The sequence below is a fragment of the Gilliamella sp. B2889 genome (assembly GCF_026536885.1).
GTDB classification, from domain to species: domain Bacteria; phylum Pseudomonadota; class Gammaproteobacteria; order Enterobacterales; family Orbaceae; genus Gilliamella; species Gilliamella apicola_E.
Genome location: NZ_JAFNNF010000001.1, coordinates 1 through 57,671 on the forward strand (window position 1 = coordinate 1; position 57,671 = coordinate 57,671).

The window sequence follows — 57,671 nt, forward strand, 5'->3', positions numbered from 1 at the left end:
GGCCATGCGTTAACATCTAAAACATCAAATGTTGTTAATGGTAATGTTCCGTATTTAACATTTGATGGCGGTCGCACACGTGCAATTAATACCGCGGGTTTGCTAGGGATTACTTTATCAAATGGAATGAGATATACACCGTCAACAAATAATTCATTAAATTTTCCAATTGTACTACCGATAGTAGGCCAAAGCTTTCATTTTCAGCGACGAATTAGTATCGGGCTATTTGCGGGATGGGGCGATGTGACATCTGACTCCAATGTTAATTCCATCAATCATTGGTATGGGACTAGTGACCTCTATGATAGTAGTAAACAATCTGTATTTTTCATCGTGAGCGCTGTCGATAGCAATTGGAAAAGGACTAATGGTGGAGGCACAAGGCTTTGCGTTTCGTCTTAGTTTTTATTGCTTCTTTTCTTTTTATACATAAATGTTAATGAGTTAGTGTGAAAATATATATAAATCATGATATTAATCATAATATTAATTAGCAAGGATGCCAGCTATGCATTATAATTTCAAACAAAAACAGCACAGGTCAATTTATCATTTAAATTCATTTAATTTTAGCATTCAACGCTTATTTCGTGGTTTCAAATTATCCCTGCAAATCTTTTGTGGATTGAGCATTTTGATCTCTTTTTCAAGCAATGCATTGATCGCTAAAACCCAAAATGAAATTAATGGTCATGCACCATATTTAACTTTCGACGGAGGTCAAACTGAGGCGATTGACGCTAGTGATCTGCTCTGGATTACTTTATCCAATGGTGTTAAATACACGCCTTCAACTAATATCTCATCCCCTTCTGTACCAATCGTGTTGCCTGTTGAAGGGCAAAGTTTTGCGGATATTAACATGTTGGTTCCAACTAACAATAGCGGTAATTACTTCGATATTGAAGGTCTTATTGGTTCATCTTATGATTATTTTAAGGATAATGATGGAGATGAAGTCAAGGGTATTAGAGGAAGTATATGGTTATCTCTCTTTGATAGAAAGGGTGCTTATTTATCGCGCAATACAGTGCTAAATATTTGTGATGCACCTTATAAGATTACGTTAAGTACTTATAATGTCAAATTGTATACTCGTTATGGTATTCCTAATACAAGTAAAGTTTATAGTGATAGTAGTGTGAATTATTACATTAGTCCTAAGTCTCCGCCTGTGGTTTGTTTGGTGAGCCCTCAAACGACTTTCGATGTAGTATCAACTGCTGCTCCCGATACGATGTGGATCTCAGGCAAAGGTTTTCTTCCTCAGTCAACTGATCCATCACGTTATGGTTTAAACTTTCCTACCACTGGTATGAACAATATCTACTTTGACTTAACTATTAATGGAGTTTATCAGGCGTTGTCCTGGTCTCCTGTTTCTCAGGGTGGTATCACTGCAACTATGAGCAATTCTACAGCCAACAGTGTACACGTTACTTTAACTGGTCCTTTTGCAACTGAATCCCAAAAAAACTCAACCAAGCCTGGTCGTATTCTCACACCTTCTTTGCCTCAGACCTTCGAGTTAGTTGGAAGAGATAGTAGAGGTAATGCAGTCCTTAAATATGGATTTACGTTAAAGCAGTGGTTCATCCATCGTAATAATAAAGATTACACTTATCCTAAAAGTTTATCTTGGTGTAATCGTATTGGTTATCGGCTTGCAAAAGTAAAAGATTTAACAAATGCAACTCGTCCAGATCGTCCAGGTGTATACATACCTAGTGCTACACCTCATTCACCTTATAGGGGGTACATGCGTCATATTGGTGGTGGCTTTCTCGCGGAGTGGGGCGATGTGCATCATTACACAGGAATTGACACATTCGGCAGCTATGATTTGTGGACTAGCGATCAGTATGGTAACGAACAGTTTATCGTGCGTACACTTAGTGGTGAAGTTGATTGGATAGGTCAAACGGGTTACCCAATCTATGGGCTTTGCGTCTCCCATTAGTTCTTATTTCTTCGTGCTTAATCCTTAGGCCTAGGATTGGAGTATTAAGTTATTAAAAGTAAGCTAATAATCAACGTTGCTGAGCCATAAAAAGCGATTTTGTGGCTTAGCGACGCTACAATTACCCGCCTAGGCGGGTTTATTTTTGCGGTGTTTTATCGTAAAAAAAGTTGAGGAGCGGGGTTTTTGAAACCTTGATATTATTCGGCAAATTTATTTTTATGATCATAACGATTGTAATGAATATCATCACTAATTAAATAATTATAGATATCATCAACTATCTCTATGCCATTTTTTAAGTAATCGGCTTCACGTTTTTTGCTTCTTTCGCCTGGAAAGAAGATTTCACTATTGCCTTTGGCTGGTTTGGTTTGTTTTAGTTGGTCAAGCATAGCTGACATGGTTTGTTTAAAGATATCGAGTCCAACAAAGTATTGTGGGTTGATTACAATATGCAGATGACCAAGGTTGCGCCCTTGGGATAAATCCGCATACATTGATGACACGTTTTTACCAAATGGTAAGCCAAGCAATATGCCTGAAAGTACATCGACCATCATCATTAGTCCATAACCCTTGGCATCGGCTATTGGTAGTAGGGCGTTTACTTTGTGGGGATCGGTTGTTGGTTCACCATGTTCATCAACCGCCCATGTTGGGGGAATGGAGGCGCCTTTTGATCTGGCGTATAAGACTTTTCCCCAAGCTTGGACAGTGGTTGCCATGTCAAATGAGACAATCCTTTCGTCGTTCGTTGGTGCTGCAAATGCGATTGGGTTGGTTCCAAAAAATTCTTCCGCGCCACCATATGGAACCGCCATTGGGTCAGATTGGCACATGGATATGGCGACTAAGTTTTGTTTAGCTGCCATTTCGGTAAAGTAACAAAGCGAGCCACTATGTGACATTCGACGAATTCCGACTACGGCAACGCCATTTTTTTTCGCCATTTCTATGGCTTTGTCCATACCAACTTTAGCGGCAACTAATCCGCATCCGTTATCAAAATCTAATATTGCTGATGATGGACCGGTTTCTTTATAGGTGACATTGGGGGAGTGAGTCATGCCTCCTTTTGCAATGCGTTCAGCATAATATTCAACGCGTACGGCGCCATGCGAGTGGATGCCTCGTGCATCGGCAAATGAAAGCGTATCGGCAGCAATATCGGCGTGCTCTTGAGTTAATCCAGCTTTATGTAGTTTTTTGGCAATTAAGTTGTGTAGTGTTTGTCTGTCTAGTCTCATTTTATCACTCCTATCTATAGTCGCTATTTGGTGATGATAGTGCCTTTTGTTTGTGCTAATAGCGATTCGATATCTGTTAAGTTGCCAATATAGGCGGTATTGCCAGTTTGTTCGACAAATTCAATAACGGATTTGATTTTTGGTCCCATAGCACCATCATCGATTGCCATTGGTTGTATTCGTTTGGTATCAACTTTGCCTAGAGCGGTTTGCTCAGGTGTGCCCCAGTTTTCATATACGGCGTCAGTATCGGTTAATATCATCAAGTGGTCAGCCTTTAGTTCGATTGCCAGTTGGGCAGCGCTATGATCTTTGTCGATAACCGCCTCGATACCTTTATAACCCGATTTATCTTTTATTACGGGAATTCCGCCCCCACCATTGCAGATGACGATGGTATCTTGGTTAATTAGCTCTTTGATGGTATTAAGTTCGATAATTTTTTTCGGTTTTGGGGATGCAACCACACGTCTTAGGTATTTGCCATCTTGTTTAAATTGCCAACCATATTGGGCTTGTAGTTTTTGTTGTTCTTCAGGTTGATATACCGGACCTATAAATTTGGTTGGATCTTTGAATGATGGGTCGTTGCTGTCTACTTCGACTTGTGTTAATACGCAGGTCACTTGATTGACATATTGCTGTAAGCTTCGCTGTATCATATACCCTAACATGCCTTGTGTTTGAGCAACAAGGACATCGAGCGGGTAGGCGGGTACGCTTGGGTAGCTGGCATTTTGTAGAGCAAGTAATCCAACTTGTGGTCCATTGCCGTGAACAATAACCAGTCGATATTTATTGGCTAATTTGGCAATAAATTGGGTCGTGCTGTTGATGTTTTGGTATTGGTTGTCAATAGAGAGTAATTCATTTCGTTTTGAAATCGCATTACCACCTAATGCAATAACTATTAGTTCCATACGGTGTCCTTTATTTTTGTTTAGATGTCCACATCCCGATGACAATCTTTTGAGTAGATATAACTCAGTGGTTGTTGGCCAACAGCGTAACACGCTTGTAGCGCATAGGCTCCCATAAAGATGTAGTCGTCTTTTTTAACCGGTATCCACTGGTTATCAAGTAGGTACATACCTTCACCACTAAGTAAGTAGGCGCCGTGTTCTTGTACATGGGTCTCGATATAGCCATGACTTGCACCCGGTAGGAAGGTAAGAATATGGAAGTTCATATCAAAACCGAGTTCTTTGGGGAGAAGGTCTTGTATAAATACGTTATCCATATTTTCATAATTCATGCGTTCTAGTTGTTGAATATGATTAGCAATCACACGTGTTTGATAACCGGAAATAGGGTTGTAGCGACGTTTGTACAGGAATAAGCGTGATGAAGCGGTCATATTTTGTAAATAGAGTTTAACCCCAGCGGGGCAGTAGATGTAGCCACCAGTTTGTAAACGGTGTGATTGGTCATTGGCTTTTGCGTTGACGTCACCTTCTATCACATAGGCAAATACTTCAATAACATCATCCCCAAATCCTTGTAAATTTTGACCACCTTGGTGCATGGTGACAAGGTAATCGACAAAGGATGCCCCCAGTTTAGGTGTGGCTAAGATGGTGATGTCACAATTTTCAAAACCGGGAATGATATTTTTAACTAAGCCATCAGGCGGTATTAAGGCAAAATTATGACGTTTGATTATCGCGCGGGACGCTAATAGGTCTTTTGGGTAGCCGATGTTGTTATTGATATATCCCATAATGATCTCCTTGGAACATATGCTTTAGATTTAGGCAAGGTTTGCCGTGAGTACTACTTTTTTCGACTATTTATCAAATATCGATAAATAGTCGATGCTTTTGCGTGAATCAGTTGGTTATGTGTTTACGCAAATTAATTAAAAAGAATAATGCTGTTGCAATAACTAAGATTGCAATAGCTACATAGAACCCCGTAATTTTGGTTCCTGTTATATCCGCTAATAATCCAGTTAATGGTGGTGCTATCACTGATGAACTCATGCCAAAGAAGTTAAATACACCAAATGCTGTGCCATAACTGCTTTTTGGGGCAATGTCAGCGACGTGAGATATTAGAATCGGTTCAACAACAAACTTGCCAAATAATCCATAGAGGATTAATCCCATCAGTAATAAGGTGATGGTGGATGATTGGACTGCCATAAATAGTGTTCCGGCTGAAAGCAGTTCTAATACGATAATAAAAAATAGTCGTTTAGCACGAAATTTATCCGAGATTTTACTGATGACAAGTGCGCCAGGAATAGCCGCGAATGCGACTAAGGATGATGCAGAGCCAATGCTTCCGCCAGTAAAGCCTCGTTCAGTTTCAAGAAAGTTGGGTAACCAGCTTACCACCATGTAATAGCCATAGCATGTTGCAAAGTACATTATGTAACAAGCAACCATTGGGCTACTAAAGAAGTTATGTTTTTCTTTCGGCGCCGTTTCCGTTTTCTGTTTTTGAGTGATGACGCTTTTAATCGATGGCTCTTTAATGATAATTGCAAATCCAGCAATTAAGCAGAGTGTTAGAGCCGCAATAATATAGAGCATATATTGCCATGGCATATCCAACGCTTTAACTAAGAAGCTGGTGGATAATAAGCAAACGCCCATACCTAACGCCGCACCAGTGTTGATAATGGCAGAGGCGAAGCTACGATTTTCAGCTGGAATATTTTCGGCGGATAGTGACCAAGCCGAACCATAGTAAGAACCACAACCAAGACCCGCCAGTAAGCTACCAATATAGATCATCATCATTGAGTGTGCATTACCAATCATGATAGCGGCAATGGTAAAGAGTATGAAGCCAGGAATCACCACGGCTTTTTTACCATATTTGTCAACTAAGATCCCAGCTGGAATTTGCATTAAGGTGTAGGAAAAAAAGTAACAGCTAGCAATTAAGCCCAGCTCAGTATTTGATTGAGGTCCTACAGTTTGTTGAATTTCAGGAAAAATCGCTGCTAATACGGGGCGATAAATCCACATCACTAACCAACCGAGGAATAATAAAGCGACGATTTTATGCCAGTACTGTATGCCACTTTTTTTTTCTGTCATTTTAATTCCTTATTATTCTTGATAAGCCAATTGGTAAAGGGCATAAGTTAATGCTTTTATTCCTTCAACTAAGTCTTCGGTTTTAGTATCTTCAGCAGGGTTGTGGCTGATGCCTTTGATGCTTGGTACAAATAACATGGCGGTCGGTACTCGTGGTGCAAAAATTTGTGAGTCGTGACCGGCACCACTATGCATTACGCGATAACTTAGTTTTTCTTGGTTGCAGATGTTTTCGAGCATTTTTATAAGTTTGTCATCCATTGGAATTGGGGCTTCATCCATCCAACGATTTATTTCGATCTCAAGGCCCAGTTCTTTGGCGATGCGGATCATGTCAGCTTCAATCTCTTCGGTAAAGCTTTTAAGTTCTTCTTGGTTAGTGTGACGACAATCTATTGTAAACATCACTTCCCCCGGAACGACGTTAACCACATTGGGTTTGGGTTCAACATGACCGAAGGTTAATACTAATGGATCACCCACTTTAATTGCTTTGTTAATCGATTCGTTGCAAATTCGGCTAAAAGCGTAGATAGCATCTTTACGGTAACTCATTGGTGTGGTGCCTGCATGATTTGCTTCACCTATTAAGCGGATATTGTAACGACGTTGTCCAACGATGCTGGTTACAATCCCTATGCTTTTTTCTTCCCGCTCAAGTACGCCTCCTTGTTCAATATGTAGCTCTAAAAAGGCTTTGATATCGGTGCGTGCTTTTTGGGTGTTAAATTTAAATCCGCAGTTTTTCATTGCATCGACAAATTTAATGCCATTGTTGTCTTCGATATCGGCAACATCATCATTGTTGGCGATGGCAAATACGTTTTTGCTTCCCCAAAAGACATAAGGAAAGCGACTGCCTTCTTCTTCTGCCATGGAGATAAGTTCTAAGGTGCGTAATGGTTGACCGTAGTTCTCTTTTAGGTATTTCATGGCAAGCATAGCTGCAATGATGCCAAGCTGGCCGTCAAGTTTGCCACCATTAACAACGGTATCAACATGCGAGCCAGACATGATGACTTGTTCTTTATATTTACTGCCTTCAAATCGACCATATAAGTTACCAATATCATCAAAATAGGTGTTCATGCCAATTTGTGAGAGTTTTTCTTTAATTGCATTTTGGGCAGTAAGCCATTGTTCAGTATAAAGTAATCGAGTTGTTCCGCCTTGTTCTAAACCACCAAAGCTCGATATCCATTTAACTGCATTAGCAACATCATCATATAAAATATTCATAAATATTTACCTGCTATTTAAAACTCCATCATCGTTAACATTTTGCTTTTAATGTTAACCGCACATATCGTGTCGATACTACGGATCATTTTAAATGTTTTTTTTGTTTACCATACTATTAATATCAAATAATAATGTGATCAAACTAGCTTTTTTATATTTGTGAAATTTAATTAAATTAAGTAGTTATTATTATAAAAAATTTTTTAACAATCTTTTATGATACTGATTTTAAATAATATTATATTTTTGATATCGTTAATGTTTTGTGATGTATAACCTGCTTATTGTTTATTTTTTCCGTAATATATAAATATAATCTAACTATTAGATTTTTTTAATGAGCTTAATGAGGTTCAAAGTTAACAGTATTTATCCTATTTGAGGGGCCTATTCTCATGATTCAATCTTTTATAAAAAAGGGAAGCTTTCAAGATTCTGTTAGTTTGATGTTGATATCAAAAAAACTGAGTAATCTTGATGAGGTTGATGAAGTATCTGTCATGATGGGTACTCCTGCCAATAAATCTTTATTAACCGCAACAGGTTTTTGGAGTGATAGTTTTAATGATGCAACGCCAAATGATATTTGTGTCGCGATTAAAACCAAAGATGACTCTAATGATGTTGTCGAGTTGATTAGTCAACAACTTGAGGATGCACTAAAAAATATCGCTCAAGCTCAGCAAGGTGGTGCAAAACTACTTAAAGCAAGGCGTTTAGCTAGCGCAACGAAAAAATTACCTGATGCTAATTTAGTGTTAATTTCGATTGCTGGGGAGTACGCCGCTGAGTTAGCCGATCAAGTTTTAGATGATAATAAGAATGTGATGATTTTTTCTGATAATGTATCAATCGAAGATGAAATCCGTTTAAAAACTAAAGCGTCTAAAAAAGATTTAATTGTGATGGGCCCCGATTGTGGGACGGCCTTTATCGCGGGTGCACCCTTAGCGTTTTCTAATGTTATTCCTAAAGGGAATATTGGGGTAATTGGGGCGTCTGGTACGGGTATTCAAGAAGTGGTTTCACAAATCGCTCTATTGAATCAAGGTATTACGCAAGCTATCGGTTTGGGTGGGCGTGATTTGTCGCTTGAAGTCGGGGGGATTAGTGCGCTTACTGCCTTAAATATGCTCGCTGCCGATGCTGATACACAAGTGATTACCTTTATTTCTAAACCGCCAGCAGACAGTGTACGGGAAAAAGTGATTTCAGCCATGAAGTTAATCCCCAAACCGGTGGTGGCTTTGTTTTTGGGCTCGAAAATCGATAAACCTCAAGACGATAATATCTATTTTGCACGAACATTAGATGAAGCAGCTCGATTAGCCTGTTTATTAAGTCCAGTTGAAGCGATAGCGAATAAGTTGCCTAATTTAGCCAATAAAACGATTACAGGGTTATATACTGGCGGTACCTTAGCTTCAGAAGCGGCGATGTTGCTTGCTCAAGAACTCAATCTCACTACCGGTCATCATCATGATAAAGGGATTATGTTAGATCAACAGGGGCATAAAATTATTGATTTAGGTGATGATTTTTACACTGTAGGTAAACCTCATCCTATGATTGATCCATCTATTCGCGAAGATAAAATCGCTCAGCTTGGTGAAAATCACGACGTAGGTGTATTACTTGTTGATTTGGTTATTGGCTATGGCGCAAATGCCAATCCGGCTGAGTCAGTTATTTCAGGTTATCAAAAAGCCTGTGCTAAACGAGGTGATAATCATCCACTGATAGCTATCGCAACTGTGACTGGTTCAGAGCAAGATCCGCAAAGTCGTAGTAAGCAAATTGAGGCGTTAGAATCAGCGAATATTGTTGTAATGAATAATTTACCGGAAGCTATTTTGTTAGCTAAAAAACTGATTACACCGGTTAAATCAAATAATTTCATTAAACCATATCCTTTATTAAGCCATATTAGTGTGATTAATGCTGGTTTAAGAAGTTTTGCTGAAGATCTTCAATCATCGAATATTCCTGTTGTGCATTATCAATGGGCGCCAATAGCCGGCGGTAATAAAAAATTAGCGGCTATTTTGCAAAAATTAAATTAAGAGGTTTTGATATGTTACGTACTGCAATAAATGAAGCAAACCAAAAAATTATTGAACGAATTAAAGCTGCTAGACCTCATTGGGTAGGCGTTATATCCGCTAAAGAAGCTGTACCAACCTTGGCGCAAGGTAAAAAATTACTTCACGCTGGACCACCGATTGTTTGGCATGATATGACTGGGCCAATGCAAGGTGCTTGTATTGGTGCTTGCTTGTTTGAAGGCTGGGCTCAAGATGAGAAGCAAGCTTTGCATTTGTTAGAGTCAGGCCAAGTAGAATTTATCCCTTGCCATTCTGTTAATGCAGTTGGTCCAATGGGGGGGATTACGTCAGCCAATATGCCAATGATTGTGGTTGAAAACATTACCCATGGTAATCGTGCTTACTGCAATTTAAATGAAGGTATTGGTAAAGTGATGCGTTTTGGTGCTTATGGTCAGGAGGTTTTAGACCGTCATCGTTGGATGAAAGAGTCGTTAGGGCCAGCCTTGAATGATGCATTAAAACTGTTTGATAATGGTATCGATTTAACTGCTTTGATGGCACAAGCTATTACAATGGGTGATGAATTCCATCAACGTAATATTGCCGCTTCAGCATTATTATTAAGAACGCTTTCACCAAAATTAATTTTACTTGATCGTAGTAAAGCGGAAATGGAGAAAATCTTTAGCTTTTTAAGCGTAACAGATCAGTTCTTCTTAAATGTTGCTATGGCATTTTGTAAATCAATTATGGATAGCGCAGCGCAAATTAAAGAGGGATCTATCGTTACAGCAATGACGCGTAATGGTAAAGAATTTGGTATTAAAGTCAGTGGTCTTGGCGATCAGTGGTTTACCGCGCCAGTTAATACTCCACAAGGTCTATTCTTTACCGGTTATTCTCAAAAAGATGCAAACCCAGATATAGGTGATAGTGCTATTACTGAAACCTTTGGTATAGGTGGGGCAGCTATGGTTGCAGCACCAGGGGTAACTCGCTTTGTTGGTGCCGGTGGCACGGATGTTGCATATGAAGTATCTGAAGAGATGAGTGAAATCTATTTAGAACATAATATGTTATTCCAAATTCCTACATGGAATTTCCAAGGATGCTGTTTAGGGTTAGATCTTCGTTTAGTTGTCGAAACCGGGATCACGCCATTAATTAATACTGGTATTGCCCATAAACAAGCAGGAGTGGGCCAAATTGGTGCAGGTACAGTTAGAGCACCGTTAGCTTGTTTTGAAAAAGCTCTCGAGGCATTAGCAAAAAAATTAGAAATATAGGCTATGAGTTTGATGTATGTAGATGATGAATGCTTAAATAAGTCGCTAAATAATCAGCGACTTACTATCCCCGCTTTTGATTATTTGCAAGAGCGTGGTTTGTCGCAAGCATCTCATATTATCAAACCACTTTTAGTTAGTGCGGATGTTCCAATAAAAGCGGGTGAGTTGTCGCTCTTTAGTACTCATCAGCAAACGATTAATTTAATCAATGATGATCAGCAATTAATTACTATACATCGTTATAACAGCGGTTTGTCGCCCATGGGCATAGTACTTAAATCGTCTGATTTTGATTATGTTTTGTCGTTAGGTAGTGATTTATCTATTTATCAATCGGCAACGGGTGATTTGCAAGTTGGGATTTTTTTAATTTCACTTGATACGCATGTTTGTCAATTAAATATAAAAAAACATTCATTAGTTAATAAATCACAAATTGCTAATCTATTGAAAGAGATAGAAAATCCTACCGGCTTATTTGGTAAATTAAGTGACAATTTATCTGGTCAATATCAACTCGAATTATTATGTAATACCATGACTAATTTGATGAATGGTAAAGCAGATGATATTACGTCGTTTATTGGCTTAGGGCCGGGTTTAACGCCAAGTTTTGATGATATTATCGTGGGGATGTTGGCGGTTATCTCAAGCGATTGCCGTTTTGACAATCAAATTCGACAGCTTAAATTCGCCTTTGAGCGTTTGTCATTACATTTGTTAACCACAACTGTTAGTGCTAGTTTTTTGACTTATGCACTTCAAGGTAAATTTTCGTTGTTGGTGCTACAAGTGATTAATTCATTTGCACAACATAAATATCACCATTCATCAATAAAAAATTTATCGAATTATGGTCACACCTCTGGATCCGATCTCTTACTTGGTATATGGTTAGGTATTGATCGTTTTGTTTTAAGGGATTAAATCGTGCTAGATACAGAAACCATGCGGACCTTTATTAAAGTAGTTGAGAGCAATAGCTTTTCAAAAGCGGCTAAGCTACTTTACAAAACACCAGCAGCGATTAGTTATCGTATTAAATCATTGGAAGCCGATCTTAATACTCAACTTTTTGAACGAACCACACGGACTGTGACACTAACGCTGGCAGGGCAACATCTTTATGAGCAATGTAGCCAATGGTTGCTTTGGTTATCAACCATGCCTGATGAGTTACAACAGATTCGTGATGGTGTTGAGCGAAAAATTAATATTACCATCAATAATCTGCTCTATGATGTTGAGGCGGTAGCCGATTTGTTGACGTTTTTAAAAGAAAAATTCCCTTTTACTACTTTCAATATAAATCGACAAGTTTATATGGGAGTGTGGGATTCGTTATTGCATGGTGAGTGCCATTTAGCGATTGGCGCAACAGGCACTGAATCGCTTGATACGATGATTAATATACTACCTCTTGGTGAAGTAAGTTGGGTGTTTGTGGCAGCCAAAAATCATCCGATCACCCAAATTGATGGGGCGTTATCTAATGATACTTTACGTAAGTATCCGGCAATTAATGTTGAAGATACCTCTGTGCATATGAATAAACGAGTGGCTTGGTTATTACCAAGTCAATCTGAGATTATTGTGCCAAATATTACCACTAAGTTGGCTTGCCATTTAAGAGGATTAGGTATTGGTTTTTTACCCAAATCAATCTGCCAATCTTATTTAGATTCAGGTGAATTGATTGCCTGTAAAGTGGTTAATGAACGTAAGCCATCGCCATTGTCATTAGCATGGAAAAAATCGCATATGGGCAAAGTGATGAATGAAATTGTTAATCTGTTTAAGTTTCATCATCCCATTGCCAATAATTTTTTGAAAAATATAGATAAGAGAAGATGAGTTAGTGTAATCTTCAAACAATTAACTCGATATTAATAAAGGAAAAAATAATGTTAGACCTAGATAAATATGACCAAATTAATCCGCCTACGCGACTATTAATGGGACCAGGTCCAATCAATGCTGATCCTCGTGTCACTAGAGCGATGGCGGCACCTTTAATTGGCCAGTTTGACCCAGTTATGACTGATTATATGAATCAGACTATGTCACTTTATCGAGATATTTTTAAAACCAAAAATGAACAAACTTTTGTTATTGATGGTACTGCAAGAGCCGGTATTGAAGCCGTTCTTGTGTCAACAATTAAACCGGGTGACAAAGTATTAGTACCCGTATTTGGTCGTTTTGGTTTATTACTTTGTGAAATTGCCCACCGTTGTCGTGCTGATGTGCATACTATTGAAGTGCCATGGGGTGAAGTTTTTGATCCTAATGTTATTGAAGATGCTATCAAAAAAGTCAAACCCAAACTATTACTTTGCGTGCAAGGTGACACTTCAACCACATTATTGCAACCATTGGATAAAATTGGTGAAATTTGTCGTCGTCATGGTGTGTTGTCTTATGTCGATGCAACTGCTTCGATTGTGGGTAACCCACTTGAAGTTGATAAATGGCAACTTGATGGCGTTTCAGTGAGTTTACAAAAATGTTTAAGTGGACCTCCAGGTGTTGCTCCTCTTACTTTAAGTCCAAAAATGGTCGAGATTATTCAAGCTCGTAAATGTGTTGAGCTGGGTATTCGTGCTGAAAATGATGCGGGTGGTCGAGATGAGATGATCTATTCTAACTATTTTGATATCGATATGATTATCCGTTACTGGAGTTCTGAACGTATCAACCACCACACTGAAGCGACCTCAATGCTTTATGCTGCACGCGAATGTGCTCGAATTGTGTTACAAGAAGGTTTAGATAACGTGATTGAGCGTCATCGCGTTAATGGGGCAGCAATGGTTGCTGGTTTACAAGCTATGGGACTTGAGTTGTTTGGCGATCTCGATCATAAAATGAATAATGTCGTTGGTGTCGTTCGTCCGGAACATATTAATGACCTTGAAGTTCGCAATTTAATGTTAAATGATTTTGGTATTGAAATCGGTGCTTCATTCGGTCCGCTTAAAGGTAATGTATGGCGTATTGGTACTATGGGCTATAATGCTAGAAAATCTTGTGTCATGCAAACATTAACCGCGTTTGAAGCTGTGTTAAATCGAGTTGGTTTTAAAACAGTACAAGGGGCTGGTTTACAAGCTGCCTGGAACGTTTATAACAGCTAATAATAAAATAATAATAAAAGTTCACTGAAGTGAGCGGAATTATACCCATTGGATTTTTGAGCTTTTAATTTAGAACGAAGTAATTTGTTGGTCACATTGTCAACAAATTACTCTAAAAATAGAGTAAATTTAAAATAGTAGCAAAAATGTTAACTTTAAGTTAATTGGGATGATATTATTTAAGGAAATTTTATGAATAAATTGAATACTAAAATTCCTACCTCTGGGTATAATCAAAAAAAATGGAAAGGGCGTTATACCATTTTATTACTATTATGGTCAGGTTGGTTACTTTCGTTTCTTGATCGTATGGTAATGAATGTATCATTGCCGTTTATTGGCCATGATCTTGGTATCGATAAAACTGTACAAGGTTCAATTATTAGTGCATTTTTTATTGGTTATGCACTGTTCCAAATTCCCGGTGGTTATTTATCAGATAAATTTGGTCCGCGTAAAGTGATGGCTTTTGCCATTATTTGGTGGTCGATGTTTACGCTTTTTACCGGTCTAATTTATGTATTGCCATTAATGTTACTGACTCGCTTCATGTTTGGTGCCGGTGAAGGTTGTTTCCCAGCTTCGTCTTGGAAAACTATCGCTACTTATTTTCCTGCCAAAGAACGAGGACGAGCAACGGCAATTCAATCTTCCGTCAATACATTAGGACCAGCAATATCTGTAATTGTGGCAGTTGCCATTATTGAATGGTTAGGTTGGCGAGATGTATTTATCATCTTAAGTATTCCTGGTTTTATATTAGGCTTTTTTATCTATAAGTTTATTCGCAATAATCCATCTGAAAATAGTCTGATTGGTGCTGATGAACTGCAAGAATTAGAAATAAACAACGATAACGTAGCAGTCGAAGAGAATTCGTTTTCGTTAATAGATGTATTGAAAATGCCAATACTCTGGAAGTTATCGCTAATTTGGTTCTTATTTGATATCACATTCTGGGGATTCACCACTTGGTTACCAAGTTATTTGCTTGAGGCAAGAGGATTATCGCTCTCCAAAACCGGTATCTTAGCTGCAATCCCATTCTTATTTGGTGCATTAGGGACTTTAGTCGGTGGTTATTTTGCTGATAAGTTCGAACAAAAATTAAAATATGTATATGGTTTAACCGCTTTTATCTCTGGGATATTTCTTTTCTTAATGTTCCAAGTCGATAATCTTGAGGCTGCTATAGTCTTCCAATGCGTATCAGCACTCTTTATGTTTATCGCATTTGCTATTTTTTGGGGAATGCTAATGCATATGATTCCGCCGGTAATCATGGGCAAAGCCTCAAGTATCGTCAACTTTGGTGGACAAGTTGCAGGCGTATTATCACCATTCATCATCGGCTTCCTTATCGACAACGCCAACGGAGGCTACAACCACGCATTCTTATTTATGGTGATCGCGTTAATAAGCTCAGCGGTATTGACCTTTTTCATTAAAAAGATGAATATTTAGTTAATCAACATGATGAGAAATATTGGGAAAATACTCAAACTTGGTTTGAGTATTTTTCTTTGATGAATTGTTTATTCTAAAAGTAATTTAATTTTTAACCGTGCATTTTTTAAACGTAAAAAAGTTGAGGAGCGGGGTTTTTAGCCTCTATAAAAGCATTAATTAATCACCAATCAAGTTAAATATTCTGTTGAAATATTTTGCTTAAAAGTTATTATGTTTCGAATATTTATTTATAGATAGGAATCTGTATGCGTAATTCTTTTTTTTCTGTAATTTTGTCTTCTCTTTTATTATTCACATCTTCATTTAGTTTTGCCAGTGAGCAGACTTATGTGGTTGGAGCAGGGGGAACATATCGTCCTTTTGAGTATGAAAATAGTGATAAGCAGTTAGAAGGCTTTGATATTGATCTTATTAAAGCGATTGCTGAAGCTCAAAATTTTAAAATCAAATTAATTAATACGCCATGGGAAGGCATTTTTGCTACTTTAGATAATGGTGAGCGCGATATTATCATTTCAGGTATTACTATAACTGAAAAGCGTAAAAACTCTGTTGATTTTTCATTACCGTATTTTCCGGCTGAGCAAGTTATTGTTTCTCAAAAAACAACTGAAATTAAGTCAATTGCTGATTTAAGCAATCATACTGTTGGAGTGGTTAATGGTAGTACGGCTGATGTGGTTGTTTCTAAAGTACTCGGTAAGAATAGCACTGCAATCAAACGTTTTGATAATACGCCATTATTGCTACAAGAGCTTTATGAAGAAGGCATAAGTGCAGCTGTTGCTGATGTTGGTGTGGTTAAGTTTTATATTAAAATGCATCCCGGTAAAGATTTCAATTTAGTTTATGATAATAGTTTTGAATCGCAATATTTTGGTATTGCCGTTGCTAAAGGTAATACTGAATTACGCAATAGCATCAATGAAGGCCTGAAAAAAATTGTTGCAGACGGTACTTATGCTTCAATTTATAAAAAATGGTTCGATAATAATGTTCCATCTTTACCATTAGATTCTAAAGAGTAAAGTGGAATAGTCATGGCATTTAATTGGCAAATTATTGAAGAATATACGCCCCTCTTTATCGAGGGGGCAAAATTAACCGTTCAATGTACTATTATTTGTGTCATTTTAGGGACATTATGGGGATTGACGTTAGGTATTGGGCGAACCGCATCAGCTAAATTTGGTTTTTGGAAATGGGTGCTTCACTATGGTGTACAATGGCCTGTTAAAATTTATGTTAGTGCTTTTCGTGGTACACCACTATTTGTTCAAATCATGGTAGTGCATTATGTATTAATGCCATATTTTCTAAACCCTCGGGATGGATTATTGGTTTCCGATAATCTTATTTCAATGTCCACCGCTCGTTATTGGCGTACTGAGTATGGGGCGTTTATTTCCTGTGTTACGGCAATTACGCTAAATGCAGGTGCCTATATTTCCGAAATCTTTAGAGCAGGGATTGAATCAATCGATAAAGGACAAATGGAAGCTGCAAGGTCACTTGGAATGAGCTATGGTAGTACCATGCGTAAAGTAATTTTACCACAGGCTTTTAAACGTATGCTTCCACCTTTGGGTAATAATGCAATAGCTATTTTGAAAGATTCATCACTCGGTGCAGCGATCGGTCTGGCAGATTTAGCTTTTGCTGCAAGAACATCTGGAGCTGCATATGGTTCTTATACTGAACCTTATATTGTGATTTCTATTGTGTATTGGGTAATGACATTCTTGCTTTCATTATTAGTAAAATATTTAGAAAAAAGGTTAGGCAAAAGTGATTCACATTAAAAATCTACAAAAACAATTTGGCGATATTCATGTGCTACGAGGTATTTCTTGTGATATTCAGGAAAAAGAGGTGATTTCTATTATTGGCCCTTCGGGCTCAGGTAAAAGCACCTTTTTACGTTGCATTAATGGATTAGAAGATATTACTTCAGGCGAGATTGAAGTTAATGGGTTTAAATTGCCAGATGCTAAAACCAATATCAATCAACTCCGTGAATCAGTTGGCATGGTTTTTCAGCGTTTTAATCTTTTTCCACATATGACGGTATTGGAAAATTTAATTTTGGCACCAATGGATGTCAAGAAGATGCCAAAAAATGATGCAATTAATAAGGCTGAAGGTTTATTAGTTAAGGTTGGTTTGATTGATAAGATTGATGCTTATCCAAATCAATTATCCGGTGGTCAACAACAACGTGTCGCGATTGCTAGATCATTGATGATGGACCCGAAAGTTATGCTTTTTGATGAACCTACTTCGGCGTTAGATCCTGAGTTAGTCGGTGAAGTTTTAGCCGTGATGAAGGCACTTGCTCAAGAGGGGATGACCATGGTGGTTGTCACGCATGAGATGGGTTTTGCTAGAGAGATGTCAACTCGTGTTATTTTTATCGATCAGGGCATCATTCAAGAACAAGGTTCACCTGAGCAAATTTTTAATCATCCTCAAAATGAAAGAACACAGCTGTTTTTAAGTAAAGTATTATAATTGATCTACTTGATTGATTAAGCTATAAAAAAACCGCACTAATGAGTGCGGTTTTTTATTAAACATTAACTATCAGACTTAAGCTTTATATTTTTTCATGACAATTGAAGCGTTAGTGCCACCAAAACCAAAGCTATTTGACATTACTGTTGTTAATTCACGTTCAGTTGGCTCGGTAATAATGTTCATTCCAACTGCTTCATCAGCGAGTTCGTCGATGTTGATACTTGGTGTGATAAAGCCATGTTCAAGCATAAGTAATGAATAGATTAATTCTTGAGCACCGGTTGCACTCAATGAGTGGCCAGTCATTGATTTAGTCGAAGAGATAGCTGGAATGTTATCTCCAAATACTTGCTTGATTGCCCATAATTCTTTAACGTCACCAACTGGTGTTGACGTTCCGTGAGTGTTGATATAATCAACCGGTGCGTCAAGATCTTGAATAGCAAGTTGCATACAACGCATAGCACCTTCACCAGATGGTGCAACCATGTCATAACCATCAGATGTTGCACCGTAACCAACTAGTTCACCATAGATATGTGCACCACGTGCAAGGGCGTGTTCAAGTTCTTCAACAACTACCATTCCAGCACCGCCAGCGATAACGAAACCGTCACGGTTTTTATCATAAGCGCGTGATGCTTTTTCTGGGGTGTCGTTGTATTTGGTTGATAATGCGCCCATTGCGTCAAATTCACATGACATTTCCCAGCAAAGTTCTTCTCCACCACCAGCAAATACAATGTCTTGTTTGCCAAGTTGGATAAGTTCTGCTGCATGACCAATACAGTGAACTGATGTTGCACAAGCAGATGTCATTGAGTAGCTAACACCTTTAATTTTAAATGGTGTGGCTAAACATGCAGATATTGCAGATGACATTGATTTAGTTACTGCGTAAGGACCAACACCTCTTAAACCTTTTTCTTTCATGCCGGCAACGACATTATATTGAGTTTTGGTTGAGCCACCATAACCAGCGATTAGACCTGTACGAGGATTAGATACTTGTTCTGGGGTTAATTTTGCATCTTCGATTGCTTGCTGTAGAGCCAGATAACCATAAATAGATGCATCGTTCATAAAACGGACAACTTTGCGATCAATAAGCCCAGTTGTATCTAATTTTACATTACCACATACATGACTGCGCATTCCGCTATCTTTCATTTCTTGAGAGAAAGTAATACCACTTCGGCCCACTTTCAATGATTCTAAAACTTCTTTGGTATTATTCCCAATACTTGAAAGAATACCTAATCCTGTGATTACTACACGTTTCATCTAATGCTTTACTCCTAAGTTAACCAGCTTCGTATGAAAAATTGGTGTGATTATAGCGTACACTTGTAAGCTGAACAATACCCTATGATTGATTTTATTTCACAATTTTTAAATAAGATAGGGTTAGTGGAATAAGTAATCAATAATACTCCCGCTTTTTACATTTTATTTATAGTCTCTTAATAAAGTAGAGTTTATATGCAGTTTTATTGAGCAAATATTTCCTATTTTTGATCTGATAATTTACTTGCAGATGCAAGTAAAATAGCTATAATACTGTAAATATATACAGCCATTGGTGGTAATTATGATTCAAGACAAAATGATATCAAAGCTAGAGATATTGGCAGAATCAGCAAAATATGATATTTCGTGCGCATCAAGCGGTACCTCACGCAATAATAAAAATAAAGGAATTGGTAGTGCCTCTCGTTGTGGTATCTGTCATTCTTTTACCGCCGATGGTCGATGTGTCTCGTTATTAAAGATTATGCTAACCAATTACTGCATGTTTGATTGTGCTTACTGTATTAATCGCCAAAGTAATGATATCCCACGAGCTGGATTTACTCCAAAAGAGTTAGCCGATTTAACCATTGAATTTTACCGTCGCAATTATATCGAAGGACTTTTTTTAAGCTCTGGCATTATGCGTAGTGCTGATCACACAATGGAAAAAATGATTCGGGTAGTCAAAATTCTACGTCAAGAATACAATTTTAATGGTTATATCCATATGAAAGCTATTCCTGGCGCTAGTAATGAGCTTATCAAAGAAGCCGGTTTATTAGTAGATAGAATGAGTGTCAATCTAGAGATTCCTACTGAACGTAATTTAAAATTACTTGCACCGGATAAAGATCATCAAACGATCTATCAACCAATGCGTCATATCCAACAAAATTTGATGGAAAATATTGAAGATCGCAAAAAAATTAAGTCAACTCCAAAATTCGTACCAGCAGGACAGAGCACACAGGTTATTATTGGGGCGACAGATGAAACCGATAATCAAATATTACAACTCACCGCCAAACTTTATAAACGCCCAAGCATGAAGCGGGTTTACTATTCGGGGTTTATTCCGGTCAATAGTTATGACAAGCGATTGCCGGTGTTGCAAGAAGTTCCACGAGTTCGCGAAAATCGTTTGTACCAAGCTGATTGGTTACTTCGTTTTTATGATTTTAGCGTTGATGAGATTGTTAATGATGAACATCCTGATCTTGATTTAACTGTCGATCCAAAGTTATCTTGGGCAATTCGTAATCCGCAGTTTTTTCCGGTAGATATCAATCGTGATAGTTATCGAAAAATTTTGCGAGTTCCTGGCATTGGTGTTAAATCAGCTAAATTAATAGTGATGGCAAGGCGACATCGAAAACTTAATATTGGAGCGTTAAAACGCATAGGCGTTGTGCTTAAACGTGCGCAATTTTTTATTGTTTGTCATGAAATGAGTACCTATAAATTGCTCGAGTCATCTGCTGAATATATTCGACTGAACCTGCAAGATCCGCCATTACTTGAAGCTAAAAAAGATCCTATTCCTCAGCAGCTTGTGATGGGATGGTAAGTTATGCTAGCTTTTTATTATGACAAATCTTTCGAAGGATTGTTATGCGCGGTTTTTGATGCGTTTAAACTTAAAAAAATGCCGGAATGCTTGTTGTCGGATGATGATGTTGTACCGCTTTTGGTATCTGATTCTCACCATGTTGAATTTCGTAATAGCAAGTATGAAAGGGTATATTCGGCGCTACAAAAAAAGTTATCCAAGATTGCACTAAATCAGATCTTATTTACTTGGTTATCAGAGCTGCCTGAAAGTGATTTAATCATTTTTCGTTATATTTGCAAAGTATTTAAATCTAACTATTCAATTGAAACTGATTTTGGCGATCCAGATGTATTAGCCATTCATGATATCGCTAAAAAAGTGAATAAAGAAAAACACCATATCCAACAATTTGTTCGATTTAATGCTATCAAAAATCCAACTAGTGATGAAAAGATCTATTTTGCGGTTATTGGTCCCATTTATAATGCCTTACCATTAACCACACGATTCTTTAAAGATCGTTATGCCGACCAAAAATGGGCAATTTATGATGAAAAACGCCAGTATGGCTATTTTTATGATTTAGAAAAATTGGAGAAAATATCGCTAAACGATGATCTGATTGTCAATAACAAAATTAACCAAGATTATTTAACTGATGATGAAAAACTTTTTCAGACCATGTGGTACCGTTATTGTAATGCACTAACGATAAAAGAAAGAATTAATCCAAAATTACAACGACAAAATATGCCAAGACGATTTTGGCAACACTTACCAGAAATGCAGGAAAAATAAAAAACGCCGAACAAGCCGGCGTTTTTTATTAATGTAGGGAAAATTCTATTGGGCGTCGATATCGCCAATAATACCGTTGATACTTTCTTGACGTTGTTGCTCTTTTTTCTCATCAACTTTACCGCCTGAAGCATTAAAGTCATTACGTTGGAAGTAAGCATTACGCATAAAGTTATAAGGGTCATCACTATTTTTGAGCAGATCTTCATACTCAATAGCCACGGCACGAGCTTCAACGCCATCAACAACACCACGAACTAACGCCCATTCCCAATCTAACCAAACAAGTGGTGGGTATAAGGTGTCAACGATGTCACCACCTTCCTGACGAAGTGTCGCAGAACCATAGAAAGGTAATACAACATAAGGACCATAAGGTACATCATAGTGACCTAATGTTTGACCAAAGCTACGTTTAGAACCTTTTTGTAATTGAGGATCTGCCATTCCAGCAACATCAAATATACCCGCAACACCAAAAAAGGTATTGATAAAGAACCGAGCTAAATGTTTACCAGATTCACGGCCTTCGCCTTGTAGTGCGCTATTGACCACTGAAGCTGGTTCAGAAAGGTTAGACGAAAAATTAACAACCCCTTTACGCACAGGTGTTGGTACATAATCTTTCCAAACCACAGCAGCAGGGCGTAAAATATATGGATCAAGGGCATAATAGTTAACATCAAACATGGTTTTGTTAAAACCCGATAATGGATCACTATAACTGTTGGTTTCAGCTTGATAAGTGGCACAACTTGTCAGTGCTAAAACCGAGAACATCATACCTATTATTCTTTTTTTCATAATGTTATAAATTATAATTGATGAATATTCTGATTGTATCATGTTTGCTCAAAATAGAAAATTTTTCATTATTTAAATAGTAATATCATGATAAATTTATTAGAATAACCGCCCGAGATGACCTCATAGTTAAATGGATATAACGAGCCCCTCCTAAGGGCTAGTTGCAGGTTCGATTCCTGCTGGGGTCAAATTTCCTTAAACTTATTATTACGCTTTTATACTTCTGAAAACGCAAACTTTTTTATGGTATATTTACGGTATATTTTAATATTGCAGCTAAAAATACAGTAAATCATGCTAATAATTAAATCAATCTATACATCAACACAAAAACGAAACTAAATAAATTGCCTCATTATTAAAGCTTGTATTCATACATTATGATCTCAGAATTAGTTTTAACAGCTGAGCAAATTATTAACAAAAATAATTTGAAAAAACATTAACTGATTAATATTAATAATTAAAATTTCAACTTTAAAGGATATAATCAAACTTGAGACATTTGAGAGCGATGAGGTTAATCATTAGAATTATGAAAAATACTGAATGCTATTTACGCGTGGTGACGTTAATAGTATTGATATTGATTTCCCTACATTGCCTGATAATCAGTCAGTAATCTAAATAATTCCTATATTTAGGTTTTTTTGATAGTTTTTGCAGTATTGAAAAAACAAAATTGATTTTAGGTCGCTTTTCTAGGCTGTATAATTTTTGTCGGTAATTTTCTCGATCAGCAACAACCAATTTGCGCTCCGACTCTATCGAGGAGCTACGTTTATCGCGATCGTTGGTTTCAATTAGATGCGGCAGAGTGGCGTATATTTTTACATTTCCGCACGTTCTGAAAATTTCAAACATATCCGCTTCATATCTGATTGGCAACAAAAAATCAACCATTTTTTTTGCTGTTTTTAGCGTGATAATATAACCAGTAGTTCGAACAGCTTTGGCAACGGGGAAAACCTTAAAATTGCCAAGTTTAATTTTTTTATTTTTTGCGTATTCGAAATCGCCAGTTAGCAAAAAAATCCCGTTTTTTGTTTTTTTTTCAAAATCCCTCATAAAATCTAAAGTTCTATTATCGAGGATAGCATCGTCCTCTATAATTAGCGCGTATGGTAAACCCCGGCGTATAATCTCTCGGTACACGCCAATATGACTGAGCGCACACCCAATTTCTCCGTTCGTCAAAAAACAATTTTGATAATCGTAAACGTTGCTACGTATAAAACTTTCATCTAGTTTACTCCCGTCAATAGCTGTGAAAATCTCAAAATCCATTTTCAATTTCTCACATAAATTCGAAATTCTATTTCGTTTATCAACTGCTCTGTCCAGATTTATTACAAATGTTTTCATTAATTAACTTTTCACTAACATGATTTACAATATTGCTTAGTGATAAATATATATTCGATTCAATTGATTAGCAACAATTTATTTACAAAAAAAGCAATTGGTTACCACTTATAGCAAAATATATATTCTTTTGATAATGGAGAGCCTTTAGTCATTCATGTGGATAATAGTAGTTGCCAAAAACAATGAAATAAATTAGGAAGCATATTTAATTAAAATAAAAATGAGCCTGAACTAAAGTTGGGCTATTCATTGTTTTACTAAAAATCAAGGCGCCTAAAGTCATTTTGTATTTTGTTCATTATAAATTAATCTTCTAAAGTGTGAAGCTATGATGTGAAATTATGAAAAAGTGGATAGCAAAAATTTGCTAAAAATGGTATGGCTTTTACCCCAGTTTTACCCCGATTTTACCCCTTTAATAAAATTGAGGAAAAAATTAATTCTTTTGAAGCCTTTTTGTATAAGGCTTTAGGATGGTACGCCCGGGTGGACTCGAACCACTGACCCCCACCATGTCAAGGTGATGCTCTAACCAACTGAGCTACGGGCGTATATTTAGAAAACACGCAAATATTAGCGGGCAAATAGTTTTGTTTCAAGTAAAATAATTAAAAATAGCTGTTTTTTTAATCTTTTGAACTAGATTGGTGATAAAATAGGCAAAACCAATATTAAAAATTCAGATATTTGTCACATTTTTGTACTTTTTATTTTCACTAATTCATATCACAATTCGATATGGATTCTATTTTTTATATTGTTTATTGGTAAATGGATGCTCTTGGTGGTTTGTTGGCGCCAAATTAGCTATACTTCACAGCGTCGTTAAGTTACTGGTTCAGGTTGTTATGTCGTTTAAAGATCAGATTGAAGATGTTCTGCATAATATTTTTGGCTATAAGTCGTTTAGGAATCAACAAAAAGATATTATTGAATCAGTGATTGACGGGCGTGATGTTTTGGCCGTTATCCCTACCGGTGGCGGTAAGTCGCTTTGTTATCAAATTCCAGCGGTCGTATTACCAGGCACAGCTATAGTCATTTCGCCACTTATTTCGTTAATGAAAGATCAGGTCGATCAATTGTTGGTGAATGGTATTCCTGCCGCATTTTTAAATGCAACTCAATCAGGCATCGAACAACAAAATGTTATCAACCAGTATCTAAACCATTCAATTAAATTGTTGTATATTTCCCCTGAGCGCTTGACAGTATCATCTTTTGGCGCGTTACTGGATCAGCATCCTCCTTCTTTAATTGCGATCGATGAGGCGCATTGTATTTCACAATGGGGACATGACTTTAGACCTGATTATCGCCAATTAAACCAGTTATCAAAACGTTTTCCTGATGTACCAATTATCGCGCTTACAGCCACTGCCGATGAGATGACACAGAGGGATATTCTTAATCAGCTCAATTTAGTTGATCCGTTGTTTGTGGTTCGTAGTTTTGATAGGCCGAATATTCGCTATACCGTGGTAGAAAAGTTTAATCTTACTGAACAAGTTGTGTCGTTTATTGAAACGCAAAAAGGGAATAGCGGGATTATTTATTGTTCTAGCCGTTCTAAAGTTGAGGACATGACAACAAGGCTTGTGGCAAGAGGGTTTTCGGCTATCGCTTATCATGCTGGATTGTCTACAAGCGAACGGCAAAGCGCTCAGGAGAGTTTTTTAAAGGATAATACACAAATTATTGTGGCAACAGTCGCTTTTGGCATGGGGATTAATAAGCCTAATGTTCGGTTTGTTGTTCATGCAGATTGTCCGCGTTCAATTGAGGCTTATTATCAAGAAACAGGTCGTGCTGGGCGCGATGGTGTTCCTGCAGAAGCGATGCTATTGTTTAAAAGTAATGATTTAAGTTGGTATAAGCAGCAAGTCATTGAAAAGTATGATAACGATCAGAAGCAAGTGGAGCTTCATAAGATTCAGGCGATGGAGTCATTTGCGCAATGTATGACGTGTCGCCGTATTGTGTTGTTAAATTATTTTGGTGAACATAGAACTGAGCCTTGCAATAACTGTGATATTTGCCTTTATCCACCTAAGCAATATGATGCGTTGATTGATGCGCAAAAAGTTTTGTCTTGTGTTTATCGGGTTGAGCAGCGCTATGGTGCCCAATACATAGTGGATATTTTACGTGGTTCGGGGCGTTCACAAATTAAAGATAATCGACATGATAAGCTTTCAGTTTATGGAATTGGTAAAGAGCATAACGCTGATTATTGGCTTAGTGTAATAAGGCAGTTAATTTTTTTAGGTTATTTGCGGCAAAATATTTCCAATTTTAATACTTTGCAATTGACTGAAAACGCACGGGCAATATTGAAAGGTGAGGTGCAATTAAAGTTAGCAAAACCACGATTAGAAATTGTTAAGAAGAGTCGTTTAAATCGTTATGCTCGATCAATTAATTTAACGACTATTCTATCTTATGAAGAGCGAATTTTATTTAATAATCTTAGACGATTACGTAAAGAGATTGCCGATATGGAAGATATCGCTCCTTATATTGTATTTAGTGATGCAACCTTACTTGAAATGGTGCAAACGATGCCTGAAAGTAAGACACAACTTATTAATGTGTCAGGTGTTGGTAAAATTAAATTGGAGAAATACGGCAATCTGTTTTTGGATGAGATTAATGACTTTGTAATTAAAAATATATAACGCTGAGAGTTAAAATTTAAATCAATTTATTCATTGAAAAAAAGTTGAGGAACGGGGTTTTTGAGCAAAAAAATCCTGTGATATAACACAAATTATTATATGTTTTACTCAAAATTGCGTTTTTATAATCTAATTTGTTTATAAATTAATTAAGGTCTATTATTAATTCGAAAAGTGGCATCTTAAAGACTAATTTGGCTCTTTATGATATGATTAGCAAAATTTAATCGTAATAAGTAATGGTGATTATGAGTTATCAAGTTTTAGCACGTAAGTGGCGACCAAAGTCGTTTTCTGAGGTAGTAGGGCAACAACATGTGTTGAAAATTTTATCTAATGCCCTCTCTCTTGGTCGGGTGCATCATGCTTATCTGTTTTCTGGTACACGAGGTGTAGGAAAGACGTCGATTGCTCGTTTGTTAGCTAAAGGCTTGAATTGTGAAAGTGGTATCACTGCAACACCTTGTGGTGTTTGTGATAATTGTCGTGAGATTGAGCAAGGTCGTTTTGTTGATTTGTTAGAAATTGATGCTGCATCACGAACTAAAGTCGAAGATACGCGTGAAATTCTAGATAATATCCAATATTTGCCAACTAAAGGGCGTTTTAAAGTTTACTTGATCGATGAAGTGCATATGTTGTCTCGCAACAGTTTTAATGCATTATTAAAAACTTTGGAAGAACCACCTGAACATGTTAAATTTTTGTTAGCGACAACCGATCCTCAAAAATTACCTATTACTATTTTGTCTCGCTGTTTGCATTTACATTTGAATGTGCTTGATACATCTTTAATTGGTGATCAGTTAAATCACATTTTACAATTAGAGCATATTGAAAGTGAGCCAAAAGCTATTCATTTATTAGCCAAAGCAGCCAATGGAAGTATGCGAGATGCGTTAAGTTTAACCGATCAGGCTATTGCGCTAGGTAATGGTAAAGTCGATGCCGTATCAGTTGCATCAATGCTTGGAACATTAGATAAGGCTATTCCTTTTGCGTTAGTTAATGCACTTTACCAAGGCGATGGTAATGCGTTAATGCAACAAATTGAATTGGCGGCAATGCAAGGAGCTGATTGGGATAATTTATTAGCTGAAAGCATTTCTTTGTTACATCAAATTGCTTTATTACAAGTAGTACCTACAGCCTTAGGTGATTATGCCGATAGTGAGGAGCAATTGCGTTTTTTAGCTCAATACATTTCACCAAATGATGTACAATTGTTTTATCAAATTTTATTGATGGGTCGAAAAGAACTCACGCTTGTACCTGACAAGAAAATGGGCGTGGAGATGAGCTTTTTACGCGCGTTAGCCTTTATGCCAAAAGATGTTGATTCGATTTCTCAACCGGTTTCAACCACTAATCCTTCAGCTGTAGGACATCCACCTGTCCCAAAGTCTAATCCGCCAAAAGTTGAATCAGCAACATCAGCTTCTATGCCACCGATTCCAGTAAAGAAGGATGCAGCTAAGTCATCAGTTCAATCAACGGCACATTCACAATCATCATTAGCTGATAATAATGTTTCTCCTGTGCATCAAGCTAATAATTCGATGCCAGCCCATTCTATATCGCTTCCAGATGATGCTTCGTCTATCACTAAAAATATTTTAGAGATGCGAATGCAGTTAATGGAGGAACAAAGTTCAAAAAAGTCTGAACCGGTTGGTGCCAATCAACCATCAAGCGATTTAGTTAACTCGAGCCGTGTTAAACAGGCTACTAAGACTGAAGTTAATAGTGCAGTGGTGGATGAGGTTGTAGAGGACGACGAAGAGGAAATTACAGCAGAAAATTATCAATGGCAATCGACTGGACTGTTTGAGTCTAAGAATGAGCCGGTGATTGATGCGAAGTCAGTTAGGGAGTCACTTAAGGTTGATAAAACTCCAGAGATGACAAAAAAATTGATTGAAGAGATGGTCGAAAAAGATGCTTGGAGTGCGGAAATTGAAAAATTGGAGATTGCACCGCTAATTAAACAGATTGCGGTTAATTCGTATCCTGAAATAGTCGATGATAATAGTGTAATTTTGCATACGCGTTCGGCTGTTGAGCATTTAACTAAGTCGTCGGCAAATTGTATTAAGCTACGAACTGCGATGTCAGCTTATCGTCAAAAAACACTTAATTTAGAGGTTGTGATTGATGATAGTAAGGATATAAAAACGCCATTAGAATTACGAGAAGATTTATATCAGCAGAAGCTTGAACAAGCTAAACAAACGATACATCAAGATCCTAAAGTTGAGACGATTTGTCAATATTTTGATGCCAAGATTGATGAATCGAGTATTCGTCCTGTATAATTACAGACTAAATGTTTTTAATGAGGAATAATTATGTTTCCAGGTGGAAAAGGTGGTTTGGGCAATTTGATGAAACAAGCCCAACAAATGCAAGCAAAAATGCAGCAAGCTCAGGAAGAGATTGCTAAATTAGAGGTTACTGGAGAGTCTGGCGCGGGTATCGTTAAAGTTACTGTAAATGGTGCACATAGTTGTAAACGCGTTGATATCGATCCGTCTTTATTAACCGAAGATGATAAGGAGATGTTAGAAGATCTTATCGCTGCAGCCTATAATGATGCTACTCGCCGTTTGGAAGAAGCTCAAAAAGAGCGTATGGCTCAAGTTACTGGTGGAATGCAATTACCACCTGGTTTTAAAATGCCATTCTAATTTGAATCTTTAACTCTATTTTTCTGATATTGCTGACTTTTGTCGGCAATATTTTTGTCTACTGACTGTTTATTTATACAGTTTGTCTTTATTAATTTTCTCCTATCAGGTAAACTAACTCACAATTGTTTTTTTAATTCACATTCAATTTTGATCATAGTAATTAGGCTGATGTTGAACGAGAGTTTTCGTTTAATACTGATTGATCAACGTTGTTTAATTGACATTATTTATTAAGGATATATTGTGATAGGTCGTTTACGTGGAATCATTATTGAAAAGCAACCACCCAAAGTGTTAATTGAAGTTGGTGGTGTTGGCTATGAAGTTTTTATGCCAATGACCTGTTTTTATGAATTACCTGATAATGGTAAAGAAGTGATTGTGTTAACTCATTTTGCCGTTCGTGAAGATGCTCAAGTGCTGTATGGCTTTAATCATGAACAAGAGCGTGAATTGTTTCGTGAGTTGATTAAAGTGAATGGTGTTGGTCCCAAATTAGCGTTAGCAATTTTATCAGGAATGTCAGCAGGGCAATTTATTAGTGCAGTTGAGCAAGGTGAAATCAAGACGTTAGTTAAATTACCTGGTGTGGGCACAAAAACGGCTGAACGATTGATTGTCGAAATGAAGGATCGAGTTAAACGGTTTGGTGACGAGTTAGCTAATGTAAACGTAACTGTTGAGACTGGAAGTCTTAAAAAATCCTCAAGTCAGATTGAAGGTGAAGCCGTTTCGGCACTTATCGCTTTGGGTTATAAACCACAAGAAGCAAGTCGTATTATTAGTAAAGTCATTAAGCCAGACATGGATTGTGAAATGCTAATACGTGAAGCATTAAAGTCAGCATTATAAAGAAAATAGGGAACGATGATGATTGAAGCGGATCGTTTAATTGCGCCACAGGCTCAAAAAGAAGAAGAGTCGTTAGATCGGGCTATTCGTCCTAAATATTTGGATGAGTATATTGGTCAACCTCAAGTGCGAGAGCAGATGAAAATCTTTATTCAGGCAGCCAAGCAACGTAGTGATGCGCTTGATCATGTTTTAATTTTTGGTCCTCCAGGTCTTGGTAAAACGACTTTAGCTAATATTGTTGCTAATGAAATGAATGTTAATTTGCGCACTACCTCTGGCCCAGTGTTGGAAAAAGCAGGTGATCTGGCTGCAATGTTAACCAATCTCGAGCCTAATGATGTGCTGTTTATTGATGAAATCCATCGATTATCTCCTGTCGTTGAAGAAATATTATATCCTGCTATGGAAGATTATCAGCTCGATATTATGATTGGTGAAGGTCCAGCCGCACGTTCAATTAAAATCGATCTTCCGCCCTTTACACTTATTGGCGCCACTACTCGAGCGGGTTCGTTAACATCGCCATTACGCGATCGTTTTGGGATTGTGCAACGCCTTGAGTTTTACCGTGTTGAGGATTTGGAGTATATCGTTAGTCGTAGTGCTAAGTTTTTAGGTTTAGATCTTTCCAAAGAGGGTGCCTTTTTAATAGCTAAACGCTCACGCGGAACGCCTCGTATTGCTAATCGTTTATTGCGACGTGTGAGAGATTATGCGGATGTTAAATCCAAAGGTGTTATTGATGAGCGTATTGCGACTCAAGCTTTAGATATGTTAGATGTGGATAATGAAGGCTTTGACTATATGGATCGTAAGTTACTTCTTGCCATCATCGAAAAATTTATGGGTGGTCCAGTAGGATTAGATAATATTGCTGCAGCAATTGGTGAGGAACGTGAAACGATTGAAGATGTGTTAGAGCCGTTTTTAATTCAGCAAGGTTATATCCAAAGAACACCAAGAGGACGGATTGCAACACCACATGCTTATCGACATTTTGGTATTGTTCAAGATAATTAATTTGATTTATTTTAATTTGAATTATCCGATTTTTAATCCAACACCGCCAAATGGCGGTGTTTTGCGTTTATAGGATAATTAACCAAGTTCTTTCTCAGTGAAAATACCACTAAATAAATCAGTACTAAGGTAACGTTCACCTGAAGAGGGTAATATTACCACGATGGTTTTATTCGCATTTTCTGGTAATCGAGCCAAACGATCAGCTGCAAATACTGCAGCACCGGATGAAATTCCTGCTAAGATACCTTCTTTTTCCATTATAATGCGAGCGGTTTCGATTGCTTCTTCGTTAGATACTTTTTCGACCAAATCAATCAAACTCAAATCTAAGTTACCAGGAATAAATCCAGCTCCGATACCTTGTATTTTGTGTGGGCCAGGTTTGATTGGTTCGCCAGCAAGTGCTTGCGTAATTACAGGTGAGGTAGTTGGCTCAACTGCGACAGCCGTAATGTTTTTTCCTTGAATTTTTTTGATGTATTTTGTTACACCAGTAAAGGTTCCACCAGTTCCCACTCCTGCAACGAAAATGTCGATTTTTCCATCTGTATCATGCCAAATTTCTGGTCCTGTGGTTTTTTCATGAATTTCTGGATTGGCGGGATTGCTAAATTGTTGGAGCATAATATTGTGTTTGGGATTACTAGCAACGATTTCTTCCGCTTTTTCAATCGCACCTTTCATTCCCTTGGCAGCTTCAGTTAATACAAGGTTTGCACCTAACGCTTTTAGAAGTTTGCGGCGTTCAATACTCATGCTTTCTGGCATGGTTAAGGTTAATTTATAACCACGAGCAGCGGCAACAGCAGCTAATGCGATACCAGTATTACCACTAGTTGGCTCTATAAGTTCGACGTCAGGGTTAAGTAAACCACGTTTTTCGGCATCCCAAATCATATTTGATGCAATTCGGCATTTGACGCTGAAACTTGGATTACGAGATTCGACTTTAGCTAATATATTACCATTCCCAAAATGTTTTAATCGAACTAGGGGAGTATGGCCGATGGTTTGTGAGTTATCATCAAATATCTTACTCATGGAAAAGTCCTTATTAGTTTATTCTTAGATTCAAAAGTGGTGGCAAGTAATTAATTAATGTTGATGACTATATTATAGATTGAACTGAAAAGATGATACTAATTATTAATTATATTCATATGCATTTTTGATATAAGGGCCTTTATTTTGACTAGCTAGTATCCTTTTTAGTGCTAGGATCTTACTATAGTATTGAAATGTGAATTTACATATACGCTATATTTAGGCGTGTTTTGTTAAGACATTATTTTAAGCTAGGTAATCGTTGATCATCAAATATTCAGAAATTTATGATTATCTATGAAACTATTATTCAATAAAACTATTTTCCATGTCTAATTCAATCCTTTTAATAGCTTGTTCGCAGCGGTATATTCGATTATCAAGGGCAGCGATTTTGGTGTGTTCTATTGACTCTATAGAGAGTTCGAGCTCATATTTCATCTCTTGTAATCGTCGTAAATAATCTAAATGTCTTGAATGTTTTTCAGCTAATGTTTCTGTAATAATATGGCCAGTAGTTTGTTTACGTAAATGTACTGTGGCAAGCTCACGTGTTAGGGCGGTAATTTGGTTTATAAGTCTTTCTGATAAAAATTCGATTTGTGTGCGTTTTTCTGAAAGTACTGCATCACAAAGTGCTAGATAGGTTTGCTTTACTTTATCTAAATAGAATTGATTGTCGGTTTCAATTTTACTGGTGTTAAACAGATGCTCATCAAAATAATGCTCTTGATAGCTTTGTTGTTCGGATAAGTTCAACTGCTGTTCAAGCTCGTTTATTTGATTTTTCAATTTTTCCAAAAATTTTTGCATGGATATATCTTTATGGTTGGTTATCGTCATTTTGCCCAAAATAATTCCCTAAATGAATTTTAGATAAGTTTATTAGTTTCATTAACGATTCAAAAGTTAATTTTTCATTTGGATTTTTATTCGGACTTAATATCTTTTTTTCAATTAATTGCAACTTGATTCGGTTATAACTGTCAATTAAGTTGAGCGGTAATGGCGATTGAGAACGATATCCTAACCACAAGATCCCTTGAATAGGTAAACTTAAGGCAAATAGAATTGTGATTGCTGTTACCGCTAATTGCGCGGGTAAATAATATTGCCAAAGAATTAAGCCTATGATGATCGGCGGTAAAATTTTTTTTGCAACTTTGATGTAGTTAATAATTTTTAATTCAGGAAATGAATAGGATAGGGCTTTATCTTTTGGGCAAATATCCATATATATTTGACCTGCCTTAAAAATTTTAACTAAGTTCATCTGGTTTGGATTCCTCGACATTCACATTTTATTGTCTTAAAATAGTGCCATTCAAATTGGGGGCTCTCTTTATTTTATCTCAAATTTCAAGATATCAGAAGTCGCCTTATATAACACATTGATTAATGTGTAGAGTTGCCAATATTGATTGGTAAAAATCTTTTATTCAATTTATAGGAATTACTATGTCATCAAGTAATAACGCTCTCGTTCTGAATTGTGGAAGTTCATCTTTAAAATTTGCTATTATTAACCCTGAAAATGGTGATGAGTTTTTATCTGGTTTAGCTGAATGTTTTCACCTTCCTGATGCTCGTATCAAATGGAAATTAGATGGTGAAAAGCAAGAAGCTTCTTTAGGAGCTGGTGCAGCACATAGCGAAGCGATTAAATTCATTGTTAATAACATTTTTCCACAAAAACCAGAATTATTAGACAGCATAAAATCAATTGGGCACCGTATTGTTCATGGTGGTGAGAAGTATACCCAATCAGTTGTGATTGATGATTCCGTTTTAAAAGGTATTGAAGAAGCTTCTGCTTTTGCGCCTTTACATAATCCAGCACATTTAATTGGTATTCGCGAAGCTTTTATTGCATTTCCTCATTTAAAAAATAAAAATGTTGCAGTATTTGATACAGCTTTCCATACTACAATGCCTAAAGAAGCATATTTATATGCAATTCCTAATGAATTATATACTAAGTACGGTGTTCGCCGTTATGGTGCTCATGGTACTAGTCATTATTATGTCAGCCGAGAAGCTGCAAAATTATTAAATAAACCTGTTGATCAAACGAATGTGATTACATGCCACTTAGGTAATGGTGCTTCAATCACTGCTGTGAAAAACGGTAAAAGTATTGAAACTTCTATGGGCTTAACACCACTTGAAGGTTTAGTTATGGGGACACGAAGTGGTGATATCGATCCTGCTATCATGTTCTTTTTACATGACAATTTAAATATGTCAGTTGCTGATATTAATAATTTATTAAATAAAAAATCAGGATTATTAGGTTTAACTGGTGTAAGTAGCGATTGCCGTTATGTAACAGATAATGCAGATAAAGACGAAAATGCTAAAAATGCTTTAGAAGTATTTGTTCACCGTTTAGTCAAATACATTGGTGGTTATGCGATGTTGTTAGACGGCCGTTTAGATGCAATCGTGTTTACTGGTGGTATTGGTGAAAATGCTGAATGTATTCGTCGTAAAACTTTAGAAAAATTAAGTATACTTGGTTTTGAGATTGATAAAGAACGCAATTTAGCTGCACGTTTTGGTAACGGTGGTGTGATCACTAAAGATGGTTCTGCTATTGCAATGGTTATTCCTACCAATGAAGAACTTGTCATCGCACAAGATGCAGCACGCTTAACAGCTTAAGCACTTTAAAACCGCCGTTAAGGCGGTTTGTTTTTGGATTTAATAAAGAATTAAGAGGAAACTTATTATGTCTCGTACCATTATGCTGATTCCAACTGGTACCAATGTTGGATTAACGGGTGTAAGTCTTGGTGTTATTCGAGCAATGGAACGTCAAGGTATTAACTTAAATGTATTTAAACCAGTTGCCCAACCAAGAGCAGGTGGTGATGCGCCTGATAATACAACGACTTTAGTTAGTAATAATACATCGATTCCAACTTTGAAACCTTTAAAAATGAGTTATGTTGAAAACTTATTAGGTTTGAATCAACAAGATGTTTTGATGGAAGAAATCGTTGCACTATATGCAGAAAATACTAAAGGTGCTGATGTTGTTTTAGTTGAAGGTATTGTACCAACTATTGATTATCCATTTGCTAATGAACTAAATAATAACATCGCGAAGACTTTAGGCGCTGAGATTATTTTTGTGGTTAATATGGGGAAAGATGATCCAGAGCAGTTGAAAGAACGCATTGAGATTGCTCGTTCTAATTTTGGTGGCATCAAAAATGATAAGATTATTGGTGTGATTGTTAACAAAGTCAATGCACCAGTAGAAGAACAAAATCTCGCTCGTCCAGATGTTGTTGAAATTTATCATACACCTAAATTTGATGGTAAGAAAATTACAATTAATGATTTAAGCGAGCATTGCCCATTACCTGTACTTGGCTGTATTCCTTGGAACATCGATTTAAGTTCTTGTCGTACATATGACATTGCTAATCATTTGCAAGCTAAAATCATTAATGAAGGCGGTATTAAAAATCGTCGAATTAAACATGTTTCTTTCTGTTCTCGTAGCGTTCCAAATATCATTAATCACCTTCAACCGAACGCGTTATTAGTAACTTCAGCTGATCGTGCTGATGTTTTAGTAACAATCTGTTTAGCTGCAATGAATGGTGTTGCTATTGGTGGTGTATTATTGACTGGTGGCTATGATATTGATGAAAAAATCTATAAATTGTGCCAACCTGCTTTTGATACAGGATTACCTGTATTTACTGTTAAAACCAATACATTCCAAACTTCAATCAATTTACAACAATTCAATTTAGAAATCCCGGTCGATGATAAAGAACGTATGGATAATACTCAGAATTTTGTTGCCGATCACATTGATCCAAGTTGGATTAAATCATTGAATGAAGTGGTTAGTTCTGCTCGTCGATTATCTCCTCCAGCATTCCGTTATCAATTAACAGAGCTTGCACGTAATGCGAAAAAAGTGGTGGTGTTACCTGAAGGGGATGAGCCGAGAACAATTAAAGCAGCTGCAATTTGCGCAGAGCGTCATATTGCTAAGTGTGTGTTAATTGGTAATCCTGATGAAGTCCGTAAAGTGGCAGCGTCGCAAGGTGTTACTTTAGGTGCAGGTGTTGAAATTGTTGACCCAGAACGCATTCGTGATAAATATGTACCTCGTTTAGTTGAATTACGTAAAAACAAAGGTATGACTGAAGTTATTGCGCGTGAGCAATTAGCTGATAATGTTGTGCTTGGTACAATGATGCTTGAAGCAAATGAGGTTGATGGTTTAGTCTCTGGTGCTGTTCATACTACGGCCAATACTATTCGCCCTCCGCTACAATTAATCAAAACTGCTCCAGGTAGTTCGCTTGTTTCATCGGTGTTCTTTATGTTAATGCCTGATCAAGTTTATATCTATGGGGATTGCGCTATTAATCCAGATCCAAATGCGCAAGAACTTGCTGAAATTGCTATTCAATCTGCTGATACTGCTATTGCTTTTGGTATTGAACCTCGAGTGGCGATGATCTCTTACTCAACCGGTAGTTCTGGTCAAGGTGCTGATGTTGAAAAAGTGAAAGAAGCAACACGTATTGCTCAAGAAAAACGTCCAGATTTAATGATTGATGGCCCTTTACAATATGATGCTGCGGTTATGCCTGATGTTGCGAAATCAAAAGCGCCAAATTCTAAAGTTGCAGGTAAAGCGACGGTGTTTATATTCCCTGATTTAAATACTGGTAATACAACTTACAAAGCTGTACAACGTTCAGCTGATCTTGTTTCAATTGGACCTATGTTACAAGGTATGCGTAAGCCTGTTAATGATTTGTCTCGTGGTGCGTTAGTTGATGATATTGTTTATACAATTGCATTAACTGCAATTCAATCCGCGCAAGAAAAAAATAGCTAGTAAATTATTAATATTTATGTTTAAATTTATGAGAGGTTTTTCACAGACCTCTCATTTTTTATCTGTCCGATAAGTCCAATCACATAAAGTGACGAAATTAGTTAAGGATGATGTAAGTTATACATTATTTAGCGCTGTTTTTTGTTCCAATTCTATACATTATAAAGTTCTTTTTGATTAATTTATTCAAGCTATATGACTATACATGGTCTATATCTCCCTAATTTAATCAATTTGTTAATTATTTGTCTATTTCATTACCTGTTTAAAGATTAAGCAAAGCTGTTTTTATATTCCTAAGTTTTAAGAAAGATAAGTTTTATTTTCAATATTATTTTTAATTAAAAATACTAAAGGTATAACGGAATGAATTGTCTTAATCAGGACTCCATTAGAGTCATTGCACCCAGCATTTATCATGATACTTCATGGAATGAAGCCGAAGTATTAGGCGCCATGGTTTGGTTATGGAACAGGAATTCCAATTATAGAAATGTTGCCATAAGTTCAGCATTAGAAACTTTACTGCCTACTATTCAGTCTAGGAATTTTATTTTACTCATTAAAAATAATCGACCACTCGGTTATCTCAATTGGGCATATTTAAATAAAGATGAGGAACGGGAATATCTAAACAAAACGAAAAGTTATGTGAATTTTGTTCAATGTAATAAGAGAGATGAAAGTAAACAGTTATGGCTTTTATCTTTCTTTTGCCCATTTGGACGGAATGAATCTTTCTTATTGAAATCTATTTGTAAAAAAGTTCTAAAAAATAATCTCTGCTTTTATGGTTACCACAAATCAAAAACAAACACCGTTGTAAAAAAAGTTCAATGTTAGAGTCTATAAGGATAGAATTATGAATCAAATATACCAAACAAAATTTAATTTTCTAACTGGTACTAGCATAGTTTGTTCTGAATTGGCACGACGTGTTAGTAAAGTAGTGATAACTGTTTCAATTTTATCAGCTTCAACTTCTTCGTTAGCATTGGATTGTATAGCAAATTCTGATGGATCTTATTTAGTAGGCCAAAATGATCCTAGTTGTAATAACATTAATGCTGCTACTGCAACGCAAAGTGGCAATGCTAGTTTTTATATTTTAACTAGGAGTAAATTACATGAACAACTAAATGTGGGTGATACGACCCTTACTGCAAATGTCAGTGCCGATTATACTGGATTAGGTAACCAATATACTTATGGTGTTTCTGGTGGCTCAATTAAAGCGGGCAATTTAAATTTTACTATAAAGAATGATGGTAATGTGATGGGGCTTACGACTTATCACAATGTCGATATTACTGCTAAAGATGTTGTATTAAATATAACTGATAACTATACACGTGGTCGTAACTCTAGTGGTGGTGTGGCTGCTTATGGGATATTAACGGGTTCAGCTGCAAATGCCGGTGAGAGAAACGCCTATAATGGTAAATATAGCACAGTTACAGTTGATAAACTGACGATCAACCAAACAACGTCAGGTGGTAAAACCTCTCCAATATTAAATAATGGTATTCGTGCTATTCAAGGTGCATATGACAATAATGGTCAAGGTTCTGCAGGGCGAGTTATTGTTAATGATGATTTGGATATGACTTTGACTGGTAATCGCGCCATCGGTATTTATGTATCGGGTAATGCCACCAATCATGGTGGAGCGAATGATACAGGTGCTGATGGTCAATTAACACCAATAGTGATTTTAAAAGGCGCTAAAAATAGCATAGTGTTGAATAAAGGTAGCGATAGTTCATCATTGAACTGGGATAGTGTGGGTGTCAAATTAGGAAAGACGCGTAATACAGGTGAAGGTGCTGGTATTTTAGAATCTCATGGTGAACTTAATATTGATACAACAAATGCTTTAAATGGTTCTGGTATTAAGATGGTTCGCAATTCTTCATTAAAAGCAGATTATGACGATAGTTCAACAATCATCAAAACAAATGGTTATGCACTTGAAATCGGGACTCATGATGATGCTAATTCAAGTGGTGTATTTGAACAGGCTGCATCACATGGTGTAAGTGCAAGCTTTAAAAATGCGATATTTTCTACCAATGGTACTAGTGCTGACCCGGTTATCAGTGGTTCTGTTGGTCGCAAAGATTTAATTTTTGTCGATCAAGGTCAAGTCGATACTGTATTATCTTTTACCGGTGATAAAACTGATCTAACAGCAAATGATGCGGGTTATATTCTTAACGTGAGTGGAAATTATACCGCATCTGGTTATCAGTTCTTTTCAAATACCTATGATCAAACTGGAACAGAACAAAGTCATGATGATTATCAAGCGTCATCAGTTACCTTTAATGCTTCTGACAAGGGAAGTATGACTGGGCTGGTTTATAAAGGTTTGGTTAAAACTGAAGAGGGTGAAGTTTTAGATGCCAATAAAACGCCTACACTCAACTTAAACTTAAATAATGGTTTTACTTGGAATTTGAAAGCAAATGATACCAGTAAAACTGCTTTATTTGATAATTTAACTTTATCAAATGGTGCGTTACTTAATGCTGCATTTGATGATGCGGGCGCAAATGAGTTTATTTTACAAGGTAATGTTATTAGTGATGGTGGTATTATTAGTTTGGATAATCATTCTCATGGAAAATATAATGATAGTTTAACTATTCAAGGTAATTATTCGGCATCAAATAATGCAATAGTTAAGATGAATACGTTATGGAATAATAATACTTCACAATCAGACTTTCTAAAAATTACTGGAGCTGCCAGTGGTGTTACTAAAGTTATTCCTGTTAATGCAAATGGAGCTGAAAATTTTATTGATGGTAACATAAAGCAAGTTGCTGCAATATTGAATAGTATTCCTGTTATTAATGTAGGAACTTCAAGCTCAGAAAGCAATTTTACTGGTGATGCACAAACGACAGGTGCAACAGAAGTTCAATTGGCAAAACGTCAAACAACTAACGGTGATGAATACTATTGGACTATGAAGGCAAGTAATCCAGTTGAACCGGTTGGCCCAGTCAAACCCGTTGACCCAGACAAACCCGTCAAACCTGTTGACCCAGTAAAACCACCTAAAAAGGTGATCTATTCAAATGCCGTTTCTGGTTATGTATCAATGCCACGAGTAAACCAAGAACAAGGATTATTAAGTATTGGTACTTTGCATGAACGTAGAGGCGAATATGCTAACTTTAACTTAGCTAATTGTAGTACTTGCGATGAACATTTAAGTGAAACTTGGGGAAGAATATTAGGCAAACATCTTAAATCAGACGGAAAAAAACGGTTGAATTTAGAAACTGACGTTTATGGATTACAACTTGGCCATGATCTGGTAAACAATTTATTTGAAGATGGAAGCCACAATTATATAGGTGCTTATCTTTCATATACTAAAGCTAATACTGATTTTTCCGATAAATATCGAGCGGTTAATGGTTTAATTTTTCATAACAAAAAAACCGGAAAAGGTACTTCGGAAGCATTTAGCCTTGGGTTAACTAATACCTATTTTTCTGCTAATAACAGTTATTTAGATTTAGTTGGACAGTTCTCTTCAATCCGCAATAAATATGATGCACGAAAAGAAGCCCGTTCTATCCATCAAAATGGTTTTGGTGTAGCTGTTTCAGCAGAAGCCGGACACGCCTTCAACTTTAGTCAAAATAGCCTTGATTCAAGCCAATGGCTAATTGAACCTCAAGCTCAACTTGTTTATCAATATCTTGATTTGGATAGTTTTAAAGATAAATATCGTCAAGTCGATCAGAATAATCAGGATCAATTGCGTGGCAGAATAGGTGTACGAGTAGACCATAATAATCAAGCAGCAGATCGACAAATTATGTCGATTTATGCAATTGGTAATGTTTGGCATGACTTTATTAAGCCAACTCATGTCACAATAGGTAAAGATAGTTTACGTGAAAATTATGCAACTACTTGGGGAGAATTGGGGGTTGGTATAAAAACGGAATTAGGCAAAGATAATTTTCTTTATGGTGATGCTCATTATGAACATGATTTTGGAAGTACCAAGCATCAAGGCTATAAAGGAAATATTGGAATAGAACATAAATGGTAATTAAGAATTATAAGTTTATTTCTTTGTTCTATACGTAATGGCTAGTCATGCATTACGTATAGACTTTTTTATAAAAAAGTATCTAATAATCAAGTTAAATAAAATAATATAGCTTAAGGTTCATCGCGTAAAACTTATTGCAAATGGCAAAAGTGATATTTTTAAGATTGGAATAAATTTAACCCAACAAATTATTTTATTATGAAATTTTTGTTAAATAAAACTCATTTATCAATACTTAACAAATTGATTTTTAAATGAATTAAAGCCATTTGATGTTTTAAACTTGAATAAATATGATAAAGGATAATTACTTTATTCACCTTGACTTTCTAATAGTGTTAATAACATTGACATAAATAGTTTTTTATCATTCTTTAATGTTGAAAAAAACTCTTTATCAATTTGTTCAACTAAAGGTACAGTTTCATTTGCTTTATCAAATCCTTTTTGTGTCAGTTGAATGGATTTTGCTCGACTATCTTTGCTTGAACAGTGGCGCTCAATATAATCTTTTTTCTCTAAATTCTCTAAAATTTGTGAGATTGTCATCACATCGATATTTGTTCGATTGGATAGAGTGACTTGTGTTATTTCATCGTTGTATTGTGATAAATAAGCAAGAGTTGCAAGAACGATAAATTGAGGATGAGTGATAGACTGTTTTTTCAAACAACTTTTGATATTTGTATGCCAGGACGAATAAGTTTTCATAAAAATAAAACCAACGGATTGAGAATCATTTTGAAATTGAGTCAAAAACTTATCGCCCTTTGCCATAATTTATCCTTCAACTAAGCCATTTAATTTGTAAGTTTTATCAATAATATCATCAGAAATCTGTTTTATAAAATCATAGGATGCTTTAGTGTCCATTTTTGTATCTGGTTTTAATGAAATCTCTGATTTCAAAGCATATTGATTTTCTGATATTTCAACAATTTGATGCGAGAAAAATAATAAACCTATTTCAGGCATATCAAATTGTTCAGTAAATTCTTGCTCATCAATGATTTTTGATAATGTCACTTCCATTTCTGGTATATTTTGTAATTTAAAAATACCTTTAGTGCCTGTTTTTAAGTCACCAAAGATACGAAAGTCTTCAAGATCAGTTTCCCATAATTTTCTTAAATTAAGATCGGTATAGTATTGCCAAATTTCAGATGGTTTTGCCTTTGTTGGTAATACGAAAGAGATTGAAATTGTGTTCATTATTTTTCCTCTATTTAATAAGTAAACTTATTATAAGTATACTTATTAAATAAGTAAAGAAAATTTTTTGCATAGATTAAAATTGTGGGATTATTCAAAATTCCTCAACTAACGTAATGAATAAATAAGTATTATATAGTCAGATATTTGATTCTTTAATATAATTAATTATCTAATAAAATTAACAAGATTAAATGTTTAACAGATTTAAAATATATTAATGTAAAATATTTACAATTGTTTTTCATTTAATCCGTTCAATTTAATCGGTAAATGATACAATAGCGCCTTGATTTTGTATTAGTCCATAGTTTAGGAATAAATTTGATGAAAAATGACATCCACCAGCAACGTATTTTAATTCTTGATTTTGGTTCGCAAGTTACCCAATTAATTGCTCGACGGGTTCGTGAAATAGGTGTTTATTGTGAACTTTGGCCATGGGATGTGTCGGAAGAAAAAATCAAACAATTTAACCCTAAAGGTATCATTCTATCTGGTGGTCCTGAAAGTACTACTGACCAAAATAGCCCTCGTGCACCAGAATATGTGTTTAATGCTGGCGTGCCCGTGTTAGGTATCTGCTATGGTATGCAAACTATGGCAATTCAAGTAGGTAAGGGTGGACAAGTTACAGCTTCTAATCAACGAGAGTTTGGTTATGCTAAAGTTGATATTGTTGCAAAATCAAAATTAACAGACGGTATTTTAGATAGCACCAATGATGCTGGTATAGAGCAACTTGATGTATGGATGAGTCATGGTGATAAAGTTACTTCATTACCTGACACATTTACCTTAATTGGGCAAACAGAAACTTGTCCATTCGCCATTATGGCCAACGATGAAAAACAGTTTTATGGCGTACAGTTTCATCCAGAGGTCACGCATACGGTTAAAGGATTAGAGTTATTAACGCGTTTTGTTATTGATATTTGTCAGTGTGAAAAGCTATGGACACCGTCTTCAATTATTACTGATGCAATTGCTCGTATAAAAGAAAAAGTCGGTAAAGATAAAGTATTATTAGGTTTATCAGGTGGTGTTGATTCTTCGGTTACTGCATTATTATTACATCAAGCCATTGGTGACCAGTTAACTTGCGTATTTGTTGATCATGGCTTATTACGTTTAAATGAAGCAAAGCAAGTCATGGATATGTTTGGTGATAAATTTGGGTTAAATATTATCGCAATTAATGCCGAAGATCGCTTTATGGCTGCTCTGAAGGGAGAGGCAGATCCTGAAGCTAAACGTAAAATTATTGGTCGTGAATTTGTCGCTGTTTTTGATGAAGAGGCGGCAAAATTAAAAGATGTCAAATGGCTTGCTCAAGGTACTATCTATCCAGATGTCATTGAATCTGCTGCTGCTGATACAGGTAAAGCCCACGTGATCAAATCACATCATAATGTTGGTGGTTTACCTGAAGATATGAAAATGGGGCTAGTAGAACCATTAAGAGAATTATTCAAAGATGAAGTACGTAAAGTTGGTTTAGAACTCGGTTTACCTTACGATATGCTTTACCGTCATCCATTCCCAGGTCCAGGTTTAGGAGTGCGTGTTCTCGGTGAAGTGAAAAAAGAGTATTGTGATTTACTGCGTCAAGCCGATGCTATTTTTATCGAAGAACTTTATAAAGCTGACCTATACCACAAAGTCAGTCAAGCATTTACCGTATTCTTACCAGTACGTTCAGTTGGAGTAATGGGAGACGGACGTAAGTATGATTGGGTTGTCTCATTACGTGCTGTTGAAACTATCGACTTCATGACCGCTCACTGGGCACATTTACCTTACGAATTCTTAGGGCGAGTATCAAATCGTATTATCAACGAAGTCAATGGAATATCACGAGTTGTATATGATATAAGTGGAAAACCGCCTGCAACTATTGAGTGGGAATGATTGCAACAAATACCATATAATCTTTTTATCTTAAGCCTTGTTTATCAGGGCTTTTTTATATCATTTCTATCTTGGAATGATGGATTTTGAAGGTTTAGGGGATAAACTTAAACACTCAGTGTGAAATAGCATTTTAATTAAAATATAAAAACCTTTAAAAACTTATTGCTAAATGATCTACAAAAAAGACTAACTTAAGTATATACTTCTTTTTATATAGGTTTCTTCGCTATTGATAAAAGCGGATAAAGCTAATTTAAGTTATTACCTCATTTGAGAAATTAAGGACTGTTAAGTATGATTTTAGGTAATGTTAATCATTTGGATTTAATTCCTTATTTGCCTACCAAGATTAAACAATCAATTGAATATGTAAAAGACAACGTTAATAGCAATACACCAGCTGGTCGTTATGATATTGACAGCGATAATATGTTTTTTATGGTTTCTGACAATTCATTAAGATATATTCATGAAGCAAACCCTGAGTACCATAAAAAGTATATTGATGTGCAAATTGTTTTAGATGGTCAAGAAGGAATGGCTGTTTCCACTCTACCTCCTCATACACAAGTATTAGAAGATAAAATAGCAGAAAATGATATCGCTTTTATCAAAACACCTAACGAAGAAACTATGCTAGTATTACAGAAAAACGATTTTATTGTATTTTTACCTAATGAAGTACATAAACCGCTTTGTGCTGTCGATAATAAGATTGCAACGGTTCGTAAAGTTGTGGTAAAAATCGCATTAGATTATTTATAAATAGAAGTAAGGATTTTAGGTAGCACTATGACAACAAAAATCGCTGTTATTGGCGAATGTATGATTGAACTTTCAATAAAACAAGATTCAACAACCCGTAGCTTTGGGGGAGATACTCTTAATACGTCGGTTTATTTATCTCGTTTATTAAAAAATAAAGATTTTTCGATTCATTATGTGACTGGTTTAGGAACAGATCCTTTCAGTCAAGAGATGCTTGATAGCTGGCAAAAAGAGCATATTTCAACTGATTTGGTACAAAGAATGTCTGATAAAATGCCAGGACTTTATTCTATTGTGACTGATGAACAGGGTGAGCGTTCTTTCTATTATTGGCGTAATGATGCAGCTGCTAAATTTTGGTTAAAAACAGCTGAAACAGCAAAAATTGCTGATCAAATTGCTAAATACGATTATGTCTATCTAAGTGGTATCAGTATTGCAATTTTAGATGCGGAAAGTATTATCAAATTATTAGATCTATTAAAACAAGTTAAAGCCAATGGTGGTAAAGTGATTTTTGATAATAACTTCAGACCACGTTTATGGAGTAGCTTGGATTTGGCTCGAAGTGTCTATTCTGATATTTTATCATTTACTGATATTGCGTTTTTAACTTTAGATGATGAAGACTTATTATGGGGCAAGTTACCGTACGAACAAGTAATTGAACGAACTAAAAAGTTTGGTGTTTCTGAAGTAGTCATTAAACGTGGTAGCGATAGTTGTATTATTGATTCTGTGGAAGGGCGTTTTGACGTTCCAGCAAATAAAATTGCTAAAGAAGATGTTATTGATACCACGGCAGCTGGGGATTCATTTAGTGCGGGTTATTTAGCTGCACGTTTAAGTCGTAAAAATCCTTCACAATCAGCAAGCCAAGGTCACCTAGTTGCCGGTACAGTGATTCAGTATCGAGGTGCTATTATTCCTTTGGATGCTACGCCAAAACTAATTGAAGGTTAGTAAATAAAACGGTCAGTAATGACCGTTTTTTATATCAGAATAGTTTGGCTCTAAAAATTTTTAATATCGATTTTTAGGCAAAATAGATTACGGTAGTATTGCAAAAGAGCGTACTGGAAAACCCGAAGCGTTATTTGGTTTGGCTACAATGTTAAAGATAACCGCGCCTTTGGCTGGCAATTGATCTAAATTTGTCATTAATTCTACTTGATAAGTATCTTGCTCTAAAACATAGTATTCGCCTTTTAGCGCATTATTTTCTCGAAATGCTTTCGCTGAATCGGTATCAAAAGTTTCGTGGCCAATAGCTTTAATCTTTCGTTCTTCAAATAAAAATTTTAATGCATCAAGTCCCCAGCCAGGAATTTGATTGTTTCCATCCTCATCTTTATTTTCCATTGCAGATTGTGATGGCCATTTCTTACTCCAGTCTGTTCTCAGTGCAACAAAACTACCCGCTTCAATTTGCCCATGTTGCTTTTCAAAAGCTAATACGTCATCTTTAGAAAAAGAAAAATTGGGATCTTCTTTTGCTCGTATAGATTGGTCAATTACGATTAGAGGTAATGCTAATTCCTGTAATTCAAGTTCATGCAAATAACGAGTATTAGGAACAAAATGAATTGGCGCATCTAAATGAGTACCATATTGACCAGCAAAACTAAAGTTTTGCGCTAAAAAGCCATCACTGTGGTCAAATAGTGTTTTTATTTCAGCCGGTTTAAACATAAAAAAATGGGGCGAATTGTGATCAAATGCATGAGTCAAATCTATCCATTTTTTCGATTTTAATAAATTTAATGCTTGTAAAACGTCGTTATTCAAAATTATTCCTTATATCAAAAAAGTGTATCAATGATTTATTGTAAGATGATTAAATTCAAGAAACCAATAATTTAGAGTTATAGAAATATAACTTTTAGTTCTAATCTATTTTGAAAAAAAGTTGAGGAACGGGGTTTTTGAGGGGTAAAAATGCTTAATTTGTGCTATTTAATTGACAATTTTGGCTTATATTATTGAATTTCTGCTAATAGACCCTATTGAGCTATATAGTTGTATATTTAATCACTTGATACTGGTATAATATACAGTTAATTTTATTTATCTAAAAACACACATAAGAAGAGATCTATGTCAATTAAAGATATCGATATTCGTGGTGCAAGAACACACAATTTAAAAAATATAAATGTAGTTATACCAAGAGATAAATTGGTTGTTATCACCGGTCTTTCCGGCTCTGGTAAATCATCATTAGCATTTGATACCTTATATGCTGAAGGCCAAAGGCGATATGTTGAGTCATTATCAGCTTATGCTCGTCAATTTTTATCACTAATGGAAAAGCCTGACGTCGATCATATTGAAGGATTATCTCCTGCCATTTCGATTGAGCAAAAATCAACATCGCATAATCCTCGCTCAACAGTGGGAACAATCACTGAGATTTATGACTATTTGCGACTTTTATTTGCTCGAATCGGTGAGCCACGCTGTCCAAATCATAATTTACCCTTAGCTGCGCAAACTGTGTCGCAAATGGTTGATAGTATTATGGCTCTGCCATCTGAAAACCGCTATATGTTGCTTGCGCCGGTTGTTACTGAGCGTAAAGGTGAGTTCGTTAAATTATTTGAACAACTTGCAGCAAGTGGTTATATTCGAGTTCGAGTTGATGGTGATGTTTATGACCTTTCAGATCCACCAATACTTGAGCTTCAGAAAAAACACACAATTGAAGTCGTTGTTGACCGTTTCCGAATTCGGGATGATTTGAAATTACGTTTAGCCGAATCAATCGAAACAGTGCTTTCCATAACTAATGGTATTGTCAAAGTCGCGAATTTAGATGATCCGAAAGCAGAAGAGCATCTATTTTCTGCCAATTTTGCTTGTCCTATATGTGGTTATAGCATTCCAGAACTTGAGCCGCGATTATTCTCATTCAATAATCCTGCTGGTGCATGTCCGGAATGTGACGGTTTAGGTGTACAACAATATTTTGATCCAAAGCGTATTGTTCAAATGCCTGAAGTTTCTTTAGCTGCCGGAGCGATCAAAGGATGGGATAGACGTAATTTCTACTATTTTCAAATGCTAAAATCGCTAGCAAACCATTATAAATTTGATATCGATAAGCCATATGAAAAATTATCTGACAAAGTAAAAGATATTTTATTAAATGGTTCTGGTGATGAAGAAATACAGTTCGTTTATACCAATGATCGTGGTGATGTCGTTAAACGTAATCACCCTTTTGAAGGGATCATCAATAATCTTAGTCGTCGTTATAAAGAAACTGATTCACAAACTATACGTGAAGAGTTAGCTAAATATATCAGTAATCGTCCTTGTCCGTGTTGTGGCGGTTCACGATTATGTAGAACTGCGCGTCATGTGTTTATTAATGATACTAATTTACCAACAATTAGTGATTTAAGCACACAACAAGCCAAAGATTTTTTTGATAAGCTTAATTTAACTGGACAACGAGCGCAGATAGCCGAAAAGATTTTAAAAGAAATTAATGATCGTCTGCAATTTTTAATTAATGTTGGTTTGAATTATTTAACCCTGTCACGTTCGGCTGAAACCCTATCCGGTGGGGAAGCACAACGAATTCGACTGGCTAGTCAGATTGGTGCGGGGCTTGTTGGTGTTATGTATGTTCTCGATGAACCATCCATTGGTTTGCACCAGCGTGATAATAGTCGCTTGATTGATACATTAACTCACTTACGCGATTTAGGTAATACCGTCATTGTTGTTGAACATGATGAAGAAGCGATAATGGCTGCTGATTATGTGATTGATATTGGACCAGGCGCTGGTGTTCATGGTGGTGAAGTTGTTGCTCAAGGTACGCCAAAACAGATTATGGCAAGTAAGAACTCTTTGACTGGTAAATATCTTTCTGGAAAAGAGAAAATTGAGATCCCAGCTAAACGTCATAAAGTTGATAAGAAAAAGATGTTATCATTGATTGGCGCGACAGGAAATAATCTTAAAGATGTCACATTAAACATTCCTGTAGGGCTATTTACTTGTATTACTGGCGTCTCTGGATCAGGTAAATCAACATTAATCAATGACACCTTATATCCATTAGCTCAAAACGAATTAAATGGCGCTGAAAAAACCGAAATTGCGCCATTCAAATCAATTAAAGGATTAAACTTTTTTGATAAAGTTATTGCGATAGATCAGAGCCCGATAGGACGGACACCACGATCTAATCCAGCAACTTATACTGGCTTTTTTACATCAATTCGTGAGCTTTATGCTGGGGTACCAGAAGCCAGGGCAAGAGGCTATAATCCTGGACGTTTTAGCTTTAATGTTAAAGGTGGACGCTGTGAAGCTTGCCAAGGTGATGGTTTAATTAAAGTTGAAATGCATTTTTTACCTGATATCTATGTGCCTTGTGATCAGTGTCATGGTGCACGATATAATCGAGAAACATTAGAAATCAAATACAAAGGTAAGTCGATTAATGAAATCCTCAACATGACTGTTGAAGAAGGTCGAGAATTTTTTGACGCGGTACCGATGATTTCACGCAAATTACAGACTTTAATTGATGTTGGTCTTGCTTATATTACCATTGGTCAATCAGCAACAACATTATCTGGAGGTGAAGCGCAACGAGTAAAACTTGCAAAAGAGTTATCTAAGCGAGATACTGGTAGCACACTTTATATCCTAGATGAACCAACTACGGGCTTACATTTTGCGGATGTAAAACAATTGCTTGCTCAACTACACTCATTGAGAGATAAAGGCAATACTATTGTAGTTATCGAACATAATTTAGATGTTGTCAAAACTGCCGATTGGATTGTCGATTTAGGTCCAGAAGGCGGTAGTGGCGGTGGAGAAATCATCGCCGAAGGAACACCAGAAGACGTTGCTAAATCGAAAAAATCTTATACTGGTAAATACTTAAAACCATTACTGGAAAAACAAAAGTAGTAAGTATTGTTATATAAATAAAGTTAACCATAGGAGAAGGATTTTGTCATTACAGATTATACTAATGATCATTATTGCTTATCTCTGTGGTTCACTTTCAGGTGCTATGATAATTTGCCATTTGATGAAGTTACATAATCCTTCTTTATATGGTTCTCATAACCCCGGTGCGACAAATGTATTAAGGATTAATGGGCGATTACCTGCTGTTTTTGTATTAATCTTTGATATGTTAAAAGGTGCTATTCCGGTCTATATTGCTTATCGACTTGGAATATCACCTTTCTTTTTGGGTATTATTGGTATTTCGGCTTGTCTTGGACACATTTTTCCATGCTTTTTTCATTTTCGTGGTGGAAAAGGTGTTGCAACTGCGTTAGGAATGATGGCGCCGATTGGACTTGATTTTACAGGTTGTTTTTTGTTGACTTGGTTTTTTACATTAATTACAACGGGTTATTCTTCTGTCGCGGCAATAGTCGGTTTTCTTTTTGCACCTTTATATGTTTGGTTATTTAAACCAGAATTGACATTACCTGTTACAATGCTTTCATGCTTAATCATTATTCGCCATAGTAGCAACATAATGCGCCTATTAAAAGGCGAAGAGCCCAAAAGCTTTTATCGTCGCAGTAAAAAATAATCTAAAACACAACTAAGCTTAATTTTCAGTTACTAATCGTTATTAGTGATATATGAAAGATTAATTATTTTTAAATTAAAGTAATAGAATATTTTTTGTTTTACAGACAATTCAAACAAGGTATTATTATTCATCTTTTAATTATGTGGTTAATTCATGCAAATCAGTCCGTTACTAGAATCACTTATTAGCGCACTTCGCTGCTTACCTGGGGTTGGTCCAAAATCAGCACAACGAATGGCTTATCATCTATTACAACGTAATCGCCAAGCAGGTCTCCATTTGGCTGAAGAGTTAAATGAGGCTATGAATAATATTGGTCATTGCAAACAATGTCGAACCTTTACTGAACAGGAGATCTGCAATATCTGCGCGAATGTCCGTCGACAAAGTAGCGATCAACTCTGTGTGGTTGAATCGCCAGCAGATATTTTTGCTATTGAGCAAACAGGGCAGTATAGTGGTCGTTATTTCGTTTTACTGGGGCATCTGTCACCACTTGATGGTATTGGCCCGAGTGATATTGGTCTCGACCTTTTAAAAATTAGGTTAAGTTCAGAATCAATTAGTGAAGTTATTTTAGCTACCAATCCAACGGTTGAAGGTGATGCTACAGCCAATTATATCGCCCAGATGTGTAATGAATTTAATATCGTTGCGACTCGAATTGCGCACGGTGTACCAGTGGGTGGAGAGCTTGAAATGGTTGATGGTACAACATTGTCACATTCCTTTGTTGGTCGACAAAAGATAGATTTTTAGCTTTTTGCGATTTATGAACAACTAGGTTGTTAACGGTTAATATGTATTAAGAAAAAATAGGAAGAGAGAGCTTATGAAATATAAAGCAGTCGCATTTGATATGGATGGAACGTTACTTGGTAGTAATCGTTTAATCCTTCCTGAAACAGTAGATATGATACAAAGAATTAGTGATAAAGGAATTAAAGTCATTTTGGTATCAGGTCGTCATCATACCGTTATTCACCCTTATTACTACCAACTAAAAATATCTACACCTGCGATTTGCTGTAATGGGACCTATTTATACGATTTCGAAAAGCAGCAAAACTTTGCTGCAAAACCAATGACTAAACAACAAGCAAAGACATTGTTAAATTTAGTTAACCAATATGGTATTCATACTATGATTTATACTGATCAGTTTATGAATTATGAAGTTCTTGATGATCATTTAGAAGGTTTCTTTCAATGGGTGAAGTCTTTACCTGAATTTCTACAACCAGAAGTTAAAAAAGTTGATGACTTCGAGAAACTGATTGATCAAGCAAATTTGATTTTCAAATTTGCGACCAGTAGTCATGATATTTCAGCATTAAAACAATTTTCAAATGAGGTTGATGCGCTCGGTGAGTTTTCTTGTGAATGGTCATGGTCAAATCGTGCTGATGTAGCGGTAAAAGGGAATACTAAAGGAAACGGATTAAAGCATTGGGCTGAACATGAAAATATCAAATTAAGTGAAATTGTAGCTTTTGGTGATAGTTACAATGATATCAGTATGTTATCCATAGCAGGATTAGGCATAGCAATGGGTAATGCGGATAAAGAAGTCAAAGAAAAAGCCAATTATTCAATTGGCGATAATAACAGCCCAAGTATTGCCGCTGAACTTGAAAAAATATTTTTAAATTAGAAATATTAATTTTAAGATGGTCTTTGAAGTTCTTTATCAAGATAATGATTTAATCGCAATCAACAAGCCAGAAGGGTGGTTAGTACACCGAAGCTGGCTTGATAAAAATGAAACTGTCGTTGTCATGCAAACGTTGCGCGATCAAATCGGACAGCATGTTTATCCCATCCATCGTCTTGATCGACCAACATCAGGTGTATTAATTTTTGCTTTATCTAGTGAGATTGCAAGATTATTGTCTGAACAATTTGCATCCAAACAAATAGAAAAAGTTTACCATGCTATTGTACGTGGTTATGTTGATGATGAAGCAATCATTGATTATCCCTTAGTTGAAGAGTTGGATAAAATCGCTGATAAGTTTACTCGTAAAGATAAGCCGGCCCAAGATGCTATAACTTTTTATAAAGGTTTGAGTAAAATAGAGTTGCCTATTGAAGTGGGTAAATATAAAACGGCAAGATATAGCTTTGTTGAATTAAAGCCACAAACAGGAAGAAAGCACCAATTACGTCGTCATCTTAAACATATTTTTCACCCTATCATAGGTGATAGTAAACATGGTGATCTTCATCAAAATCGAGCTTTTAGTCAATATTTTGATATTAAGCGCCTGATGTTACATGCTAGTACTGTTAAAATGATTCATCCCATTACATCTACCCCTATCACTATTCATGCAAAATTAAGTGATGATTGGTTAACGATATTACAAAATTTTAAATAAGTCTATTTGGGGCAAATGTCTCCTAACATTATTAATAGTTTTTGTCATTCAGCATGATAAACATAACATGGCAATATTAATGATGGTTATATTCTTTGTCTCAATTAAATACTTTAAAACAAAATAATTAAAAGCATTAGATTAAGAATTTAATCAAATATAGTAATGGATTCATAGCGTTATAATCATCAGTTTTTTAAAATTTTTCTTCATTATTGAATATAAATTCAATTTCACTTCAGCATGGAAATACATCTGACATCTTTTGATAAGTGGTGATAATTGATTTTCTTTTGCTTTCGAAAATTATACTCAGATCAATTAGATTTAGTTGAATAGTGGAAAAAGTAGAAAGCTCATTTTAAAGTTTTTCAGCACTTTTTATTTATGCTTCATGTTTCTACAATTTATTTCAATAATTTGTTTAAATTGAAAAAAGCGCAATTTTACAATTACGCTTTTAAATTATTAACTGAATGATTAAGCTTCGAGATAAATAGACGCCATTTTTTCGAAATCTTTATCGGTAAAACCAAGTTCTTGCTTAATGTAATTGCTAGGTGAGCCTGCAATTTTTCTCATAGTATCGAAAACCTCATTAATAAAGATTTCTCGGGTATCAATTAAACTTAGTAGATAACCCAAAACGTCTTCATTATCAGTGATCTCTCGATAAGCTGCCATTTTTATTTTATTGCGTTCCAATCGATTATCATGTGTTAGCATATAATCATATATAATATCTGATTCAGATACGCCTAACATAACTTGAATTAACAATACACCATAACCAGTCCGATCTTTACCTCCGCGACAGTGTTGAAGGCTAGGGCTATTATTTGAATCTAAAATTACTCTTAACATTTCTCGATAAGCTTTTTTAGATTTTTCACTTAGTACAAAGTTGCGATATTGTTCAAGTACTTGTATTCCGTCACCATTAACTAATTCTTTTGGAATATCACGAAGAACACTTTCAATTAATGCGCGATCTTCGTTGCTTGGATCAGCTGCAAATTGTGCAGCTAATTCAGCTGTTTGAGCAGAGGCATCCAAATTAAAGGTTTGTCTTTCACCTATTGAACAATTTGGGCTTGTTTTAACCTCATTTTCACAACGATAATCAATGATTGTTTTTATATTCAATGCCTTTATATATTGTTGTGCATCAGGTTTTAGGCCATGAAGATGATTAGAGCGATACAACATTCCCCATTTTATAAGTTTTCCTTTCGCACCGACATAACCACCAAAATCACGGAAATTATTTAGTCCATTGATTGGTAATGTTCGTTCTCCAAATAAAAATGGTTTTTGGCCATTTATTTGTAATATGAGATAGATTCGGCTTTTAGCGTTTAATGGATCATCAAATATTACTGGGGATTTTAATGCATTTCCAATTAGTGTTTTATTATTAGTGTTTACATCAGCTTCGGTTGTCCAATATAAATCTGCAGGCTTATCACTATTAAAAGTAACTTCTAATTTTCCTTGCTTATTCCTAATTACTGATATTTCATTATTTTTTTCTAACATAACTTTCTTCCTACCTAGTGTAATATGCCGACTGATGAAAGAACGACTCCAATTACCATTACAGCAATAATGAGCGATACTGTATATTTACCTTGAAATTTCCTAACTAAGAAAAAAACAGCTAAGGTAAAAAGAAGCGTTAATAAATTTGGCATTACCTTATCAAACATTTCTTGAACTTTTATTGATTGCTCACCAACTTCAATTAAATAAGGTGTTGATACTTTTACTGTTGAGGCTATTAACGATCCTAGCACCATTACGCCAACGACATTAGCAACGTTACTAATTCGCTGAATAATATTTGAATTTTTAGATTGCTCTATAAGATCAATTCCTTTGTTATATCCATAATGAACAAAGAAATATTTTGTAAAAATGTTGACTAAATTATAGATGAAAAACATTAATATGGGTCCAATGATATTACCTTGTAACGCAAAAGCTGCACCAATACTTCCACATATCGGCATCCAAGTAAATTTCAGTAGACTATCACCCAAACCTGCAAACGGGCCCATTAATCCAGCTTTTAACGAAATGACCGCATCTTTTTCTTCTTCCGTTGTTTTCTCTTCGACAGCAGCTGTAACGCCAAGAACTAATGCTCCGGCATTAACTTGCGTATTGAAAAACTCAAAATGGCGTTGCATTGCTCTAACGCGAGTTTCTTTATCGGCGTCCTTATAAAGACGGTCTAGAATTGGAATCATACAGTGAGCAAATCCAATCGTTTGTAATTTTTCATAGTTGAATGAAAAAGGGATTGTTTGTATTTTCCAAAAGACACTATTAAGATCTTTTTTAGTAATTTTCTTTTCATTGTTCATAGGTCATATTCCTTTTCAATACTGTCATTTTGCATAGGTTTTTCTTGATTATTTTGATTATTGTTTTTGCCCGCGGTGAATGCCATGTCATATAAAACAGCAAAGGCAAGTGCAACGAAGGTAACAGGTATGATTGGTAGTTTTAGGTAACTAGTTAAAACAAATCCGAGTAAAAAGAAGAACCACATTGAGCCTTTTAATAACATCAACAATAGAATACAAATACCTACTGCGGGGATTAATTTTGAAGCGACACCCATACCATCAATTATATTCTTTGGAATAGCGTCTAAAATTGTTTTAATAAGATCACTGCCAAAATAAATTGCTAAAAAGCATGGAACAGCTCTAATTAAAAACCATATAGGTGTTGAAAAATAATGTACTTTAACTAGTCCTTTATAATCTCCATTTTGTATGCTTTTTTCTGCCCATGGATTTAAGAAACAAGCAAATGATCGCCATAGAATAAGTAATTGTTGGCAAAGTATTGAAACGGGTAGGGCTAATGCAACTCCAGTGGCAACACCACCGCCAGTTGAAATACCTAATGAAACGCCAATAATTGCACCAGCAACAATATCTGGCGCAGAGTAAGCTCCAACATTTCCAACGCCCATCCACATAAGTTCAAGTGTTGCACCAATGGCTAATCCTTGAACCATATCACCCATGATGATGCCTGCTACAGTACCAGTTAATAAAGGCCGACGTAACATTTGTGGCCCAACATCATCGAGTGAACAAATTCCCGCCCAAATGGCGACAAGAATAGCTTGTGTTAACATGTGTTAACCTCCAAATTATAGAAATAAATGTTTTAATAAATAGTGTTAGCTGAGTAGGGTTTTTAGATCGACAATTGGATCTTTAGGCACCATCTGAATTTCAACTTCAACATTTTTTGCAATGAGATTTCTAAATGCTTGTTCTTCTTCTGGTGTGACAGACACCGCTCTTGATAATTGATGACGACCATCTTGCATACGCATTCCACCTACATTGAGTTTTTCAAGTGACAATCCACCGTCCACTAATGCGTCAACGTCAATACTATTGGTGAACAGTAACATTGTTCTTTTTTTGATAGGTGTCTTTTTTAAGATTTCGATAAATTGCTGTACTCCAAAGATCAAAACCTTTAATCCTGGCGGTGCAGACATGGTTAATACTGATTGTTGAACTTTGTCATCAGCAACTTTATCGTTGATGACTAATACTTGCTCGATATCATAGTTTTTCACCCAAGTTGTAATAACTTGTCCATGAATTAATCGGTCATCGATTCGTGCTACATTAATTGGCATTGGTGTTCTCCTTACAATTCATTAACTTCTTCATTTTTAATATTTAGCAGTTGTCTAACGTCTTTACAGCTTTGAGGAAATGCTTCTTCAATAGCTTGTTTGGCATCGTTCAATGTTCCCTCTCGATTGTTTAAAACTTCAAGTAGTACGGGAATATTAAAACCACAAAATAGTAAAACATCGTCATGGGATATCAGTAATTCGCTAGCAAGATTGCAGGGAGTTCCTCCCATAATATCAACCAAAATAATTACTCCATTGCCTTGATTAAGTTTTTTATAACTACTTTGCATTTCTTGTCGTAAATTATTGATATTGCTATCAACTAAAACTGAAATAATGTGGATACTTTCTTGCTCGCCCATAAGCATCTGTGCACATTCAAGTGCACCCTGAGCAAAAGGGCCATGACTTGCTAAAATGATAGGTAAAGGATTAGACATAAAAATTTCCTTGTTTGTAACTTTATTACTAAATATATAAGCATGTTTAGTAATAAAGTTACATCTACATTTAAAAATAGTCATCCATTTTTTAAGAAATTTTTATAATTTTGTGAACAAGATCAAATTTATTAAAGGAAAAGTTTAAGTTAATGACTTTTCAACTTGATGATATTATTTGATTGGTAAATTTGTTATTACTTCTGGGTATATCGAGGATATTTTCGTTTTTCACGATTTTGAGTTTGCTGTAGTAACCTTTCATCATATTTACGAATAAATAAGTTAGTTAACAACATATTAATGACTGATATTTGTGAAATTTTGGAACGAACAGGAATCAATCTAGAAGCGTGTTCCATAGATGTCGTATGTAAGACAAAAGAGGCTAATGATGAAATTTGACTTTGTCCCATTTTAGTAATAGCAATAGAAGGGACTGATGATTGACCAGCAAGTTTAAGTAAATCTACACATTCAGGTGTTTCACCAGAATGCGAAATAATAATAACAAGATCATTCTTGTCTAACGTGCTGATCAAACTACGTGAAATATGAGCATCAAAATGACAATTTACATCTTTCTTGATTTTAATTAGTTGATATTCAAACTCTTTACCAACCAAGCCACTGCTTCCTACGCCAAATATCACAATTTTGTT

Annotated in this window: 50 protein-coding genes and 2 tRNA genes (1 of these 52 running past the window's edge); 31 read left to right on the forward strand and 21 right to left on the reverse strand. The window is 35.9% G+C overall.

Translation table 11 applies throughout. The features are described from left to right. Nucleotides 1–405: hypothetical protein (locus tag J3U09_RS00005; protein WP_267356571.1), on the forward strand; the 405-nt coding region annotated here is incomplete at its 5' end. Between the two features lie 106 nt (nt 406–511). Then, nucleotides 512–1,963: a hypothetical protein gene (locus J3U09_RS00010; protein ID WP_267356573.1), complete on the forward strand. Its 1,452-nt coding sequence runs from the start codon at nt 512–514 to the stop codon at nt 1,961–1,963. 200 nt (nt 1,964–2,163) lie between these two features. Here the strand turns inward: J3U09_RS00010 and allD are convergent, their stop codons facing one another. The 5 genes from allD to allC all read right to left on the reverse strand — a co-directional run bounded on the left by allD (nt 2,164) and on the right by allC (nt 7,502). After that, complete coding sequence (allD, locus tag J3U09_RS00015; RefSeq protein ID WP_065733973.1) at nt 2,164–3,213, reverse strand: ureidoglycolate dehydrogenase; 1,050 nt, start codon at nt 3,211–3,213, stop codon at nt 2,164–2,166. 23 nt (nt 3,214–3,236) lie between these two features. Continuing rightward, on the reverse strand, nt 3,237–4,133 hold the full coding sequence (locus J3U09_RS00020) for a carbamate kinase (RefSeq protein ID WP_267338750.1): 897 nt from the start codon (nt 4,131–4,133) through the stop codon (nt 3,237–3,239). 20 nt (nt 4,134–4,153) lie between these two features. Beyond that, entirely contained in the window at nt 4,154–4,933 is a 780-nt protein-coding gene (allE, locus tag J3U09_RS00025) for a (S)-ureidoglycine aminohydrolase (protein ID WP_267356575.1), read from the reverse strand. A 109-nt stretch (nt 4,934–5,042) separates the two neighbouring features. Continuing rightward, nucleotides 5,043–6,263, reverse strand: coding sequence for an MFS transporter (locus J3U09_RS00030; RefSeq protein ID WP_267356577.1), 1,221 nt, complete (start codon nt 6,261–6,263; stop codon nt 5,043–5,045). Between the two features lie 12 nt (nt 6,264–6,275). Next, nucleotides 6,276–7,502, reverse strand: a complete 1,227-nt coding sequence (allC, locus tag J3U09_RS00035; RefSeq protein ID WP_267356579.1) for an allantoate deiminase — start codon at nt 7,500–7,502, stop codon at nt 6,276–6,278. A 398-nt stretch (nt 7,503–7,900) separates the two neighbouring features. Between allC and fdrA the strand changes: the two genes are divergently transcribed. The 9 genes from fdrA to J3U09_RS00080 all read left to right on the forward strand — a co-directional run bounded on the left by fdrA (nt 7,901) and on the right by J3U09_RS00080 (nt 17,960). After that, nucleotides 7,901–9,568: an acyl-CoA synthetase FdrA gene (gene fdrA / locus J3U09_RS00040; protein ID WP_267356581.1), complete on the forward strand. Its 1,668-nt coding sequence runs from the start codon at nt 7,901–7,903 to the stop codon at nt 9,566–9,568. Nucleotides 9,569–9,579: 11 nt separating this feature from the next. After that, complete coding sequence (locus J3U09_RS00045) at nt 9,580–10,839, forward strand: DUF1116 domain-containing protein (protein WP_267330732.1); 1,260 nt, start codon at nt 9,580–9,582, stop codon at nt 10,837–10,839. A 3-nt stretch (nt 10,840–10,842) separates the two neighbouring features. Then, on the forward strand, nt 10,843–11,769 hold the full coding sequence (locus J3U09_RS00050) for a DUF2877 domain-containing protein (protein WP_220225967.1): 927 nt from the start codon (nt 10,843–10,845) through the stop codon (nt 11,767–11,769). Between the two features lie 3 nt (nt 11,770–11,772). Beyond that, complete coding sequence (gene allS / locus J3U09_RS00055) at nt 11,773–12,696, forward strand: HTH-type transcriptional activator AllS (protein WP_065562976.1); 924 nt, start codon at nt 11,773–11,775, stop codon at nt 12,694–12,696. Nucleotides 12,697–12,746: 50 nt separating this feature from the next. Then, complete coding sequence (locus J3U09_RS00060; protein ID WP_065562977.1) at nt 12,747–13,979, forward strand: pyridoxal-phosphate-dependent aminotransferase family protein; 1,233 nt, start codon at nt 12,747–12,749, stop codon at nt 13,977–13,979. Between the two features lie 192 nt (nt 13,980–14,171). Then, nucleotides 14,172–15,443, forward strand: a complete 1,272-nt coding sequence (locus J3U09_RS00065) for an MFS transporter (RefSeq protein WP_267356583.1) — start codon at nt 14,172–14,174, stop codon at nt 15,441–15,443. Nucleotides 15,444–15,694: 251 nt separating this feature from the next. Further along, on the forward strand, nt 15,695–16,477 hold the full coding sequence (locus tag J3U09_RS00070; protein WP_065733980.1) for a basic amino acid ABC transporter substrate-binding protein: 783 nt from the start codon (nt 15,695–15,697) through the stop codon (nt 16,475–16,477). A 12-nt stretch (nt 16,478–16,489) separates the two neighbouring features. Further along, complete coding sequence (locus tag J3U09_RS00075) at nt 16,490–17,251, forward strand: amino acid ABC transporter permease (protein ID WP_065562980.1); 762 nt, start codon at nt 16,490–16,492, stop codon at nt 17,249–17,251. Further along, nucleotides 17,238–17,960 (forward strand): amino acid ABC transporter ATP-binding protein, encoded by a 723-nt coding sequence (locus tag J3U09_RS00080; RefSeq protein ID WP_065562981.1) that lies wholly within the window; start codon nt 17,238–17,240, stop codon nt 17,958–17,960. The genes J3U09_RS00075 and J3U09_RS00080 overlap by 14 nt, the downstream gene beginning before the upstream one ends. Nucleotides 17,961–18,038: 78 nt before the next feature. Here the strand turns inward: J3U09_RS00080 and fabB are convergent, their stop codons facing one another. Further along, nucleotides 18,039–19,250 carry a beta-ketoacyl-ACP synthase I gene (gene fabB, locus J3U09_RS00085; RefSeq protein ID WP_065733982.1) on the reverse strand — a complete coding sequence of 404 codons (1,212 nt, stop codon included), beginning with the start codon at nt 19,248–19,250 and terminating at the stop codon, nt 18,039–18,041. A gap of 310 nt (nt 19,251–19,560) precedes the next feature. Here fabB and J3U09_RS00090 point away from each other — a divergent pair, with 310 nt between their 5' ends. Both J3U09_RS00090 and J3U09_RS00095 read left to right on the forward strand, forming a co-directional pair. Next, nucleotides 19,561–20,826 carry a putative DNA modification/repair radical SAM protein gene (locus tag J3U09_RS00090; RefSeq protein WP_416380021.1) on the forward strand — a complete coding sequence of 422 codons (1,266 nt, stop codon included), beginning with the start codon at nt 19,561–19,563 and terminating at the stop codon, nt 20,824–20,826. Between the two features lie 3 nt (nt 20,827–20,829). After that, the gene (locus tag J3U09_RS00095; protein ID WP_267342791.1) at nt 20,830–21,609 is read left to right on the forward strand and encodes a TIGR03915 family putative DNA repair protein; all 780 of its coding nucleotides are present in this window, start codon (nt 20,830–20,832) and stop codon (nt 21,607–21,609) included. Nucleotides 21,610–21,654: 45 nt separating this feature from the next. Here the strand turns inward: J3U09_RS00095 and J3U09_RS00100 are convergent, their stop codons facing one another. Beyond that, entirely contained in the window at nt 21,655–22,413 is a 759-nt protein-coding gene (locus J3U09_RS00100) for an MlaA family lipoprotein (protein ID WP_416380017.1), read from the reverse strand. A 119-nt stretch (nt 22,414–22,532) separates the two neighbouring features. Here J3U09_RS00100 and J3U09_RS00105 point away from each other — a divergent pair. Beyond that, nucleotides 22,533–22,604, forward strand: a tRNA-Arg gene (locus tag J3U09_RS00105). Between the two features lie 427 nt (nt 22,605–23,031). Here J3U09_RS00105 and J3U09_RS00110 read toward each other — a convergent pair. Together J3U09_RS00110 and J3U09_RS00115 are read right to left on the reverse strand one after the other, a co-directional pair. Continuing rightward, a complete protein-coding gene (locus J3U09_RS00110) occupies nt 23,032–23,781 on the reverse strand; it encodes a glycosyltransferase family 25 protein (protein WP_267356589.1) in 750 nt (249 codons plus the stop codon). Nucleotides 23,782–24,258: 477 nt separating this feature from the next. After that, nucleotides 24,259–24,335 (reverse strand) — tRNA-Val (locus J3U09_RS00115). A 297-nt stretch (nt 24,336–24,632) separates the two neighbouring features. Here J3U09_RS00115 and recQ point away from each other — a divergent pair. The 5 genes from recQ (at nt 24,633) to ruvB (ending at nt 31,027) form a co-directional block, all read left to right on the forward strand. After that, nucleotides 24,633–26,462: a DNA helicase RecQ gene (recQ, locus tag J3U09_RS00120; RefSeq protein WP_267356591.1), complete on the forward strand. Its 1,830-nt coding sequence runs from the start codon at nt 24,633–24,635 to the stop codon at nt 26,460–26,462. A 248-nt stretch (nt 26,463–26,710) separates the two neighbouring features. After that, nucleotides 26,711–28,777, forward strand: a complete 2,067-nt coding sequence (gene dnaX, locus J3U09_RS00125) for a DNA polymerase III subunit gamma/tau (RefSeq protein ID WP_267356593.1) — start codon at nt 26,711–26,713, stop codon at nt 28,775–28,777. Between the two features lie 33 nt (nt 28,778–28,810). Continuing rightward, entirely contained in the window at nt 28,811–29,149 is a 339-nt protein-coding gene (locus tag J3U09_RS00130) for a YbaB/EbfC family nucleoid-associated protein (protein ID WP_065563043.1), read from the forward strand. A gap of 246 nt (nt 29,150–29,395) precedes the next feature. Continuing rightward, complete coding sequence (gene ruvA / locus J3U09_RS00135; protein WP_220225976.1) at nt 29,396–30,004, forward strand: Holliday junction branch migration protein RuvA; 609 nt, start codon at nt 29,396–29,398, stop codon at nt 30,002–30,004. 18 nt (nt 30,005–30,022) lie between these two features. Continuing rightward, nucleotides 30,023–31,027 (forward strand): Holliday junction branch migration DNA helicase RuvB, encoded by a 1,005-nt coding sequence (gene ruvB / locus J3U09_RS00140; protein ID WP_267338696.1) that lies wholly within the window; start codon nt 30,023–30,025, stop codon nt 31,025–31,027. 78 nt (nt 31,028–31,105) lie between these two features. On the opposite strand, the gene cysK is transcribed toward ruvB, so the two are convergent. The 3 genes from cysK to yfbV form a co-directional block, all read right to left on the reverse strand. Continuing rightward, the gene (gene cysK, locus J3U09_RS00145; RefSeq protein WP_267356595.1) at nt 31,106–32,071 is read right to left on the reverse strand and encodes a cysteine synthase A; all 966 of its coding nucleotides are present in this window, start codon (nt 32,069–32,071) and stop codon (nt 31,106–31,108) included. Nucleotides 32,072–32,380: 309 nt separating this feature from the next. Then, a complete protein-coding gene (gene priC / locus J3U09_RS00150; RefSeq protein ID WP_267356596.1) occupies nt 32,381–32,887 on the reverse strand; it encodes a primosomal replication protein PriC in 507 nt (168 codons plus the stop codon). Nucleotides 32,888–32,897: 10 nt separating this feature from the next. Then, nucleotides 32,898–33,347 carry a terminus macrodomain insulation protein YfbV gene (gene yfbV, locus J3U09_RS00155; protein ID WP_065734032.1) on the reverse strand — a complete coding sequence of 150 codons (450 nt, stop codon included), beginning with the start codon at nt 33,345–33,347 and terminating at the stop codon, nt 32,898–32,900. A 185-nt stretch (nt 33,348–33,532) separates the two neighbouring features. Between yfbV and J3U09_RS00160 the strand changes: the two genes are divergently transcribed. From J3U09_RS00160 to J3U09_RS00175, 4 genes are all read left to right on the forward strand, one after another. After that, nucleotides 33,533–34,738, forward strand: coding sequence for an acetate kinase (locus tag J3U09_RS00160; RefSeq protein ID WP_065563049.1), 1,206 nt, complete (start codon nt 33,533–33,535; stop codon nt 34,736–34,738). A 67-nt stretch (nt 34,739–34,805) separates the two neighbouring features. Beyond that, on the forward strand, nt 34,806–36,950 hold the full coding sequence (pta, locus tag J3U09_RS00165) for a phosphate acetyltransferase (protein ID WP_065563050.1): 2,145 nt from the start codon (nt 34,806–34,808) through the stop codon (nt 36,948–36,950). Between the two features lie 366 nt (nt 36,951–37,316). Continuing rightward, nucleotides 37,317–37,793, forward strand: coding sequence for a toxin-activating lysine-acyltransferase (locus J3U09_RS00170; RefSeq protein WP_065563051.1), 477 nt, complete (start codon nt 37,317–37,319; stop codon nt 37,791–37,793). 19 nt (nt 37,794–37,812) lie between these two features. After that, nucleotides 37,813–41,028 (forward strand): autotransporter outer membrane beta-barrel domain-containing protein, encoded by a 3,216-nt coding sequence (locus J3U09_RS00175; RefSeq protein WP_267356597.1) that lies wholly within the window; start codon nt 37,813–37,815, stop codon nt 41,026–41,028. A gap of 315 nt (nt 41,029–41,343) precedes the next feature. On the opposite strand, the gene J3U09_RS00180 is transcribed toward J3U09_RS00175, so the two are convergent. Beyond that, nucleotides 41,344–41,808, reverse strand: coding sequence for a MarR family winged helix-turn-helix transcriptional regulator (locus tag J3U09_RS00180; RefSeq protein WP_267356598.1), 465 nt, complete (start codon nt 41,806–41,808; stop codon nt 41,344–41,346). 3 nt (nt 41,809–41,811) lie between these two features. Continuing rightward, nucleotides 41,812–42,243 (reverse strand): hypothetical protein, encoded by a 432-nt coding sequence (locus tag J3U09_RS00185; RefSeq protein ID WP_267356599.1) that lies wholly within the window; start codon nt 42,241–42,243, stop codon nt 41,812–41,814. 327 nt (nt 42,244–42,570) lie between these two features. Here J3U09_RS00185 and guaA point away from each other — a divergent pair, with 327 nt between their 5' ends. From guaA to J3U09_RS00200, 3 genes are all read left to right on the forward strand, one after another. Continuing rightward, nucleotides 42,571–44,154 carry a glutamine-hydrolyzing GMP synthase gene (gene guaA / locus J3U09_RS00190; protein WP_065563541.1) on the forward strand — a complete coding sequence of 528 codons (1,584 nt, stop codon included), beginning with the start codon at nt 42,571–42,573 and terminating at the stop codon, nt 44,152–44,154. 297 nt (nt 44,155–44,451) lie between these two features. Next, nucleotides 44,452–44,922, forward strand: coding sequence for a YhcH/YjgK/YiaL family protein (locus J3U09_RS00195; RefSeq protein ID WP_267356600.1), 471 nt, complete (start codon nt 44,452–44,454; stop codon nt 44,920–44,922). Nucleotides 44,923–44,949: 27 nt separating this feature from the next. After that, complete coding sequence (locus tag J3U09_RS00200) at nt 44,950–45,888, forward strand: sugar kinase (RefSeq protein ID WP_267356602.1); 939 nt, start codon at nt 44,950–44,952, stop codon at nt 45,886–45,888. Between the two features lie 87 nt (nt 45,889–45,975). Here the strand turns inward: J3U09_RS00200 and J3U09_RS00205 are convergent, their stop codons facing one another. Continuing rightward, nucleotides 45,976–46,713, reverse strand: coding sequence for a cyclase family protein (locus J3U09_RS00205; RefSeq protein ID WP_267356604.1), 738 nt, complete (start codon nt 46,711–46,713; stop codon nt 45,976–45,978). A gap of 315 nt (nt 46,714–47,028) precedes the next feature. Between J3U09_RS00205 and uvrA the strand changes: the two genes are divergently transcribed. The 5 genes from uvrA to truC all read left to right on the forward strand — a co-directional run bounded on the left by uvrA (nt 47,029) and on the right by truC (nt 52,890). After that, complete coding sequence (gene uvrA, locus J3U09_RS00210) at nt 47,029–49,863, forward strand: excinuclease ABC subunit UvrA (protein ID WP_141673968.1); 2,835 nt, start codon at nt 47,029–47,031, stop codon at nt 49,861–49,863. A gap of 43 nt (nt 49,864–49,906) precedes the next feature. After that, nucleotides 49,907–50,506 carry a glycerol-3-phosphate 1-O-acyltransferase PlsY gene (gene plsY, locus J3U09_RS00215; RefSeq protein WP_141673967.1) on the forward strand — a complete coding sequence of 200 codons (600 nt, stop codon included), beginning with the start codon at nt 49,907–49,909 and terminating at the stop codon, nt 50,504–50,506. Between the two features lie 156 nt (nt 50,507–50,662). Further along, on the forward strand, nt 50,663–51,268 hold the full coding sequence (gene recR / locus J3U09_RS00220; protein WP_267356605.1) for a recombination mediator RecR: 606 nt from the start codon (nt 50,663–50,665) through the stop codon (nt 51,266–51,268). A gap of 73 nt (nt 51,269–51,341) precedes the next feature. Further along, entirely contained in the window at nt 51,342–52,163 is an 822-nt protein-coding gene (locus J3U09_RS00225) for a pyridoxal phosphatase (protein WP_267356608.1), read from the forward strand. 16 nt (nt 52,164–52,179) lie between these two features. Continuing rightward, nucleotides 52,180–52,890, forward strand: a complete 711-nt coding sequence (truC, locus tag J3U09_RS00230) for a tRNA pseudouridine(65) synthase TruC (protein WP_267353189.1) — start codon at nt 52,180–52,182, stop codon at nt 52,888–52,890. Nucleotides 52,891–53,370: 480 nt separating this feature from the next. Here truC and J3U09_RS00235 read toward each other — a convergent pair whose 3' ends face one another. From J3U09_RS00235 to J3U09_RS00260, 6 genes are all read right to left on the reverse strand, one after another. Then, a complete protein-coding gene (locus J3U09_RS00235) occupies nt 53,371–54,429 on the reverse strand; it encodes a tyrosine-protein phosphatase (RefSeq protein WP_267356610.1) in 1,059 nt (352 codons plus the stop codon). Between the two features lie 14 nt (nt 54,430–54,443). Beyond that, a complete protein-coding gene (locus J3U09_RS00240) occupies nt 54,444–55,259 on the reverse strand; it encodes a PTS system mannose/fructose/sorbose family transporter subunit IID (protein ID WP_065563530.1) in 816 nt (271 codons plus the stop codon). Then, complete coding sequence (locus J3U09_RS00245) at nt 55,256–56,047, reverse strand: PTS mannose/fructose/sorbose/N-acetylgalactosamine transporter subunit IIC (protein WP_267356612.1); 792 nt, start codon at nt 56,045–56,047, stop codon at nt 55,256–55,258. Before J3U09_RS00245 ends, J3U09_RS00240 begins: the two co-directional genes overlap by 4 nt. A 45-nt stretch (nt 56,048–56,092) precedes the next feature. Then, on the reverse strand, nt 56,093–56,566 hold the full coding sequence (locus tag J3U09_RS00250) for a PTS system mannose/fructose/N-acetylgalactosamine-transporter subunit IIB (protein ID WP_065563528.1): 474 nt from the start codon (nt 56,564–56,566) through the stop codon (nt 56,093–56,095). Nucleotides 56,567–56,577: 11 nt separating this feature from the next. Continuing rightward, the gene (locus J3U09_RS00255; protein ID WP_065563527.1) at nt 56,578–57,009 is read right to left on the reverse strand and encodes a PTS sugar transporter subunit IIA; all 432 of its coding nucleotides are present in this window, start codon (nt 57,007–57,009) and stop codon (nt 56,578–56,580) included. Nucleotides 57,010–57,206: 197 nt separating this feature from the next. Then, a protein-coding gene (locus J3U09_RS00260) for a MurR/RpiR family transcriptional regulator (RefSeq protein WP_065734047.1) crosses the window boundary here: on the reverse strand, nt 57,207–57,671 show its 3' portion. 387 nt of this gene lie beyond the right edge of the window; only the last 465 of its 852 coding nucleotides appear in the window; its start codon lies off the right edge, out of view; it ends in the stop codon at nt 57,207–57,209.

Coding starts and splice junctions, on each gene's coding strand:
- J3U09_RS00095 (WP_267342791.1), top strand. CDS start 20,830: ATGCTAGCTTTTTATTATGACAAATCTTTCGAAGGATTGTTATGCGCG.
- allC (WP_267356579.1), bottom strand. CDS start 7,502: ATGAATATTTTATATGATGATGTTGCTAATGCAGTTAAATGGATATCG.
- J3U09_RS00175 (WP_267356597.1), top strand. CDS start 37,813: ATGAATCAAATATACCAAACAAAATTTAATTTTCTAACTGGTACTAGC.
- allD (WP_065733973.1), bottom strand. CDS start 3,213: ATGAGACTAGACAGACAAACACTACACAACTTAATTGCCAAAAAACTA.
- J3U09_RS00020 (WP_267338750.1), bottom strand. CDS start 4,133: ATGGAACTAATAGTTATTGCATTAGGTGGTAATGCGATTTCAAAACGA.
- J3U09_RS00065 (WP_267356583.1), top strand. CDS start 14,172: ATGAATAAATTGAATACTAAAATTCCTACCTCTGGGTATAATCAAAAA.
- ruvB (WP_267338696.1), top strand. CDS start 30,023: ATGATTGAAGCGGATCGTTTAATTGCGCCACAGGCTCAAAAAGAAGAA.
- yfbV (WP_065734032.1), bottom strand. CDS start 33,347: ATGAACTTAGTTAAAATTTTTAAGGCAGGTCAAATATATATGGATATT.
- J3U09_RS00225 (WP_267356608.1), top strand. CDS start 51,342: ATGAAATATAAAGCAGTCGCATTTGATATGGATGGAACGTTACTTGGT.
- fabB (WP_065733982.1), bottom strand. CDS start 19,250: ATGAAACGTGTAGTAATCACAGGATTAGGTATTCTTTCAAGTATTGGG.
- J3U09_RS00050 (WP_220225967.1), top strand. CDS start 10,843: ATGAGTTTGATGTATGTAGATGATGAATGCTTAAATAAGTCGCTAAAT.
- J3U09_RS00070 (WP_065733980.1), top strand. CDS start 15,695: ATGCGTAATTCTTTTTTTTCTGTAATTTTGTCTTCTCTTTTATTATTC.
- J3U09_RS00200 (WP_267356602.1), top strand. CDS start 44,950: ATGACAACAAAAATCGCTGTTATTGGCGAATGTATGATTGAACTTTCA.
- J3U09_RS00195 (WP_267356600.1), top strand. CDS start 44,452: ATGATTTTAGGTAATGTTAATCATTTGGATTTAATTCCTTATTTGCCT.
- guaA (WP_065563541.1), top strand. CDS start 42,571: ATGAAAAATGACATCCACCAGCAACGTATTTTAATTCTTGATTTTGGT.
- J3U09_RS00160 (WP_065563049.1), top strand. CDS start 33,533: ATGTCATCAAGTAATAACGCTCTCGTTCTGAATTGTGGAAGTTCATCT.
- recQ (WP_267356591.1), top strand. CDS start 24,633: ATGTCGTTTAAAGATCAGATTGAAGATGTTCTGCATAATATTTTTGGC.
- J3U09_RS00170 (WP_065563051.1), top strand. CDS start 37,317: ATGAATTGTCTTAATCAGGACTCCATTAGAGTCATTGCACCCAGCATT.
- J3U09_RS00240 (WP_065563530.1), bottom strand. CDS start 55,259: ATGAACAATGAAAAGAAAATTACTAAAAAAGATCTTAATAGTGTCTTT.
- J3U09_RS00010 (WP_267356573.1), top strand. CDS start 512: ATGCATTATAATTTCAAACAAAAACAGCACAGGTCAATTTATCATTTA.
- J3U09_RS00250 (WP_065563528.1), bottom strand. CDS start 56,566: ATGCCAATTAATGTAGCACGAATCGATGACCGATTAATTCATGGACAA.
- J3U09_RS00185 (WP_267356599.1), bottom strand. CDS start 42,243: ATGAACACAATTTCAATCTCTTTCGTATTACCAACAAAGGCAAAACCA.
- J3U09_RS00060 (WP_065562977.1), top strand. CDS start 12,747: ATGTTAGACCTAGATAAATATGACCAAATTAATCCGCCTACGCGACTA.
- pta (WP_065563050.1), top strand. CDS start 34,806: ATGTCTCGTACCATTATGCTGATTCCAACTGGTACCAATGTTGGATTA.
- J3U09_RS00045 (WP_267330732.1), top strand. CDS start 9,580: ATGTTACGTACTGCAATAAATGAAGCAAACCAAAAAATTATTGAACGA.
- J3U09_RS00075 (WP_065562980.1), top strand. CDS start 16,490: ATGGCATTTAATTGGCAAATTATTGAAGAATATACGCCCCTCTTTATC.
- J3U09_RS00245 (WP_267356612.1), bottom strand. CDS start 56,047: ATGTTAACACAAGCTATTCTTGTCGCCATTTGGGCGGGAATTTGTTCA.
- dnaX (WP_267356593.1), top strand. CDS start 26,711: ATGAGTTATCAAGTTTTAGCACGTAAGTGGCGACCAAAGTCGTTTTCT.
- J3U09_RS00180 (WP_267356598.1), bottom strand. CDS start 41,808: ATGGCAAAGGGCGATAAGTTTTTGACTCAATTTCAAAATGATTCTCAA.
- J3U09_RS00130 (WP_065563043.1), top strand. CDS start 28,811: ATGTTTCCAGGTGGAAAAGGTGGTTTGGGCAATTTGATGAAACAAGCC.
- truC (WP_267353189.1), top strand. CDS start 52,180: ATGGTCTTTGAAGTTCTTTATCAAGATAATGATTTAATCGCAATCAAC.
- J3U09_RS00255 (WP_065563527.1), bottom strand. CDS start 57,009: ATGTCTAATCCTTTACCTATCATTTTAGCAAGTCATGGCCCTTTTGCT.
- J3U09_RS00235 (WP_267356610.1), bottom strand. CDS start 54,429: ATGTTAGAAAAAAATAATGAAATATCAGTAATTAGGAATAAGCAAGGA.
- allE (WP_267356575.1), bottom strand. CDS start 4,933: ATGGGATATATCAATAACAACATCGGCTACCCAAAAGACCTATTAGCG.
- cysK (WP_267356595.1), bottom strand. CDS start 32,071: ATGAGTAAGATATTTGATGATAACTCACAAACCATCGGCCATACTCCC.
- J3U09_RS00100 (WP_416380017.1), bottom strand. CDS start 22,413: ATGAAAAAAAGAATAATAGGTATGATGTTCTCGGTTTTAGCACTGACA.
- fdrA (WP_267356581.1), top strand. CDS start 7,901: ATGATTCAATCTTTTATAAAAAAGGGAAGCTTTCAAGATTCTGTTAGT.
- J3U09_RS00030 (WP_267356577.1), bottom strand. CDS start 6,263: ATGACAGAAAAAAAAAGTGGCATACAGTACTGGCATAAAATCGTCGCT.
- J3U09_RS00110 (WP_267356589.1), bottom strand. CDS start 23,781: ATGAAAACATTTGTAATAAATCTGGACAGAGCAGTTGATAAACGAAAT.
- recR (WP_267356605.1), top strand. CDS start 50,663: ATGCAAATCAGTCCGTTACTAGAATCACTTATTAGCGCACTTCGCTGC.
- priC (WP_267356596.1), bottom strand. CDS start 32,887: ATGCAAAAATTTTTGGAAAAATTGAAAAATCAAATAAACGAGCTTGAA.